We start from the raw sequence: 57,313 nt of genomic DNA on the forward strand, positions 1-57,313 counted from the left end.
TATCAATAGAGAATAGAAAAGTTTTTGAGGAATATTTAAAGAACAATCCACAACATCAAGAAGAGTTTGAACAAATGCAAGTTTTTTGGAGTGGAAGTGAAGAAGAAATTCCAGAGCCAAGCACAGCCATGGATGTGAAGTTTTATACCATGTTAAATGCCTCAGAAAAAGCTTCAAAAAAAGTATCTGTATTTAGCAAAATTACTAGCCTTTTTGAAAATAGTTTTCCTAAACAATTGGCCTACACCTTGGCAATTTTAACAGTAGGTTTTTTTATAGGAAAGGAGTTAAATACAGAAAAAAAGCCTTTGATTGAAGAAGTAAAATATGCTCAGAAAGAAACAGAAAATGTACGTTCTCAATTAGTATTAGCATTATTAGAACAGCCTTCGGCCAATAAAAGATTACAAGCAGTAAATGAAGCAAACAAACTAAGTTCGGCTACTGAAACCGTTATTAAAGCATTGTTTACAACTTTAAATAAAGACGCAAATGTAAATGTAAGATTATCGGCAGTGGAAGCATTAGCAAATTATACAGATTTGTCAATGGTTAGAGAAGGTTTGATTGCTTCTATAGTACACCAAAAATCACCATTAGTACAAATAGCATTAGCCGATTTAATGGTTGTGTTACAAGAAAAGAAAGCAGTAAAATCATTTGAAAAACTAATAGATGAAGAAGATGTTAATGAAGCTGCAAAAGAAAAAATGAAAGAAAGTATTCAACAAATAATTTAAATATGTATTTGATGTAAATGGCAAATCCTAGGCATGCTTTTTACTGAAATCAACCAAGTCATTCATCAAAAATAAGTATTTATGAAATTTTTAAAACCAATAATAGCAGGGATTGTATTATGTGGAATAACAACAATATCGGCACAGCGATATCAAAAAGACAAAAAGCTTAAAAGTACTGAAACAATTACCAAAGAATTAGAATTTTCTAGAGTATCATCAGATAATATTCTAGTAGTAGATAATGTGTATGGATCAATAGATGTAGAAGGGTATAACGGACGTACCGTTAAGTTGGAAGTTACGAAGATTATTTCAGCAGATACCAAAGAAGAATTAGCAAAAGGGAAAGAGGAAATAGGTGTGAAATCTGCCAAAAAAGATGATGCATTATATGTTTATTTAGATTCACCATATTCAAATTTCGATTTAAAAACGGGTAGTTTTGATCATAGAGAATTTAGCTTTAATTATAGAAGGAATTATAAACATCGTAAGAAGCGTATGTATAAATACACGCTAAACTATAAGATTAAAGTGCCTAAAAATGCGAGCATTGATATAAAGGCAGTAAATAATGGAAATATTAAAGTAGCCAATGTACATGGTAAATTATTAATAGTAAAAAATATTAATGGAGCAATTGATATGACAAACGTATCAGGGAAAACCGATGTTAATGCTTTAAATGAAGATATTAATATTACTTATAGTAAAAACCCAACAGAGGAGAGTTGGTATCGTTCATTGAATGGAGATATTAATATAAAATTTAAAGATAATTTAGATGCAACAATTAGTTATAAAACAATGAATGGAGGTTTTTACACCAACTTTGATTTAGAAAAAACAACACCAAGGTTTAAAAAAGTAAAAGAGAGTAGAAAAAAAGGAACAAAATATAAGATAGCATCCAATAGGCATTTTAAAATAGGAAACGGAAATGTACATTTACATTTTGATCAGTTAAATGGAGATGCAATAGTTAAAAATTAAAAAAAAATGAGTATTAAAAATATAAAAATAGGAGTGTTTAGTATATTGTTTTTATTAGCATTCAATTTAACAGCACAAGAAACAGTAAGTATTCCATTGAGTAATTCTAAACAAGCAGGAATTTTAAAAATGGGAATTATTAGAGGATCGATCAATGTAGTAGGATATGATGGTAATGAAGTTGTAGTTACAGGCAATAGGAGAAAAGATAGACATAGCAGTAGTAGAAGAGGAAAATCAGGATTAAAGAAGATTTCAAACCAATCAATGGAATTTGAAGTAGAAGAATTAGATAATACAGTTCGTATTCAAAGTTCACCTGTAGCAACTATTGATTTTGAGATTAAAGTGCCGAAAAAGTTTTCTTTAAAAATATCTACTGTAAATCAAGGCTCTATTTATGTAGAAAATGTAGAAGGAGCAATGGATATTAGTAACACAAACGGTGGAATTGTATTAAAAGATATTAGTGGCTCTGTGAGTGCTGATGCTTTAAATAAAGATATTGTAGTAAACTTTAAAAAAGTAACACCCAATACAGCAATGGCCTTTAGTAGTTTAAATGGAGATATCGATGTAACTTTTCCAAAGAATTTAAAAGCTGATGTAAAAATTAAATCAGATAGAGGAGAAATTTATACTGACTTTGATTTAAAAGCTAAGCCATCAAAAGCTAAAGTGACTAAAGGGAATTCTAAAAAAGGAAATGCATACAGAGTAAAAGTAGAAAACTGGATTACTGGAGCAATTAATGGAGGAGGACCAGAATTACTTTTCAAGAACTTTAATGGAGACGTAATTATAAGAAGCAATTAAAAGTTTGAATTGATATTATAAATAAAGAGCCTACAATGAATAGGCTCTTTTTTATTTTTAGTATTTCTGATCATCAAGAGACTTTGTAATTGAAGATTTCACAGTACCTGTGTGTAATGTTGTTTTACTTTCAATAAGCATAATAAAACATTCTTTTTCTGAAGAAACACGATGATTAACACCTTTAGGAACTACATATAAATCACCTTTATTCATAGTAAAACTTGGTTCGTTTTCAATTTCCATTAATAAAGAACCTTCTATGATGTAGAATAACTCATCTTCATTTTCATGATTGTGCCAAGGAATATCTTCTCCTTTAATTTTAGCAAGTTTAACAAATTGATCGTTTACCTCAGAAATTATTTTGGGAGAAAAGTAATTTTGGATGCTTTCAAAAGCATTATTTATGTTTATCATCAGAGTTTCATTTAAGTTTCAAAGGGTGTTTAAAGTTATTTTATATTAAAAAGACCACCAAATTTTATTTGATGATCTTTTTTACTAACCTTCTTTTTCCATAGTTATTTCCCCACTAAGCTTTTCCCATAGCTTGTTGTTTTGCCTTTTTAAGTTTTTTCCAATACAAGTACCCAAATATTAAAATTAAGTCAATACATATAAAGTTGCTAAGCATTGCAAAAGAAAACTCATCTTTTAATTCAGTAACAGAAATTGCAATAGCATTAAAATGATTGTTAGCTCCGTGTGCTAAAATTGCAATGAAGATTGAATATCTATTATAGCCTAAGTAAGCTATAATTAAAGAGAAAGCAATACATACTAAAGGGTAAGTAACAAAAGCCTCTAAATAAGGATGGTTTGGGAAATTGTATCCTTTTAAAGCAACTGGTAAATGCCAAAAAGCCCAAATAAGTCCTAGAATAACAACTCCTTTTATTTCGCCAAAAGCATTAAATAACTTTTCTTGTAGGTAACCTCTCCATCCAATTTCTTCTCCCATTACCAAAATACTAGTAGCTAAATAACCTAACCCAATTAATAAAATTATTTCTGTTGTACCTCCAAGTATAGACCAATCAGGAGTTAATCGATATCCTAATTTTACTTGACAATAAAATCCTATTGTAACATAGGTTAAGGGGATTAGTATAGCTAATGAGCTTCCTTTTAATGATGGTTTAAAAAATTGTAGAGATTTCCAATTACCGCCTTCTTTTTTATTAATTATGATGGCAACTATTGCCGGTAAAAAACCATAGACCAATGAAAATATTGTTCTAAAAATAAGATTAGAAAAATCAAGGATGTTTAAAAATAAGAATCCGATTCCCCAAGAAATTCCTAACAACCAAAGAGTATATTTTTTGGCTTTTTTAAGGTTCGTTTTTCGATACGTGTTAGTGTCAATTGTTGTGTTCATAATAATTGTTTACTCATTTAAATTTTGAGCAAAACAACTGATAAACAAGGCGCAAATCGACTCATTAGATGCTATGAGACTTTTTTTTCTAAACTTTTTTTGAATTGTAAAGGAGTTATTCCTTCTTGCTGTTTAAAAACTCTATTAAAAGTAGCTTTAGAGTTAAAACCAGAATCAAATGCAATAGCCAATAAGGTTAAGTTTTTTGAAGTACCATTGCTAATACTTTTCTTGAAATGCTGAATTCGATAAGAATTTACATATTCGTAAAAAGTAGTATTCAGTTCGGTGTTTAAATAATTGGAAAGTTTTTTGTCGGTAGTTTCCAATAATGAAGCAGTTTCTCTCAAAGAAAGATTTTGTTTCTTAAAAACTTGGTCTGTATCAAAAAGCTTTTCTAATTTTTCTTTCAATTTAGGAGAATTAGAAATCTTGCTTTTTTCTTCTATGGGTGTCTTAAGAACTTTCTCTTCTTTATTAAATTCTCTTTGCAATAAAAAGACCTGTGTTTGATTCAAACCATAATATCCAATATACCATATTAAGGCAGTTAAGAATAGGAGATTAAAAGTTAATACAAATTTTAAAGATGAATAAACTAGTAACAATCCACCTGAGATTCCATCGATAAGAACAAAAATAATCAGTCCATATAACCAAATAGACAGCCATTTTAAATCGATGTTTTTTATGTAAGAATAGTTTTCTTTAACCTTTTTTCTATAGGTTTTTAAAAGCTTAAAGCTTAGGAATAAATAATATATAAAGTATCCATAACCCAAAAAAGGAATTATAAAGCTTAGTAGAATAATATTGTTTTGATAATTACTGCTGAGGTTTGGTAAAAAATACCTTGGAATACTAAATAATAAAAAGCCAATAAAAAAAGGAATTAAATCCTTAACAGTCTTTTTGGGATCAATTTCAGAATTATATATAGACTTTATATAGTTAAATAGGAGAGGGCCTAATGCTAATGGAACTATAGTTCCAATTGGTGTTATAAAAAAAGAGAGGTTTGTATATTCTAAATAATATGACGAGTAGGTTAGAAATAAAATTAATAAGCAAAAAAATATTCCAATTAGAATTTTGTTAGAAAAATGCTGGTGTATACGTTTTAAAATTAAAATAATTAATAAAACACATAAACTAAAACCAGAATAAAAAAGGAAATTAAATAGCTCTTTCAAAAGTCAAGAATTTTATTTGCAAAGATAAAGCCTGTCTTTATTTAATAACAGAAAAGCCTATATGAATATTACCAGTTTCTTTATCTACAAACAATTCTCTTTGTTTTACTGTACCATGACAAGTTGTTTTTGAGCAAAATAAAGAGCCACCAGCAAGTCTAACTAAATCACCTCTTTTAGTTTCGGTTATATCCCATACATTTCCTAAAATATTAACTTCGTTTACAGGAGATATTGGGAGTTCATTTTCAGAAACAACCACTCTTTTATCTGTTTTAATTAGTTCCCAATATTCATCATAATTAGGTAATCGAGTACCAGACCATTTACAGTAGGCTATGGCATCGTTATAACTTACTTGAGTTACAGGCAAGTCTTTAGAATTTATGTTGTTTATACCATCAGGTTTTTTCCAGTAGGCACCATCAACTTTTTTAAAGTCATAAACATTTACTTGTACTATAGACCACCCGTATTTTTCAGCATCAGTTTTATAACCAGTTTGTTCTACAAATGTTTCAAATTGAGCATAACTTATAGGGGATAAATCTTGATGATTTTTCTTACAAGAAAAAACTATGGATAAAGCTATAAAAGCTATGAGTTTGTGAAGGTTTTTAAATTGTTTTATAAAGTACATTTTTTGAATTAAGAGTCTTACAAAATAAATATAAATAAAAAAGACCGCTAAAAACTAATTTAACGATCTTTAAACAAACAACTAAATTCTAAAACCTATAAAGTTATAGAAGCTTTTTAATAATAGTTTACCATTTAATAATTACACAATGTTGTAAACTATATTCATATTTTTTTAGAAGCAGTATTTGTTTTCTGCTTTTAATTTTTCTGCAATTGTATTACGCAACTCAACAACGTTAGGGTAGTTCGCATACTTTGTAAAACGTTTTAATCCCATTAACATCATACGTTGCTCATCACCTTCAGCAAAAGAGATAATTCCTTCTCTTCCGTTTTTAGTAATAATTTCTACAGCATTGTATAAGTATAATTTCGCCATTGCAATCTGTTCTTTTTGAGCTTCTTCACCAAAACGTTTTGCGTTTTTCTCAGTTCTCAAAATTCCAGACTCTGCCATGTAAATTTCAATTAAGATATTAGAAGCAGCAGTTAATAATTGTTGGTGTTGTTCTAACTCAGTTCCAAATTTTTGGATAGCAGCACCAGCAACCATTAAAAATACCTTCTTTAATTTTGCTATAATTTCTTTCTCTTCTGCAAACAACTCAGAATAATCTGGTGTGTCAAAAGAAGGAATACCCATTAACTCTTCACCAACAGCCATAGCAGGATTTAATAAATCTACATGACCTTTCATGGCTTTCTTAACTAACATTCCTACAGATAATAATCTGTTAATTTCGTTAGTTCCTTCATAAATACGAGCAATACGAGCATCTCTCCAAGCAGATTCCATTGGAGTTTCTTCAGAGAATCCCATACCTCCGTAAACTTGGATTCCTTCATCAGAACAGTTTTGAACATCTTCAGAAACAGCTACTTTTAAAATTGAACATTCAATAGCGTATTCCTCAACACCTTTTAATTCTGCTTCTTGATGTGTGTTTCCTTCCGACTCACGGATAGCGATTCTATCTTCAATGTTTTTAGCAGCTCTATACGATGCAGACTCTCCAACATAAGCATTGGTAGCCATTTCTGCTAATTTCATTTTAATAGCTCCAAATTCAGAGATAGGAGTTTTAAATTGTTTACGTTCGTTAGCGTAGTTTACAGCGTGATCGATAATTCTTCTTTGAGAATCTAAACAAGCAGCTGCTAATTTAATACGTCCAACGTTTAATGCATTCATAGCGATTTTGAATCCACCACCACGAACTGATAACATATTTTCTACTGGTACTAATGTATCGTTAAAGAATACCTGACGAGTAGAAGAAGCACGGATACCTAATTTATGCTCTTCCTCTCCTAAAGTAACTCCGTTAGGATTGTTTTTATCATATTCTAAGATAAAACCAGTAATGTTTTTATCATCTTCTATACGAGCAAAAACGATAAAGATTTCAGCAAAACCTGCATTAGAAATCCACATTTTTTGTCCGTTAATTTTATAATGTTTACCGTCTTCAGTTAATTCGGCAGTAGTTTTACCAGAATTAGCATCCGATCCAGCTCCTGGCTCAGTTAAACAGTAAGCTCCAAAACGCTCACCCATTGCTAAAGCAGGAACAAATTTTTGCTTTTGCTCTTCTGTACCATATAAAGTAATTGGCATTGTTCCAATACCCGTGTGTGCACCAAAAGCAGTACTAAAAGAACCTGTTCCACTTGAAATATAATCACAAGTTAACATCGTAGAAACAAATCCCATTCCTAATCCACCGTAAGCTTCAGGAACAGAAACACCTAAGAAACCTAATTCACCAGCTTTACGCATAGTTTCTTCAGTTAAGGCATAATCTTTCTTTTCAAAACGTTCTTTATGAGGTATGATTTCACGGTCGTTAAATTCTTTAACCGCTTCTTTCATCATATTTTGCTCTTCAGAAAAATCTTCTGGAGTGAATACATCTTCACAGTTTGTTTCCTTTACAAGGAATTGACCACCACGTAAAATATCTTTCTTTAATTCTGACATAATATTTTTAGATTTTAGTAATCAGTAGTGAGTATTGAGTTACTAACTACTTTTTTGATTTTAAATTTATTTTTTTAGGAGTAGAGAAAAATCTCAATACTCATTACTTATATCTTATTCCTAGTTTAAAAACTCGAAAATACCAGCAGCACCTTGTCCTGTACCTACACACATAGTTACCATACCGTACTTTCCTTGCATGTTACGCTTGCGCATTTCATCAAACAATTGAACTGATAATTTAGCTCCAGTACAACCTAATGGGTGTCCTAAAGCGATTGCTCCACCATTTACATTAATGATATCTGCATCTAGTCCTAATTCGCGAATTACAGCTAATGATTGAGAGGCAAATGCTTCGTTCAATTCTATTAAGCTAATGTCTTCTTGTTTTAATCCAGCTTGTTTTAACGCCTTTGGAATAGCAGCAACTGGTCCAATTCCCATGATTCTTGGTGGAACACCAGCAGCAGCATAACTTACCATACGTGCTATTGGTTTTAGGTTTAATTCCTTAACCATATCTTCGCTCATAACCATAACAAAAGCAGCTCCATCACTTGTTTGTGAAGAGTTACCCGCTGTAACACTACCACCAGCAGCAAATACTGGTTTTAAGCGCTCTAATCCAGCAATGTTTGATCCTTTACGTGGACCTTCATCTTTTGTTACTGTAAATTTTCTTGTAGCTCTTTTACCATTAGCATCTACATAAGTTTCTTCAACTTCAATAGGAACTATTTGGTCTTGGAAACGATTTTCTTCTTGAGCTTTTAATGCTTTTAAGTGAGAGTTTAAAGCAAACTCATCTTGATCTTTACGAGAAATATTATATTTCTGAGCAACCTCTTCGGCTGTATTTCCCATTCCCCAGTAATAATCAGCATGACCATCAGCTACGATATCGTAGTTTAATTCTGGTTTAAATCCTGTCATAGGTACAGAACTCATACTTTCAGCTCCTCCAGCAATAATACAATCTGCCATTCCAGATTGAATCTTTGCTACTGCCATACCTATAGTTTCTAATCCAGAAGAACAGAAACGGTTTACAGTTACTCCAGGAACATCTTCAGTTTTTAATCCCATTAAAGAAATTAAACGAGCCATGTTTAATCCTTGAGAACCTTCTGGCATTGCGTTACCAACGATAACATCGTCAATTCGTTTTTTATCGAACTCAGGTAACTGCTTCATCATATAATCGATTGTTTCAGCAGCTAACTCATCAGCTCTTTTAAATCTGAACGCACCTTTTTTAGATTTACCTACGGCGGTTCTATATCCTTTTACTATATATGCTGTTTTCATTTTTATTTTTAGTATTGAGTATTGAGATTCTAGTATTGCGATTTATAATTTTTGTTGAAAAACATAATTCATTTTTTGTATTTCAATACATTGCTCAATAATAGGTTGTACTTTGTCTTTATTAATCAGATCTAATTCAATAACTAATATTAATTGCGTTTGTAATTCATATGCTGAACCATTCGCAATACTCAAAAAGTGTTTGAATTCTTTTTGAGAATTTCTACCAGCTCCTTCGGCTATATTTGAAGGAATTGAAATAGCACTTCTCTTTATTTGAGATGTTAGACCGAATTTTTCATCGGAAGGTAATTCTGAAATAAGTAGATATATTGCTTTGGTCAATTGAATTGACTTTTGCCATATTTTTAAATTTTCTACTTTGTGCATTTCTAATTACTTAATACTAATATCTCAATACTAATCGTAACTTTTAGTTACGAAGTGGTTTACCAGTTTTTAACATGTGTTGAATACGCTCTAACGTTTTACGTTCTGTCGCTAAGCTTAAGAATGCTTCACGTTCAAGGTTTAATAAATACTGTTCAGAAACTTTTGTTGGTTCTGATAAATCTCCACCAGCCATTACATAGGCTAATTTGTTTGCAATCTTTTGATCGTGTTCTGATATAAATCTACTTGCTTGCATAGAATCTGTAGCTACTAAGAATGCACCTAATGCTTGCTTTCCAAGTACTAATACATCATCTTTACGAGCAGCAGGTTGTGTATATCCAGCTTCAGCTAGTAACAATGCATGTTTCTTAGCTTCTGCAATTTGACGATCTCTATTCACTACAACTACATCTTTACCTTTTTCTAATAAACCTAAATCGAAAGCTTCATATGCTGAAGTTCCTACTTTAGCCATACCAATAGTTAAGAAATACTCTTGTAATACATTTAATTGTACATCTCCTTTACGGAAAGTGTCAGAGGCACGTAATGCCATTTCTTTAGAACCACCTCCACCAGGGATAACTCCAACTCCAAACTCTACTAATCCCATATAAGTTTCAGCAGCAGCAACAACTTTATCAGCGTGTAATGATAATTCACATCCACCACCTAAAGCCATACCATGAGGAGCAGCAATTGTAGGAATTGCAGAATAACGCATACGCATCATAGTATCTTGGAAATACTTGATAGCCATATTTAATTCGTCATACTCTTGCTCTACAGCCATCATAAAAATCATTCCAATATTAGCACCAACAGAGAAGTTTGCTCCTTGGTTACCAATTACTAATCCTTGGAAGTCTTTTTCAGCTAAATCAACTGCTTTGTTTAATCCAGCTAAAACATCTCCACCAATAGTGTTCATTTTAGATTGGAATTCACAGTTTAGGATACCATCTCCTAAATCCTCAATAACAACTCCTGAGTTTTTAAATACCTCATTTGTTTTACGAATATTATCTAAGATGATGAATGAATCCTGACCTGGTTTTTTAGTTTGAGCTTTTGCAGTTACATCATAGTAATAAGTAGCTCCTTCTTTAACTGTATAGAAAGATTTAGATCCTTTTGCTAGCATTTCAGTAACCCAAGCAGCTGGCTCTTTTCCTTCAGCTTTCATTAATTCGATACCTTTTTCTACACCTACAGCATCCCAAATTTCGAAAGGTCCATTTTCCCATCCGAAACCAGCTTTCATGGCATCGTCAATTTTATATAAATCGTCAGAGATTTCTGGAATTCTATTTTGAACGTATGCAAACATTGCTGCAAAGTTCTTACGGTAGAATTCACCCGCTTTATCTTTTCCACCAACTAATACTTTAAAACGATCAATTGGCTTATCTATAGTTTTTGTTAATTCTAACGTAGCAAACTTCGCACGTTTTTTAGCACGATATTCCATCGTATCTAAATCTAACGATAAGATTTCTTTCTTTCCTTCTGCGTTAACAGTTTTTTTGTAGAAACCTTGCTTAGTTTTACTTCCCAACCATTTATTTTCCATCATTGTATTGATGAAATCTGGTAACTTGAATAATTCGTGAGCTTCGTCGTTAGGACAGTTGTCGTAAATACCATTAGCAACGTGTACTAAAGTATCTAAACCAACAACATCAACAGTACGGAAAGTAGCAGATTTAGGACGTCCAATAACTGGTCCTGTTAATTTATCTACTTCTTCAATAGTTAATCCTAATTCTTTTACTTGGTGGAATAACGATTGGATTCCGAAAATACCAATTCTATTACCAATAAAAGCAGGAGTATCTTTAGCTAATACTGAAGTTTTTCCTAAGAATTTAGAACCGTAATCCATTAAGAAGTCAGTAACTTCTTGCTTACAGTTAGGTCCAGGGACAACTTCAAATAATTTTAAATAACGAGGAGGGTTAAAAAAGTGAGTTACAGCAAAGTGCTTTTGGAAATCTTCACTTCTTCCTTCATTCATAAATTTGATAGGAATCCCCGAAGTATTTGATGAAATAATAGTACCAGGTTTACGGTACTTTTCTAATTTTTCAAAAACGATTTTTTTAATATCTAATCGCTCTACAACAACTTCCATAATCCAATCTACATCAGCAACCTTAGCAATATCATCTTCTAAGTTACCAGTAGTAATTCTACTCGCAAACTCTTTTTTGTAAATAGGAGATGGCTTCGATTTTAACGAAGCAGCTAAAGCATCATTAACCAAACGATTACGAACAGCTTTGTCTTCTAACGTTAATCCTTTTGCTTTTTCTTTGTCGTTAAGTTCTCTAGGAACAATGTCTAATAATAAGACTTCAACGCCAATGTTGGCAAAATGACATGCAATACCACTTCCCATAATACCAGAACCGATAATTGCTACTTTTTTAATTCTTCTTGTCATTTGTTTGTTGGTTTGTTTTATACAGCTTTTTTGTCAATATCATCATCGTATATTAACTTGTCTGTAATAAGTTTGTTTATTGTAGTTGTTACTTTAAAGAAGTTTTCCAATTCTTCTTCAGTAATATGTTCTCTTACTTTATTGTTAAATTGATATACATGGCCTTTAGAAACTTCTCGCATTTCTTTACCATAATCGGTTAACTTAATAATAACACTTCTACCATCATTAGGATTTTTCTCTCTGCATATAACCCCTTTATCTTCCATTGTTTTTAATAAACGAGAAAGACTAGTAGGTTCCATTCCCATTAAAGGACCTAAGGCTGTAGAAGGCGTACCGTTTTCATAATCTATGTTCAATAAAACAAAAGCAGTTGCCATTGTACTATCGTGCTTTGCAGCTTGTTCGTTATACAATTTTGCAACAGCTTGCCAAGTAGCTCTTAATTGGTGATCTATTGATTTACTTTTATCCATCGTTGTCAAAGATATAAAAATTTATTATGCATGCATAGTATTTTGCAAAAAAGTTATGCATGCATAATAAAATTAACATACAGATAACGTAACGAAAGGCACTAAGGGCTTACTAATTAGTAGTTTTAAATTGTATATGATGAAACGTATAATTGGTATTGATGTGGCAAGAGCATTGGCTGTAATAGGAATGATTATAGTTAATTTTAAAGTTGCGTTTGGAAATAATGGAAATCAGACATTAAAATACTTTACAAGCTTATTTGAAGGAAAAGCTGCTGCTACTTTTGTGGTGTTAGCGGGAGTAGGGTTGGCATTTATGTCTAATTCAAGTATTCAAAATAGAGATCAACAAAAGCTTCATAATGTTAGAAACAAAATTATAAAAAGAGCCATTTTTCTATTTATAATAGGTGTAGTGTATTTGCCTATTTGGATTGCCGATATTCTACATTTCTATGGAGTTTATATGCTTCTAACTGTATTATTCTTAACAGTTGATAAATCAAAAATATTACTTGTTGCTGGAGCGATTATACTTTTGTATCCAATTCTTATGCTATTCTTTGATTACGATATTGGTTGGGATTATAAAACATTTGAATATCATAATTTTTGGACACTATCCGGATTTACGAGGAATCTATTTTACAATGGTTTTCATCCAGTTATTCCTTGGGTATCTTTTATGTTAATTGGTCTTTGGTTTGGGAAACAGAATTTAGCAGATGAAAAATTTGTTAAGAAATCTATGATTGTAAGTATGTGTGTTTTTGTAATTACGGTGATTGTCTCTAAAATTCTACTTTATATATTTTCTGAAGGAAATACTGAAACCTTGAATGAGTTAAGTCAGGTTTTAGGAACGAGTCCTATGCCTCCTTTGCCGTTTTATATGATTGCTGGAAGTAGCTTTGCTATAGGAATAATCTCAATATGTATTTTAATTTCAAATAAATACAAAGAACATTTTATTATTCAGGTATTAAAAAGTACAGGTCAATTAGCCCTGACATTTTATGTAGCACATGTTGTTATAGGAATGGGAATAGTTGCTGTTTTAAATCCAGAAAATATGGGGAGTTATTCAATTACATTCTCTTTTACCTATGCTTTATTGTTTAGTTTTTTATGTGTAGTGTTTGCTTATTTGTGGACACAAAAAAAGGAACAAGGACCTTTGGAGTGGATAATTAGGAAATTAACTAATTAAAGTTCTTTACAATAAAAAGAAATGTTCAGTGTAACAAAATGGAAAAGGAATATACTAATCTATATAAAATATGTAAGTTTGTCATTAGCTGTTCTTTGACAAACAGCAAGCAATTAATCAACTTTAAAATCTATGGATAATTTATTAGAAATTAATAATGTAGTAAAACGCTATGGGGAGTATACTGCATTAAACAATGTATCTATGCACATTCCTAAAGGAAGTGTTTTTGGTCTTTTAGGACCTAATGGTGCAGGAAAAACATCTTTGATTAGAATTATTAATCAAATAACAATGCCCGATAGTGGAAGTGTTATTTTAGATGGTGAAAAATTAGCTCCAAACCACATAGAGCACATTGGGTACCTACCAGAAGAAAGAGGTTTATACAAAAGTATGAAAGTTGGAGAGCAAGCTTTGTACTTAGCGCAGCTTAAAGGATTGAGTAAATCGGAAGCTAAAAAGCGCTTAAAGTATTGGTTTGATAAGTTTGATATAGGAGCTTGGTGGGGTAAGAAAATAGAAGAGTTATCTAAAGGGATGGCTCAAAAAGTACAGTTTATTGTAACTGTTTTACACCAACCTAAATTATTAATTTTTGATGAACCTTTCTCAGGGTTCGATCCGATTAATGCACAATTAATAGCAAAAGAAATTTTACAATTAAGAGACGAAGGAGCTACGATTATTTTTTCAACGCACAGAATGGAAAGTGTTGAGGAAATGTGCGATTATATTGCTTTAATTAACAAGTCTAACAAAATATTAGACGGTAAATTAGATGATATAAAGAAAGAGTTTAGAACTAATACTTTTCAAGTTGGTTTAAATACTTCAAACGGAAAAGAGGTAGAAGCAAAACTAAAAGAGAACTTTAAAGTGTTACCTGCTGATTTCAGATTATTAAACGATGGTTTGAAGTTAAATGTAAAATTAACAGAAGGAAATACAGCAAACGATTTATTATCGTATTTAACAACACAAGGACAAGTACAACATTTTGTAGAATTAATACCAAGTGCCAACGATATCTTTATTGAGGCAGTAAATAAAAACAGTTAAGCTATGAGTAGATTAAAGTTAATTATAGAGCGCGAGTTTATTGCTAAGGTTAGAAATAAATCATTTATAGTAATGACTTTCTTAAGTCCTTTACTAATGATTGGTATGGGAGCATTGGTATTCTTTTTAATGAAGAAAAATGATGAGAAAGTTAAAAAAATCGTTTTTGTAGATGAGTCAGGATTGTTTGCTAAAGATGTATTTAAAGATTCAAAAACTGTAAAATATGAAGACTTTACAGCTTTAGGTCTCGACGATTCTAAAAAGAAAGTTGAAGAAGGAGATTACTACGGAGCTTTATACATTCCTAAAAAAGATAGTTTAGAGATATTAGCAAATTCAATTGAGTTTTTCTCAAAAGATTCGCCTAGTATGACTATCATGTCAAGCTTAGAGAATAAAATTGAAAAGAAACTTAGAAACGAGAAATTAAATAAGTTTGGAATAGATTTAGAACATATTAAAGCATCTAAAATTTCATCAGATATTAAGATGTTTAATTTCTCAGGAGAGAAGTCGTCTAAATTAATCAATGGACTAAAAATTGGAGTAGGAGCCGTAGCAGGATATTTATTAATGATGTTTGTAATGATTTATGGAACATCTGTAATGCGAAGTGTTATTGAAGAGAAAACAAGTAGAATTATAGAAGTAATTGTTTCTTCAGTAAAACCTTTCCAGTTAATGCTAGGTAAAATTATTGGTAATGCTTCGGCAGGTTTGTTACAATTCTTTATTTGGGGTATTCTATTCTTTGTGTTTAGTTTAATAGCATCTTCGTTCTTAGGAATTGATATGATGGAAATGCAAACAGCAAAAGTATCGCCAGAACAAATGGAGGCTATGCAACAAGCAGCTGGAAGCAAAGGAGAAATGATTATTCAGGAAATATTTAGGTTACCATTATTAAAAATGTTCTTACTATTTATTTTCTATTTCTTAGGAGGTTATATGTTATACAGTTCATTATTTGCTGCTGTAGGAGCTGCTGTTGATAATGAGACAGACACGCAACAGTTTATGATGCCAATTATGTTGCCATTGATATTAGGAGTATATGTTGGTTTTGCAACTGTAATAAACGACCCTCATGGACCAGTTTCAGTGGTGTTCTCATATATACCATTTACATCGCCAATAGTAATGCTAATGCGTATTCCATTTGGAGTTGCTTGGTGGGAAATCGCAATATCGATGTTGTTATTAGTTGTTACGTTTGCCTTAATTGTATGGGTAGCAGCTAAGATTTATAGAGTAGGTATTTTAATGTATGGTAAGAAACCGAGCTATAAAGATTTATGGAAATGGATTAAATACAACGGATAAAAAACAAAATAATAAAAAGCAGTTATCAGAAAAAGATAGCTGCTTTTTTTAACTAAAATTATATATTTACTACAAATATATTTTTGTGAAAGAACTTAATAAAATACTTAACTATACTTTTCAATTTAATAAAGAGATAGGTATAAGCGTAAAATCGATTCTAGTACTTATAGTTGTCTTAATTTTAGCATCGTCTTTATTAAAGTATTTTAAAAAGTTTGTAAAAAGAAGATTACAAACAGAGGATAAGAATAAGTTTGATACTGTTTTTTCTTTTGCAAGTTGGTTTATCTACATTATTATATTCCTAACTACTTTAAATACTTCTGGAGTTGATGTAACAGCCATATTTGCAGCATCGGCAGCATTATTGATTGGTGTTGGTTTGGCATTACAAACCTTGTTCCAGGACATCATTTCTGGTATTTTCATTATTGTTGATCAAAGTGTACATGTAGGTGATATTATTGAGATTGATGGAAAAGTAGGTAGAGTAGAGGAAATAAAACTAAGAACTACCAGAGCTGTAACCATAGATAACAAAGTACTGGTAATACCCAATCATAAATATTTATCGAATAGTTTATATAATTGGACTCAAAACGGAACTACTACTCGTGAAAGTGTATCGGTAGGTGTGGCTTATGGAAGTGATGTTCAATTGGTAAAAGAACTGTTATTAAAAGCTGCTAAGGAACATCCAAAAGTGTTTGAATATCCAGCGCCATTAGTTGTATTTGAAAACTTTGGAGACAGTGCATTAGAGTTTAAGTTGATTTTTACTTTAAACGATAGTTTTCAAGCATTAATTCCGCAAAGTGAAATTCGATTTAAAATAGATCAGTTGTTTAGAGAGCATAATATTTCTATACCATTTCCGCAAAGAGATGTTCATATTATAAAGGAATAAGAAGGAGGATAAAAGACGAAAGACGAAAGACTGGTTGTGAGATAAAAGGACAAAAGATTTAAGACAAAAGGACTAAAGAGAAAAGACTTAAGAGAAAAGAGAAGAAGATAAATAAATTGCTAAAGAGAGAAAGAATGTTGAAACATAATTTTAAAAAACTTAAAATATGGAAAAGTAGTATGCTACTTTGTAAAATAGTTTTTAAAGTAACAGATAGTTTTCCTAAATCAGAACTTTATTCTTTGACCTCTCAAATTAATAGATCAGCTGTTTCTGTTCCTTCAAATATAGCAGAAGGGTCGAGTAGAAGTTCAAAAAAAGACTTTAAAAGGTTTCTTGAAATAGCACTTGGCTCGCTTTTTGAATTACAGACGCAAATAGTATTGTCAAGCTATAAAAGTTATATTAATAATAAGGAATTAATAAATCTAGAGGAAAAAATAGAAGAGTTACAAAAGATGATTTCTGGATTTAAAAAATCCTTAGAATAATCTATTATCTTTTCATCTTTTGTCTAAAAATCTAAATGGTTAAAAAAGATAAAAAAGTTTTTACAATAGCACTTGGATCGCTTTTTGAATTACAGACGCAAATAGTATTGTCAAGCTATAAAAGTTATATTAATAATAAGGAATTATTAAATCTAGAGAAAAAAATAGAAGAGTTACAAAAGATGATTTCTGGATTTAAAAAATCCTTAGAATAATCTATTATCTTTTCATCTTTTGTCTGAAAATCTAAGTAGTTGAAAAAGATAAAAAAGTTACAGTAATAACACTTGGCTCGCTTTTTGATTTCCAAGAACGAATAGTTATATTAAGCCATTAAAATTTATAAAATAATAAAGAGTTAATTGATAAAAAGAAAGAATAAATGAATTATAAAAGTTTCTTCTTTCGTCTTTTATCTTAAAGTCTAAATAATATATGAGTAAAATATTAATCATAGAAGACGAAGCGGCAATCCGTAGAGTTTTAAAAAAAATCATTACAGAAGAGAATGATGCTTATGAAGTAGAGGAGGCTGAAGATGGTTTGGCTGGAATTGAAATGATTAAGAATAAAGATTACGATTTAGTATTGTGCGATATTAAAATGCCAAAAATGGATGGTGTTGAGGTATTAGAAAAAGCAAAAAAGCTAAAACCTGAAACTGCAATGGTTATGATTTCTGGTCACGGTGATTTAGATACTGCTGTTAATACCATGCGTTTAGGTGCTTTTGATTATATATCGAAACCGCCAGATTTAAACAGGTTATTAAATACAGTTCGTAATGCTTTAGATCGTACAGAGTTAGTTGTAGAGAACAAGCGCCTTAAAAAGAAGGTGAGTAAAAGCTACGAAATGATTGGTGAGAGTGATGAAATTACTCATATTAAAGATATTATTGAAAAAGTAGCCGCTACCGATGCTCGTGTTTTAATTACTGGACCTAATGGAACCGGAAAAGAATTAGTAGCACACTGGTTGCACGAAAAATCAGATCGTTCAAAAGCACCTATGATTGAGGTAAACTGTGCTGCAATTCCATCGGAATTAATAGAAAGTGAATTATTTGGTCATGTAAAAGGATCGTTTACAGGGGCTAATAAAGATAGGGCAGGTAAGTTTGAAGCAGCTAACGGAGGAACTATTTTCTTAGATGAGATAGGTGATATGAGTTTGTCTGCACAAGCAAAAGTATTACGTGCTTTACAAGAAAATAGAATTTCGAGAGTAGGTTCGGATAAGGATATTAAAGTAAATGTTAGAGTTGTAGCTGCAACCAACAAAGATTTAAAAAAGGAAATAGCAGAAGGACGTTTTCGTGAAGATTTATATCACCGTTTAGCAGTAATCTTAATCAAAGTTCCTGCTTTAAATGATAGAAGAGGCGATATTCCTTTATTGGTAAACTTCTTTGCCGATAAGATTTCTAAGGAACAAGGGATGCCTAAAAAGGAGTTTTCTAAAGAGGCAATAACATTATTACAAGAATACGATTGGACTGGAAATATCCGTGAGTTGAGAAACGTAGTAGAGCGTTTAATTATTCTAGGAGAAAAAACAGTTTCTAAAAACGATGTAAAATTGTTTGCTAGTAAATAGCTAAACAATACTGAATAAAAAAAGGTGATCTTTCTGATCACCTTTTTTTATTCAACAAACAAAATTCTATTTTACATCAAAACGATCAAGGTTCATTACCTTGGTCCAAGCTGCAATAAAATCGGTTATAAATTTTTCTTTTGCATCATCGGCTGCATATACTTCAGCAATGGCTCTTAGTTCAGTATTTGAACCAAAGATTAGATCGGCTCTAGTGGCTGAAAATTTCATCGCTCCCGTTCTTCTATCTCTACCAATAAATTCTTTATCGCTAGAAGAAGCTGCTTTCCAAGTGTAGGTAAAGTCAAGAATATTGGTGAAGAAATCGTTAGACAATGTTCCAACAGTATCCGTAAATACACCAAAGTCAGAACCATCGTAATTCGTACCTAAAACACGTAATCCACCAACCAACACGGTCATTTCAGGAATGGTTAACGTTAATAGGTTGGCTTTATCAATTAATAGTTCTTCAGCAGCAACATTTAAGTCACTTTTTATAAAATTTCTAAAACCATCAGCTCTAGGCTCTAAGTATCCAAAAGAAACTACATCGGTTTGTTCTTGAGAAGCATCACCTCTTCCAGAAGTAAATGGTACTGTTACGGTATGTCCACCATTTTTAGCAGCTAATTCAATACCAACAGAACCACCAAGTACAATTAAATCGGCAATAGAAACAGTTCCACTAAAATCTTTTTGAATTCCTTCATAAACCGCTAAAACTTTAGCCAATTCAGTAGGGTTGTTTACTTCCCAATCTTTTTGAGGAGTTAATCGAATACGTCCACCATTAGCACCGCCACGTTTGTCCGAACCTCTAAAAGTAGAAGCAGATGCCCATGCTGTAGTTACCATTTGTGAAATTGATAATCCAGAAGCTTCAATGCTAGCTTTTAAAGTAGCTACTTCAGCATCAGATAAGGTATTTCCAGTAGGAATAGGGTCTTGCCAAATTAATTCTTCAGTAGGAACTTCAGGTCCTAAGTATAAGGCTACTGGCCCCATATCACGATGCGTTAATTTATACCAAGCTCTTGCAAATGCATCTTCAAAAGCTTTGTGGTCTTTATGGAAACGCTTTGATATTTCTAAATAAGCAGGATCCATTTTCAAAGCCATGTCGGCAGTAGTCATCATTAGAGCTTGCTTTCCGTTAGGATCACCTGCTTTTGGTGCCATTCGAGCATTCGACGCAGCGGTTGGTGTCCATTGATGTGCTCCGGCTGGACTTTTAGTCAATTCCCAATCGTAGTTCAATAGTACATCAAAATAATCGTGATCCCACTGTGTAGGATTTGGCGTCCAAGCTCCTTCAATACCACTAGTAATTGCATCATCTAAAACTCCTGTTCCAAAGCTGTTTTTCCAACCTGTACTCATTTCTTCTATAGCAGCTCCTGCTGGTTCTGCACCGACATAAGTATCTGGATTTGCAGCTCCGTGTGCTTTACCAAAAGTATGACCACCTGCTACCAAAGCAACCGTTTCTTCATCGTCCATTGCCATACGCCCAAAAGTTTCTCTAATATCAACTCCAGAGGCAACAGGATCAGGTCTTCCGTTTGGACCTTCAGGATTTACATAAATAAGTCCCATATGTACAGCTCCTAAATCACTTTCTAGGTTACCGTCTGCATATCGATCTTCATTTCCTAACCATTCTGTTTCACTTCCCCAGTAAATATCTTGTTCTGGTTCCCATACATCTTCTCGACCACCAGCAAAACCATAAGTTTTAAAGCCCATAGATTCTAAAGCACAGTTTCCTGCAAGAATCATTAAATCTGCCCAAGAAATTTTATTTCCATACTTTTTCTTTATAGGCCATAATAATAAACGTGCTTTATCTAAGTTTCCGTTATCTGGCCAACTATTTAAAGGAGCAAAACGTTGTGTTCCTGAACCTGCTCCTCCGCGACCGTCTCCAACACGATAAGTTCCCGCACTGTGCCAAGCCATACGAATCATAAATCCACCATAATGACCATAGTCGGCAGGCCACCAATCTTGCGAATCAGTCATTAAATCAATAACATCTTTTTTAAGTTCATTATAGTCTATACTATTAAAGGCAGCAGCGTAATCAAAATCGGGATCCATAGGGTTCGATTTTGCAGCATTTTGCCTTAAAATATTTAACTTTAATTCGTTGGGCCACCAATCTCTATTTCGAGTTCCTCCTCCAGCAGTTTCTTTTTGAGTTCCTCCCATAAATGGACATTTTGTAATGTCTCCAGAAGCCCCGTGTGCGTGTTTATCTTCCATAATATATTGTTTTGTAAGTTGTTGCACTCAAATTTACGATAAATCATTGAATAATTTTTATCTATATTTTTTATTTAATTATAAGTTAATGTTATTGTTGTGATTGTTTGTTTTTATGGTCTTTGCTATAAGTGATTGATTTTGTTTATGTAGCGAAGCGCAAAATTGTGGTTTTTTGGAAGCCTTTTTTGACTGTTTTTTACCACATCGAAAAAACCTATAGTGGAATAAAAAAATAAAGTTGTTTTTAAGCTTTTAAAGCTTGAAGAATAAAATATCTTTGCCGCTGTAAAAAAATTTTTAATCATTAAAATAATATAAAATGGCTACATTAGTTGGTAAGAAATTCCCAAATTTAAGCGTTGATGCAATGAACGAAATGGGAGATACTTTTAAGTTAAATGTTTTAGAAGAAGCAGCAAACAACAAGAAGAAAGTATTATTATTCTGGTACCCAAAAGATTTTACTTTTGTTTGTCCTACTGAATTACACGCTTTCCAAGCTGCTTTAGGTGAGTTTGAGAAAAGAAACACTATGGTAATTGGAGCTTCTTGTGATACTCCTGAAGTACACTTTGCTTGGTTAAACCAATCTAAAGATAACGGAGGAATTGAAGGTGTTACTTATCCTTTATTAGCAGATAGTAACCGTAACTTATCTTCAATCTTAGGTATTTTAGATATTACTAATGAAGTATTTGACGAAGCTACTCAAACTGTACAAGTTGAAGGAGATAACGTTACTTATAGAGCTACTTATTTAATTGACGAAGAAGGAACTGTATTTCACGAAGGTGTAAACCACATGCCAGTTGGTCGTAACGTAAACGAGTTTTTACGTTTAATCGATGCTTACACTCACGTACAAGAAAAAGGTGAGGTTTGTCCAGCAAACTGGGAAGAAGGTAAAGAAGCAATGCAACCTAACGCCAAAGCTACTGCAGAATATTTAGCTGTAAACTAATATAATAATAAAAGAAAGGAATCAAGTTCGTGTGAGATAAGTGAAGGGGTCGAGCACGAGCTCCTTTCGGAAACAATATAAACTATGGTACAAGAATTAAGTCAAGATAATTTAACAGAAATCGTTTCAAGCAACTCAAAAGTAGTAGTACAATTTTCGGCTACTTGGTGTGGTAACTGCCGTATTATGAAGCCAAAATTTAAAAAGTTATCTTCTGAAAATGAAGACACTGCTTTTGTAATTGTTGATGCTGAAAAGTTTCCTGAAAGTAGAAAGTTAGCGGATGTAAGTAACTTACCAACGTTTGCAACTTTTGTAGATGGTAAATTTGTAAACCAAGTTCAAACGAACAAGTTTGATGTTTTAAAAGACTTGGTAAACGAAGTAGTAGCATAATAAAACGTCATTACGAACGTAGTGAAGTAATCTTTTTTAATCTAACAGATTGCCACAGCAAATTCTATTTGCTTCGCAATGACAAAATAATAATATGAAATTACCAGTTATTAAACACTTAACTTCTTTTATTGAAGAAAACGACCAAGATTACGTACTAGAAACGATTGAAACTTTAGAAGCTTTAACGGAAGTTCCTTCTTTAAAAGATGAGGAGTTAGACGTTATAGGTGAGTTAATATCGAATATGTACGGTGCTATTGAGGTTGATAAAATGGTAAAAGATGGTACCCCTAAAAAAGAAGCGTTGAATAATTTTATGAAGCGTGTTTTAGGATCAATTGATAAATAGTTTAAACCTATACTATATAAAAATCCCGAGTATGATACTCGGGATTTTTTGTTTACAGTTGTTGTATATGAATTATTTGTATTGTTTTAATACTTGAAATTCATCATAAGTTAACAACCATTCCCCATTTACCTTTTCCCACTTTTCTAGGTAAATTTTTCCTTCTCCAATATTCATGCTCCATTGTGCCGATAAAGTAACACTGTTGGCTGTTTTAGCTGTAAATATTGGATTGTTATATATTAAGTTCTTTGCACCTTTGGCTATTAATTGTGTCCAAAATCCTTGAATGTCTTTTTTAGCGTTTAATAATGCAAATGGTACTGCATTCATAGTTGCTTTTTCTGAATATCCATTACCGCATACAGCTCCTTTTCCTGCATTGAATCCTTGAATCCATTGTATCGATGCTTTAATTACTTCTTCTAATGCTAAATGACCTGCTATTGGATTCGTTTTATTTTCTTGTGGTGTTTTAAATTTCTCTAAAACCTCAAAGTTATCGTAGCTTAGTAGCCATTTTCCTTCTTTTTTTACCCATTTTTCTTGATAAATAATTCCTCTACCTACATTCATACTCCAGTTTGCCGATAAGAAAGCTGTTGTTTTATTAGCTACTTCTATTTGTACATTGGTATAAATTAAATTGCTTGCTCCCGATTGAATAAATGGTGTCCAAAATTCTGAAATTTCTTTTTTCCCTTTTTTAACTCCAAACGGTTGGGCATTCATTACTGCATTTTGTGTATAGCCATTTACACATGCTTTTGCATTTCCTTTGTTAAAGTTCGCAATCCATTCTTTGCTTGCCTTTAATACTTCTAAGGCTACTTTATGTTGTGCTGTTGGCTTGTATGTTGAAAATGCTTGGGTGTTTTGTCCAAAAGTTAAGGCGCTTATTCCTAATAATACCGTAAGTATTCTTGCTCTTAAATTTCTCATATCGATTGTGTTTTATATCCGATACAAAGAAAAATAGATTGCAGGTGGCATACCTGTGCCTTTTGTCACAAGCTTAGGAATTATTTAGTAAAACAATTTCTTTTTGTCCTAAATGGAGTTGTTTATTTTTTTCTAACTTCTTTAATAAGCGGGAAATAACTTCTCGTGTAGTTCCTAATTCTCTGGCTAACTCTTGGTGTGATTTTTTTACAATATTGTTATCTGCCTTAGCAAGGAGATAATCGAACAAACGATCTTTTAAGGGTTGGAAGGCTAGGTTGGCATACTGATTTATTAAGTGATTGTAGCTTTCTCTAAATGTTTTGGTAGTAAATGTGTTCCAGGATTTGTATTTAAAGTTCCAATCTCTTACAAATCGCACAGGAATGTTTATCAGGGTACATTCTTCTTCTACAATAGCATTTACGGTACTTTTACAATCTTCAAAGCAAGCAGAAAGCGATAGGGTACAGGCTTCCATAGCATTTAAATAGTAGATAAGAATTTCTCTGTCTTCATTTTCTTGGTATACTCGTACTTTTCCTTTCAATACAATTTTTAACACTTTTATGTATTGATTGTTTTTAATGATGAATTCTCCTTTTTGGTGCGTACTTATACTAGCAATTTCTCGAAGTTCGTTTTGTAATGCCTCCTCAGTTATTCCTAATTGATTTATAAAATTCTCTATCATTTATTTTTGTCTACCTAAGTGCAAAATTAGATAAAATTGCTTTCAGTTTTTTATTTTATTGTTTTCTTATTGCTAGTGTCATAGAGCTGTCATGTTACTGTCAGCTTTGAGTCTTATGGGTATAAAGGCTAAAGTGTGATTGATGTTTATCTTTGCAGAAAACAATTTAATACATGTCAGAAAAAGGAATGACTAGTGATACGAATACGATAAGAGATCTTAAAAAAATGCGATTAGCACGTCATTGGTCGCAAGAACAATTAGCGACTATGAGTGGACTAAGTGTAAGAACCATTCAACGAATTGAGAATGGTGAAAATGCGGGTTTGGAATCTTTAAAATCTTTAGCTGCTGTTTTTGAAACTACGATAACCGATGTAAAGAAGGAAATTGATGTTGCTCAATTAAAAAAAGAGACTGTTTATCTTGAAAAGGTTAAGGGGTTGTACAAGCTTGTTGCTATTGCATTGTTAAGTATGTTGCTGCCTATAATACTTGTTTTTGTAGATAGTTCTAACTGGCTTTTTTTAGTATGGACTTTGTTTTTTTGGCTTCTTGTAATTGGAATATATTCTATTAAGGTTTTCGACTTTTTTGGTAAGGACTGGGAACGTAAGCTATTAGAGAAAAAGTTTGGGAAGGAGTAATGTTGTTGTATATGGTTTGTTGCGTGGCTTAAGCACTAAATTATATACGGTGTTACCTAATGTTTTTTAACTTATCCATCTTTCAATTTGCTCTTTTTCTTTCCATTTCCCATTTTTAAACTCATAAATTAATATTTCTCCACTTGAATCAAAGTCAAATAATCTTCTAAAAATTACGATGTATGCTAAATCATAGTTTTCATTGAATATTGGTTTAGAAATTGAGCAATATCCTTTTTCGCAATTAATCTCAATCCATTTCCAAAATTCACGTTTAGATTCTAATTCAATATGTTGCTTTTCTGTTATGATTTTTTTATTCAGAGTTAGTTCTTTCATTATCTTAAACTCATTGAATAATTTTTCTTGCGTCTTAAAATGTAAGCTATCTTTTATATTAAGATATTTATTAGCTTTTTCTCCATAATACAAAAAGTCTGAACTTGTAAATGCTTTTTGATTTTCGGAAATACAACTTGATGATAGATAAGAATCATTTTTGTCTATCAGAATTTGAGAAATCAATTCAGTTGTTTTTTTTAAATCTAAATCAATGTTTTTCTTTATTTCAGTTTTAGATTCCTTTCTACAACTGAAAGTCAGAATAATAATTAATAATAATATGTAGGATTTCGTTTTTCTCAAATGTTGGATAACAGTCTCGTATAACCGTCAGTTCCGGGATTAAAGGTAATAAATTTTCATAAAGAACTGGCGTTAGTAATTACAGAGTAGATTTGGACGTAGTCGAATCCGCCGTAATTGCGGTTATACATTGTTGTGCTTAGTTATTTTTTCGTTTAATATATTTCTTTTTAGTTTCTTTATTAATCAGATTTCCATTTTTGTCAAACGTTCTGATTATCGTTTTCCTTTTCTTGTTTTTATAAATTTCGTATTCGTTTAACTCTCCACTTTCGTCGAAGTAATTCACACGCTCGTAATTCAGAGTGTAATTTTCGTAAAAAGTTTGTGTAAGTAATTTTCCGTTTTTTCTGAATTCGTTTATTTTAATTGGTCTTCCATTTTTAAATTCTCCTTCTAGTCTTTTATTTCCATTAGAGTAAAAATCAGTTTCAGTTCCATCGCAAACTTTTTCACAATTCAGATAATTCCATTTTCTTGAATGTAATACACTTTTAAAAGAGAACAGAATTTTAGGAATTCTAATTGTATCACTATTTGTCTTTAAAATTGTTGAATATTGTCCAATTAAATCTCCACGTTTTGGAAAAATTGTTACCGTTTTATAGTTCAATTCAGAAAATGAATCAATTTCAAATTCAGGTTTAATTATTTTATTAGTACAAACATCATAAAATACTAAATTCAGCTTTTCTTTTCCGCTATTTTGGCTGAAACACGAGAAGTTGATTATTAGCAGAAAGATTAATTTTAGTGGTATTTTCATAATTAAGCACAACGGTATCGTATAACCGTCAATTACGGATTAATATGCGTTAATTTTTGGCTTAGCACTGACTTTAGCAATTCCGAGTAGATTCGGACGTTGTCGAATCCGCCGTAATTGCGGTTATACATTGTTGGCAATAGTATTTTTTCATTCAATCAGATTTTCGTTCATAGATTTCAGAGTGTCAATTTTCGGTATTTCTGAAATGTCTGATTCTCCGTCTATTGAATAAAATTCCAATTCAGTCGGCATTTGGTCAGTTCCGAACAGATAAATTCCAACTAATTCTCCGTTTTTTCCTTTTCCTGCATAATCAATTATTAAATTCCCTTTTTGAATTTCCGAGTCAAATGTTTTTCCAAACATTATAGTCGGACATTTCCCGCAACCACATCTCGCAATAACTTTCAGATTTCCGATTAAATTAGTCCATTTCGATTTTTCTTTTCCAAACAGATAAGTCAGAAATTCAATTTCCGGTTTTGTCAATTCTCTTTTATCTGGAATGCTATATTTCATTAATTAAAATCTTCTTTTTTTATGCTCCGCTAATATTATTGCCAACGGTTTCGTGTATGATTTCGTTGCGTGTTTCAGCATCTAAACTAGGAAATACAAACTAAATAGAAAACTCGTGAGGATTTCCGTAAATAGGGGAATACTAGTAATGAATTATACACGGTGTTGTAAGTAGTCTTTTCTTATTTTAATTTCCTCAAATCTTTCTTTTGGTACGTTATTAATATCTAATTCGTTGAAATATTTTTCAATTATATTTTGAGTTTTCATTGCTTTTTTCGGCTGATTAGAAATGATATAAAAGTCAAATATTTTAGCTGCATCCATCCATCTTTGTTCCTTAAATAAATAGTCTGCTGCACTTTCCCAATCAGAAATTTTATTTAGTATTGGAATTCCGATATTCAGGATGTTTTTGGTCAAGTCAGTCATTAGTTTAACATTGTCAAATTCTGTCAGATCATATTGTCCGCCGTTCCAATATTTTGTATTCCAAGTTTTAATATGATTATCATACCTAGAATCTACAAATTCATTGATTGGTTAGAATCCATAAGTCTTCTCGTGCCATTTTACATAGAAATTTGATTTTACTGATAATATTGTCCAAAATGAAACTACAGTATTCCCATAGTTTCTTTGATTTTTGGCGAAATAAATTTCTTGTGTAAATTTTCCGATTTTTCGCTTAAAAGTCAATTCCGATTTCAAGAGTTTAAATCCGAGTTTGGTCAGTTCAGGCTCAACGAATTCTACAATTAATTTCCGAATTCTGTCACCAGGTGGAAGGTCTTTGTATTTGAATTTTTGTCTATTAAACATTTTATTTTTCAGATTACGTACAACGTCTCGTATAGCAAGCGTAGTTTGCCGTCAGGCAGCTATGATTTGTTATACATTGTTAGTAGTTTTTTTTCTTGTTTTAATCTCAACTTGGCATTCGATACCTACTTGGTTTAGTTCGTCCGCAATATTTTGAAACTCTGGAAAATGATCACACCAAGCTTTTTTTTCGGTGTAAATTATTTTTTCTTCATTATTAACCATTTTTAAAAGTTCCTGACTTGAACATTTAATCACTGATTTTAGTTTTGATAAATATTCCTTTTTGTAAGGAATTTCTAAATGAAAATATTCTTCTAAATTTTGAATATCCAATTCAAAAAGATAAACCCAATCTACAAAAGGATTAGACCCCATTCTTTCAAATTTGTCAGACTTCTTAGCAATCATTAGAGAACCAGCTCCAATCCATCCAGTTCTTTTAACATTTGAAAGATATTTTTCAGACTTCAGACACCAATGAATGGAGTAACATAATTTATATTCCTGAATTGTTTCTCTTAATCCACAGAATAGATAATCAAAATTTTTAGAGTTATATTCTTCTTCAAAATATTTATCCGCTCTAAACAAAACTTGATCTAATATATCATCCGAAATTTTCGATTCAGGATTTGCTTTTGTTTCTTTAATCCAATCGATTATATTATTAATTTCTGATGATTCATATTCGCTAGATGATTTTTTTAGTTTCGATTTTAAAAAGGGCAGAACATCTGTATTATGATTAATTTTAAAGATAGTATCAAGAGTTAAGTCCATTATAAAAACTATCTGTTTTGATTCTTCATCGTCAGAACTATAACTTCCAGAAAAATCTTTAAATACATTATTATCATACTTTGAATCAATCCAATTAAGTATAGGTTTACCTATTTTATTGGATAACACAGAACCGTCCTGTCTTTTTAGACTGATTAGGTCATTTAATAACTCTATACCAATTAACCAAGATGTTTTGTTAATGGAAAATAGGTTCAACAATTGAAAAATCAATTCCTCTAAAGTATTGACTTCAATATCTCCTTTTAGTTCCTTAAAATCTTCAATTTTGTTTACATTCATTTTTAGCAAATTGCTACTAACGTTCTGGCTATGAAGCGTAGGAACGGTATGGTTGGTTAGGCCTATACTTTATAGCCATTGTTGTAGCCAGTTATTTTATTTTTTGTTCAAGAAAGTTTAGATCATTCTTTATCAAGGCCCCCAAGCAAGTCCTTACATCATCAATTGTTTGACCAGTCACATCCGTCAAATAATGATTGTCCATTTTTTCCCTAAGTCCAAAAAACTTCTTCACGATTTTAGGTCTTTTGAAAAAGATGTACCATTCTTTTCCGTCCACCGCAGAAACTGTGAGCCCGTTTTTATTATCTCTATTTTCAATCTCTAATGATGGGGAGTAGTGAATATCATTTTGATTTGCTGTTTCCATTTTGTTCAGCAATTCAGTCCATGGAATTTTTTCGAATGTTTCCATGATTTTATCCTTTTCAATGTTTCCCATTTCAATAATGTCTGGCTTAAATGGGTCACAGAATGAGGCTCGAAAATTCATATTCGATTCTTTTTTTAATTGGCTACAACGTTTACGTGTAAGGATAGTTACGTGATTAAACAACTAACTTAACAAAAATGGAACAAACCAGAGGAAAATCCTACGGATTTTCCGAGCAGGCTGGAACCAAGCAATTATGTTTACACTGTGTTGTAATGAGTTTTTTTATCTTTTTCCATTAATGCCTCTAGTAAACAGGTATTCTCCTTTACTATTTCTCACACTAAATTCATATTCATGATTCTTCTTTAGTTCAGAATCAATAAATTTATTTGTCTTTTCTATGTTTTCAAATATCCAAAACATTTCACCTGAGCCTAAATGTCTTTTAAATTCAGTCGTTAATACGATTCCAGTATTTAGTTCAGCAACCAAAACTGAAAAATGTCCGTTATCCAAAATCGGTGGTTTTATTTCCAAATTACTACTGATTTATTTCGCTAATCTTATATCAATTTCTGGTATATTTTCTTTGTCGATTTTTTGTATTTCTGAAAGAGGTATTTGAAACCAATATTCCACTTTGTTTAAGTCAAAATAACTGAAACAAAATTCATCTTCAATCGCATCAAACCCGCCACAATAATTGACAGTTTGAAATTCATCACAATTTTCCATTTGCCTCCATTCAGTTAATGTCAAATTCCGATTTAAAATGTCTTTAAAAATCTCTAATAGCTCTTTGTCAATTCTTAATTTCATCATGAGTTCTGATTTTCTCAAATGCATTTCAACTTGTTTATATGCGGAACTTTATTCCTTTTATTTACCCATTTTGGGTGGGCTATGCGGAACTTTTAGTTCTTAATAGTCTACTTATGTAACAGCTATTTAGTGCTAAAGTAAGTATAACCTATAGCATTCTTTTACGGGTATCAGTTAAGAATGTATTACTTCGTATTGTATTTAAAAATAAAAGGAATAGGGGACTATTGCTTTCACAATTTTTACGAGTTAAATGTACTAATTCTATGTTAGTATTACAAATAAGTTAAGTATGAGAGCTTGTATTTTTATTTTAGTGTTATTCACTCGTACGAGTGAGCAACACTCACAGCCTCGAGTGAGTAACTTTCACAGGTACGGGTGAGTAAAGCTCACTCGCTCGAGTGAGCAATGCTCACGAGATTGATGCTGTGGTATTGATTAATTTTTTAATTAAAACTAAGTTTTGACTAAGAAAGGTTGTGGCCGTTTTTCTTTTTTTATAAACAAATACACAACTCCAAATATACCTGCTAAGAATGTTATTATAAAACCTGTTTTTGAATGACTTTTAGCTTGATTAATGTTGAATAAAATATTTCCTTTATTGTCTGAAATTTGAAATATCATTGGTTCATATTCGTTTTTTTAATCTAGATTTTAACTCTACCTGAAATTGTCAATTTCTTTTTAATTATTTCAAAAGTACCATCCTCTTTAACTATTAATACCTGAACCATCTCTTACATATTCATCACCAATATGAAGTAATAAAGAATATCTACTAGTAGGGTTTCTCATTTCTACAATACACCACCCTGTTTCATTACTTGGGTAATATTTAGTACTAGTACCACCAATAAAAAACTGTACCCAATTGGCATTAATATGTTTATTAAACAGTCTTATATTTTTATTCTACTCTATAAAAATCGAATTCATCTCTTAAATCCTCATTAAATCTAATAGTATTTAACCTGTAAATCCCATTTTCAGTAAAATATTTTAAGTATGTAGGACTAACCTTATGCATTAGTTTTAAATTTTTAAAGTATATGTCGCATGATTCTTTTGAGAATTTCCATTTTCCTTTATTTTTTTTAATTAAATTTTCTTTTGTATATATCTGTTCAAACACCCCACCTTCTTTAATAATTAAAAGGTTCGAGGCTTCTTTATCATATATATTTTTATAAACCCCAACTATAGGTAAAGTATTATTGCAATTATCTCCTTTAAAATATTTACAACCTAAAAACAAAAAAAGGCAAAAGAATATTGTTATATATTTCATAATTAATTGATTTTTAATTTAAATCTAAAAACTTGTTCTATTGTAGATAATGGAATGTTACCATAAACTTTTCAATCATAATTTTCTCCTATGTGTAATAGAAGAGAATTTCTACTAGTAGGATTTCTTATTTCTACAATAATCGACCCAGTTTCATTACTTGGGTACTATTTAGTACTAGTACCTCCCACAAAAAACTGTACCCAATTGGCATTAATATGTTTATTAAACGAGTCTATAACCCTTGTATGATCTGGGCTAAAAGCATAGCCTCCATCTAAATTCATTTGCAGTTTTATTGAGTGAATATGAACCACAACTTGTTTATATGCGTAACTTTTAGTTCTTAATAGCTTACTTGTTTAACAGCTATTTAGTGCTAAAGTAGGTATAACCCATAGCATTTTTTTATGGGTATCCGTTAAGAATATATAACTTCGTATTGTATTTAAAAATAAAAGAAATAGGGGACTATTGCTTTCACAATTTTAGCAAGCTAAATCTACTAAATCTATGTTAGTATTACAAATGAGTTAAGTATGAGAGCTTGTATTTTTATCTTAGTGTTACTCGCTCGCTCGAGTGAGCAATGCTCACGAGATTGATACTGAAAATGTTTGATTCTTTAATTAAAACTAAGTTTTGACTAAGAAAGGTTGTGGCCGTTTTTCTTTTTTTGATAAACAAATACACCAACTCCAAATATACCTGCTAAGAATGTTATTATAAAACCTGTTTTTGAATGACTTTTAGCTTGATTAACATTAAATAAAATATTTCCTTTATTGTCTGAAATTTGAAATATCGTTGGTTCATATTCGTTTATATCCGTTTTTTTAATCCAGATTTTAACTCCACCTGAAATTGTCAATTTCTTTTTAATTATTTCAAAAGTTTCATTCCTTCTTTTTTGACTAATATTTTCCATTAGATAATAATTCCTAGAATCGTTTTTAACTTTTATAAATAACTCAGATTTTGTACTCTTAGCACCTCTAGATGAAACTCTTCGATAGAATATTTCAATATTCTCAACTTGACCAGATTCAACTGTTAAGGATTTTTTTTGAGTGAAAAGTGTTGGTGCAAAAAAATAGAATCCACATAGTAAATTTACAATTCCAAAAATTAGGAATTTCTCAGAATATATTTTTTTATTCATTTAATTTTTCATTGTAATTGGGGTTATACATTGTTATCTGGTACTTTTTAATCAATTATAATTATTCCTTCATTTAATAATTTATATGAATTATAAATATGATCAAACCCTTTATTTATTTCCCATTCTATTTTGAATATAAATGAAATGTAATCACCAATAAAAGGTCTAGATTTTCGATACATTTCTGGGTGTTTATATTCCATTCGTATATTTAGTTTATCATTCTTTTTCAATTTATAAAAGTTAAAAACTGAATTTGAGTTTAGGTATTTAAGTATCAAATCTGCTGATAATCCATTGTTTAATGAATTTGAGGGAGGAAGAGGGAAGAATTCAGAGTTCAATGGATTGTCTTCTGCTGGCTGTAAGTATTTAAATAAAGTCCATTTTAACACTGTTTCTTGATATTCATTTCTATTCAACTTAAGTTTTTTCCTTTTAGAATTCTTATTATGAATTATCTTCTTTGCAATAGTTAAACTTTCGTTTTTGTCAACTATAAAATTTAGTTTTAATTCAGGATTTGACATTTTACTTTTTTTAGTTCTAATTATATGTAGGATAACTTGTTTATAATAGAGGAAGATTACTTTAAATTCTCAAGGTCATTCTTAAAAATTATTTCAAATTTTTCTTTAATATCTTGTCTGTTGTCTCCGATTAAATTACAAATGAACTCTCTAATTGTTAGTACATTTGTATCAATTGACGGTTTCTCTTTTTTAAAAAAATGCCCGAATGCATGATCAAAACCTGCTACAATTAAGATTCCAATTAAAAAAAGAGCGACAAAGAGTTTAGGATAAGCTAATGAGAAAAGCATAAGAATTTCTTCTTTAGAAACAATTATTGCATAGACAAGCCAAGGTAAAAGAAAAGCACCTAGAATAAGCAAAGAATATAAAAACAATTTATCGTTCTCCTTAAGAGGTAGAGGAATTTGGCTTTTTATTGTATTATAAATTTTAAATCTGTCTTTGTTGGCAATTCTTTTGTCTAAAAAAGAATCGAGAGATGCTTCCTTTTTAAAATCATCTCGTTCTTTCAAAGAATTTAATATTCTTGATTTTAAAAATAAAAAAGCAAGATCATGACGCAAAATGATATTGTTACGAATGCTTTCTAATTTTTGTTTACTTATGGGAAAAACAAAATTGTGTTTTTTTTCAAGCTCTTTTATGTTTTCTGGATAAGTTCTCATTTAATAGTCTTGGTTAAAAATGAAATAGAATATTTTTAAATTAAGCATTTGTTGTAATTTCGAACAGATTTTTAGCTAGTTGCGTCTATCATAATCGTTGGTTATACATTGTTATATTCTGGATTTTTTCTAAATCCAAAGTATATACAAATCAATGCAATTAACATTATAAATCCATTTATTGTCCAAAATACCCATTTAAACTCTCTTTCAAAGAGTAGTTCATAAGCTGGTCCCGGAACATTCGTTTGTATTCCGATATTTAAGATGTTTGGTTTCGAATTTGCATTGATTAATTTCATTTTCAATTCATATTCTTCTCCACGTATGCTTAAAAAACTATTATTTTCAAAAATTTCAATTGGTTTGTTATTCCTAAATATTTTAATGTCATATTCTATAGGGCTTAGTGAGTCAATATTTTCATAAGGCCTAGGATTTTCGAAACTAAAATTAATTATATAAGATGATTTAAAATCAGTTATAAATTTTTCTGATATTTCTAATTCCTTCTGGAAGGAATATTGTTCATTCAAAGCTATAAAATTTCGATTCGTTCTGTCAGGAATCAATTCAATAGTCCAATAAATGGAAATCAAACTCAGAATGATAGCGATAGTTTTGAATATTCTTTTTGACATTGTTTGATTTAGTTTGTAGGTAATTTGTTTATATGAGGAATTTTTAGTCAACTTACATCATAATAGATCGATACTAAATGTATGTTGGTGTTGCAATTAATTATAGATACTGTTAATAATAGTTTTATTTAGCTACTAATTCTTTTCCATGAAAGGGACAAAAGTTCCAGTTTCCATTCATTTCATTGTTATCTACTGGACATTTCTTTTTATCTATAAGAGAAAAGAGCGGTAAATTCCAATTAAATTTATTTTGAGAATGTTTAATTATTACGAATGGTCATGTATAACCATTTGATACGAGTTTTGTGTATGATTAATATTTTTGAGTTAAGCTCTATTATGGATGTTTTTTATTGTAACTTATTTTTATTTGATTTAAACTCTCCATCTGACTTTCAAATCCTTTAAATGATTTTTCTAAATCATAAGAATACTTGTTGGATATCCAATTTTTATATAAATCCAAATATTTTTCTATTTCATTTGTTCCATTAAGTTGATCAGTCCATTTTAGAGCAGACATTGCGTCTGTTTGGTCGAAATATAAATGCTTCTGAGTTAAGTAATAGTCAAGATATTTTTTTAAGTATTCAATTCCCTTTTGGGTATTGAAAGAAGCTAAAGTTAAACAATAGCCTGTTCCAGCATAACAAACTTGACTTTTTAAAAGGTGAGTTCCAATGATATCTTCAACTTCTTTTAAATCCATTATCATAGAAAAATATGCTCCGACTATTCGTGTTCTCCAATTAAAATCGCCAAGTAAACCCCTAACCACTTCAGTATTCAAATCGGCTTTTATCGGTTCAAGTTTTTCTATAAATTCATTTGTATTATTTATTTGAAACATATAAAATGGGACACACCATTTTTTTATAAAATCAACTTCGAGCTCTTTTTCGTTTGAGTAGTGTTCCAATTCCTCAAATGAACTTAAGTGTCTTATGGTTGCTCCAGCAGAATGTAATTCGATTTGTCTTTTTGTTTTTTCGTCCATTTTGTAAATTATTTACATTTGTTTGGCTTATGAGAGGTTACAAGCTTTTCTTGAAATGAATATCGTGTTAATGATTAGCTTTTGTTTTTTCTTTTTGTAATTAATGCTAATGCATTTTTATAATTAGTTTCTAGTATTTTTTCTTGTCCAATTAACTCATTCATTAATATTTTAAAAACAATCACGTTTTCACTTACCAATTCTATTTTATGGACTTCACGTGAGGTTAATAAATTGATGATATCTTTTATTGTTCCTTTAATAAGGTTTTGTTGCTCGTAAACAGCAAAAAGTACTTGAGATTCCTCCAAAGAGATTCGATTGGTAATTTTGTCTTCCTTAGCAACTGCCCAGGCAATATCTTGAAAATGCTCTTGTATAATTCCTTTCGGAGCTATTTCTCCTATTGAAAAGTAAGCATTTTTGAAAAACTTTTGTTCGAGTATTTGTTTATTGTCAGGTTGACTAATATTATTCATTATCTTTTCATGGTATCCAATGATGTTTTGTATAATTTTTCTATTGTTTTGGATTTCACTTTCGATATTTTGAACTATCAATTCAGTCCTTTTAGCCTCATTTTTTTCATTTTTCCATTCGTTAATAAATAAAGCAATAAATACACTAAATATTATCATTGCTGACTCTAATATAATGCTGTACCAGAATGATTTTCTTTTTGACATAAGGTTGTTTTAAAATAAAGTTAATTGGTTTAAAAGGGAACTATGGTTCTTTTTTCAGTTTTAGGAGCTTAATGTATATACTTTTATATTGCTTCATATTTGTTTCCAACAAACTTTAATTTCTTAACACATTCATTCAAACAATCAGCAAATTGTGTTTTCCATATTGTTAATTCGGTAAAACTACCATCCTTTTTAACAATTCTATAACTACCTATTCGAAAATACATCTTAAATCGAAATAACTTAATTTTAATTTTTGATTTACTTTCAATTATTTCCTCTCCATTGATAAATTCCATATAATCAAATCTATCAATATCTTTTCCTAATATTTTAGTAAGTATGTTTTTATTGATAAAATAAATGTACTTGGTTGTTATAAGAATTTTCCTTGATCTATTTAGTTTGATTGAAAGAACTTCTAATTCATTATCATCTAATATTATATTTTCTTTAAAATGATGATTAGGATTGTCAAAAAAAGTGATTCCTCTTTCTTTACGATAGTACTCTAGCTTTTTTAAAATTTGCTTTTTGATATTTTCCTTTCTCTTTTTCAATGTTCTTTGGAGTTTAACTAGTATACTTTTAAAATAGTAAAGTTGTTAAAAAAGGGAGCATTAGTGTTGACAAGGTGAAGATTAAATCTCCAATATGTAAACCTCTGTAAGCAGCTTCGGCTGAATATGTTTCCATGTAACTTACCATTAGTGGTTCACTTTTAAATATTTTTAAAAATAATTGACGGAAAACCCAATAATAAATCATGAAAAGTAGAGGAAAAAAAGTCCACTAGGCAGCATTTCCATTTGCCATTTGTAATGATTCCCTATCAATATTTAAATAACCAAATAAAGCTATCAAAATCGTTAGGAACAAAAGACTAAAATATATTTTCGGTTTTTTAAGAATCTTGTACGATAACCACAATATCAATTGTCCAATTGCCCCAGGTAATATGTAAGTTAGTTGATTATCTATCATAAACTTCATTGAAGGCTTAAACTATTGTTTACCAAATTTCAATAACTTCTGTAAACTCAGAGTCGCCTGTAACACTAATTTTTAAAGCAGAAGGGATAAAGCTTTTTCCTTTATATTCTGGATTAGCTGAGTAACTTAATTCTTTTCCTTCAATTAACAAATCTTCAATCATTTGATCGAATCGCATTTTTAAAACACTAACAAATTCAGGAACATAAAGAGTGTTAATATTACTGTCTTCACCTCCAAATTCTACAGGTATTAGATGAATTTTAGTTAATTCTCCTTTTTTAAATAAGTTGAAAGCCTTATCGTTGCTATCTATATCATTAAAATCAGGTCCATTGCTGCTTTTAGATTCTGCGCTTTTTTTCTTTTTAAACCATTTAAACATTTTCAATTTGTTTTATATTATTAAAGTTTGATTAACAAGTTTTATTCATCACAATGTAAATAACTTTTTAGAGCTAGCTTCCATGATTCGTCGCTTTTAAAATTCTCAGTTAACCCGTTGCCATCTTTTTTTATAAATGCTTGAATCCCATGTTGAATCATATATTTTGGATGATATTTGGGAGCTCCAACTTTTCGAATCTCTTGACAAACTTGATTCAGTTCTTCAGAGCCTTTTTTAAGTACTTTTTTAAGACTTGCAATTACATTGTTCTTTTCATCTTCATTCACATTTAAGAGAACTTTTTGTTGAAGAACCAATAATGCTTGATGAGCACTCTTGTCTTTTACTCGATATGAGTCGTATTTTCCATATACACCAGCTATTGCAAAAAGTTTTGCTGCCTTATCAAATTCTTTCTTCTTAATACACTTTTCCATTCCGTTAAGTATATCGGCAGGATTGTGCTTATTGGTAATTTCAGATATTTCCACACAATCACAAGGATTTGGTGACTCTAAGCTTCCTTTTGCTTGTATTGATACGGTTTTTTGAGCTTGGATATTATTAATTACTAAGGCTATAATAATTATTGATAGGATTCTTTTCATACTATTTTCAATTTTTGAGTCCAATGTACTTATTCTATTTTAGTTCTAAAAACAATTTTGCTTCTAATAGAAATAAAATTTCCATTAGAAGCAAAAATTTATTTTCACTAGAGTGAAACTCTTACTTTACTTATAGTGAAATAATAAATAGTAAAAAACATCTTTTAATTACTGAGAGTCTTTGTTGTTTTTTAAGAATTTGTCAAAAGCAACTTTACTTTCTCCTAAAAATATTAGTGCCATTAGATTTTTGTTTTTTATTCTTTTTCATAATGAAGAAGTCCTAAATCAATTAAATTATTAATGAAATCTTTTGATTTTGTATCAATTGTATTACTGATAATACTTGAAGAAACACAGTAAATAAAAGGGCCTGGTCTATTACTCCAACCTTTTTGAAAAGGTCTCGGTTCATAATTGGCAATCCAAGAAGTTATAAATATATACCCTTCTTCTAATCCTATGTTTAAATCTACGCAAGGATAAATTCTATCTTCTGAAAGATATACAAGTCTTGCTATTTCATTTATTATATTTTTACGACCTATTACTGTTTCACAATCATCTCTTAACCATTTGAATTTAAAGTTGTTTGGCAAGGGTCTGTTAGCATAAATTTCGGCAAATTGCTTTACCTCATTTAAAGTATGATCAATGAACTCTATGAATTCTTGTTTTTTCATTTTCTTTTTCAGAGCTTATTTAATCGAATAAAGAATTATTAATTCAATTATTCAAAACTTTTTATAAATATATATTATCTATAAACAATTTTGCTTCTAATGGAAATAAAACTTTCACTGGAGTCAAAATTATATTTTACTTATAGTGAAAATAATAAATAGTAAAAAAACATCTTTTAATTACTGAGAGTCTTTGTTGTTTTTTAAGAATTTGTCAAAAGCAACTTTACTTTCTCCAGTTAAATACTTTTCGGCTAATAGAACAATAGCATCTGGTCCTTTGTTTACCCATTTTATAAGGTTTTTATCATTTCCTTTAGCTTCTGCTGCTAACCATACTGCTACTGGTAATGCTCCCCATTTTCTTTTCATTGGTCCTCTCGATAGGTTTGCATGTATCTCGTTTTGTTCTTCTTCTGTAAGATTGGGTTGACCTAATACTTTTATAATTTTTTCTGCAAATATTGGATATAAGTTATCAAATGTCTTCTTAGAGGTTGCTGATAATGAATCTCCTTTTGGAAACCATTTACTAGACATTGAACGATACATACCAAAGCCTTCTAAGGTACATTCCCATAATATTTGATCTTTAAATGTATTAATACTTAGATTGTTTTTAGTAGCCCATTCTTTGTGTAATAAATGTGTAAACTCATGGGCAAATATTCGGTCAATTCTATTGTCATTTATAGGTTTTTTCGCCGATCCATATTCTCTTTGTAAAGTGTTTACATCAAGACAAATGGTTTTTACATTAGGGGTAAAGGCATCATCTCCTCCTTGATATCCTAAAAGAACTGTAACTGTATCGTTCAATTTGATATTCTCAAAAGGTACTTTTATGGAGTCTCTAATTGCATTCCATTTATTGGCTTTAGATTCGATTAAAGTTATCCAATCTTGTTCTTCATTAGTAAGCTCTTTTTCTACTTTCGAAAGTGAATCGAGTACTTTGCTACTCTTTCTATTACGTAATGCCTCTTTCCATTCTTTAGATATTTTATTACCCGTAATTCCTAGTTTTATTTGAACAGTTCTGGAATCTGTAGTTTCTTCTTTTACAGCGTTTTTTTCTTTTTTTGGAGTTGAGTTACAACTCATCAATACAATAGTACTAAGCGTAAATAGGGAGATGCTTAAGTTTTTCATTGGGGATAATTTTTAGTGTTTAGTAAGCTGTAAAATACACCGAATTAATTACCAAGAAACTTAACAAAACTTTAAAGTATTCTTAAAATTTAGAAGAAACCTGCTATTCTATTTTTTTAAATCTAGATTTATTATTTCCAACCTCAATAAGCTTGTTTTTTTTATTATTAAATTTAAAAAGCATCGTTTTTTTGTTTTCAAGGTTAATAAATAATGTATCATCTATATTTTTCCATAAACCTTTTATATAAGAATTACTTTCTTTTTCTTTATTTGACCAAAATATAAGCTCCCTATCTTTTGTTATAAAGAGTTTAATGTTTTTATTTTTTTTAATACCACGATATTCTCCAATAAAAAATTTAGTGTCTCCATCTGGTGGCTGAACCTTCATTAAAGAATACATTTTTGTATTAAATGTTTTTAGTAGATATTCATCTAAATAAGCATCTGTACAAGTATGTAAAAGCTTTATATTGATAATGTTTTGTCTGTTTAGATAAATATTTTCAATTAAAGTGGGGTCACTGAACAATCCATTAATTTGGCTTAGTAATATTTTTCTATTGTCTAAAAATAAAGCTGTTGCTAGATCTTCAATTCTAGTTTTTAACCATTTTTTTTCGTTTTCTGAAAAAGTTTCTCTATCATAACTCAAAAACCTTAAACCATTAATTGATTGAAATTGATCCTTTTCTAGGTCATTGTTGTCAAGCTTATAAGAAGAAGTATTTTTTAGATATTTTGGAGTGTGATTAACCAATGTATCTCGTAGTTTTTTTAAATCATCAATTATTGCACCAGTATTTTGTGAGAATATAGAGTTGCTTAAACATAATAATATAATAGTGAGATTAATTTTCTTTTTCAATTTTAAAGTCATATTTTATATTAATTTCTAATCTGCTTTTTTCTAATAAATGTGCTTTGTAGAACTTTGTTTGAAAAAACTTTTGTCTCTGTACATTCAAAATCTAACATTTTAGAAAGTTCGCCAAATAAAGAAAATCCACCACCTAACAACTTAGGAATCGTAGTAATAATCATAGTATGAATTAAATCTTCTTTTAAAAAACTTTGTATTGTTTTACCACCGTCAATATACAAGTTATAATGTCCGTTTGTATGAATTTGAGCGAGTATTTCAGTTAATGTTCCCTTAACTAAAAATACCTTGTCTTTTAAATCTTCTGGAACTTCTTTTAGGGTATTGCTTAATACATATACAGGTTTAGTATAAGGCCAATCGATATCAAAACCACAAACTGTTTCAAAGGTTGTTCTTCCCATAACTAAGGCATCTATTTGCGAAGTAAAATTTGCATAGCCCATATCTGAATTATCTGGATTTGGTATTGAGTGTAACCAATCGATTCCACCATTTTTATCTGCTATATATCCGTCTAAACTTGTTGCTATAAATACCTGATTGCTTGTTTTCATATTAGAAAGTTTTATTATTTGACTGCAAAACTAGTTGATAGCTGTTGCAAAAAATTGTACAGAATTTACCCTTGAATTGTATTTGTAAATTCCTTTGGTGTGCTTCCATAAAACTTTTTAAAGAGTTTTATAAAATGCGATTGATCGTAAAAACCAGCTGCTAAAGCAATTTCTGTTAGTTTTTCTGAAGTTCTGTTTTTTAGTAAGTGAATGGCAATATTTACTTTTTTTAATTTTATATATTCACTTGGAGTCAGTAAATAATGTTTTTTAAATTTTTGAATGAAGCTTTTTTGTGAAAGAGGGATTGAATGATTGAAGTTTTTCAGAGTTCCTTTTTCCAGTATTTCTGAAGAAAGATATTCTTCAAACTTTAGTAAGTTAGTATCTAGTTGCGATAGCTCAAATAGTTTTAATAAATAGTTTTCTGCTAATTCAAAATTAGGCGTTTCTGTATTAAAAACATGTTCATACAATATTTCTGAAATCGTATTCATTAAAGAGCTATCGAATTTACGAAGGAGCATTCCATAACAAAATGGTTTTAGGAGTAGTCCAACCGAACCATAGGTTCCCGATACTGTTGTTTGAAAAGGTGTTGTTTTTAATCCAGAAATAATTTGATGATGTCCTTTGTTTGATATAGTCTCGGTATTCTGACCTTCTACTTTAAACGTATCTCCATAATTAAAAATGAGTTCGGTAAACATGGGTGCATGGTGACTAGACTTTAGGTTTAAATTAGAAGCTTTTCCTATCCATATCATATCCACAAAATAATTCAATGGTGCATTTGGGCGATATGTTTTTTCTAGAATCAATGCTGTATTTTATGTTGTATTATGAATAAAGCTAAACTTTCTCTTCAAATTCAGGACAATCCAATCGGATTTCTGATTTTAATAATTTCTTTTTTAGTAAGTTACAATAATGCGAATCTTGTTTTTTCTCATAGAATTTGCAACCATAACAAGTTCGTTGTACACTTAGAATCCCATTTTTATTTAACTTATATATCAGTGTACTTAAAGTATCAAATAAGCTTTCCTGTTCTTCTGGATTAAAAAGATTTATTTGTTGTTGTAAGGGATTTGAAAAATCGTGCACTTGTTGTACTATTTCCTTTCCTTTATCTGATAGCATAATAGCATAGCTTCTACTATCAGCAGAAGAATAATCTTTAATAATCATTCCTTTTTTGTCTAAGACTCTTATGGCATCGCTAATGGTTGGTTTTGTTACATTAAACTCTTTAGCTAAATGACTTACATTACACAAGTGTTGTTTGTGAAACGTAATAAAAATAAGTATCTGAATTTGAATAGGACTTAACCCAACCAACTTGGCTTTTTCCCACAATAAGATTTTAAATACTTCAGAAACTCGTTCTAAACCTGCAACGATTTTACTTGAAATATTATTTTCTTGCTCTTCTGGATTGAAATTACTGTTATTCATTGAAATAGCCTGCCGAAGTTTGTTCGACAGGCAAAGTTAGTAATCCTAATTAAATTAATTACAATTTTCCATTTCTATAATTGTATAGTTGTCTTTTTCTATTGCAACAATCATTGCTTCTGTGGCTCGTTCAATATGACAAAGACGACATTCGTTTGTAGTTAATTGATCCGTTTTAAAAGGTTTTGTTTTTAAATACTCCATACCATAATTAAATATGGTTTGTTCTTCGGTTATATAATCTGGTACTAGAATGTCAAAATGCATTGTTTTACCATCTTCTCTTTGTACATAGGTGTCCCAAACTGCTACTTTCATCATTTTACTTTTTAACTTTATAGGGAAGAGATAAATTACCACTAGCTACACTAAAAACTTCATAAACTCCTAACATAGGTAAGTTTTTATTACTTGTATTTACTTTCATAAAAGCAGTTACGCCATCGTAATTGAAATCTGTTTGATGGTTCATACGGTAATTTGGAACTACTACTTTTATAGTATTACCTTTTGTGGTAACTGGATAACCTGGAGAATCCATATACATAGGCATTTCAGGATTTGTTGGTGGTAAAACCACTGTTTTATCTGCTTTTTTAAATTGTTTAACCGATAAGCCTCCCGCAACTCTTTTGTCTTCGTGTAAGATTACCCAATGAGGATGCCAGATAACACCATCGTTATTATAAATTTGATCGTTGTTTTCATCCCAAAGAGGTGTATCATCAAAATCGGGATGTGAAGTTAAAGCTAATGCTACTATTCCATCTGTTTGATTGAAACCTACATCTGTTGGTTTTAAACTTGTAGGGAATACATAACCTAGCACTGGAGCACCGTCGAGCTGACCATTTTTGATAGGAACTGTTTTACCTGCGGTTCCATTTACACTTATCTCCCAAACCGTAACTCCTAAGTCGGAATGCTGTGTTACATTGACCTTCTTAATTGCAAAATCGTTGTTGTTGTAATTACTCTTTTGAGCATAGGAAATGCTGGTGCTTAAAAACAGTATTGCTGTTAGTATTGATAGTATTGTTTTCATATGATTTGTTTTAATAGTTAGGATTCTAGATAAATTAGGAATCCTAACTATATGATTTAAAAAAATTAGCCTTTTACATCTGCCATGGAAGCTCCAAAGTTAATATGTAAAGTATTTCCTGTTGGTGTTACTAATGCTGGTACCGATTTAACTCCTGCTTTTTCAGCTTCGGGAATTCTACTTCGGTCTTCACCAATATTAACTATTTCTACATTTTGCTCTCCAACTAGATTAATAATGTCGTGCTCTGCACTGATGCATACTGGACATCCTGCGTGATAAAAAATTGATTTACTCATACTGTTCTATTTTTTTATGTTTAATTGTTTTACAAATATAGTAAGGAATCCTAACTTTGTAGAGTGCTTCTTTATTTTATTTAATTATACATTTATAAGATTTAGTTATTTAGAGCTTTTAAAGCCTTAAAATCAATGTTTTATTTGAGATTGAATAGAAAATAGGTAGAAGAATATATAAAAGCTTTATTTTTTATAGTAATTTATTTTAGAATAAAATGTGAAAGAATGGAAGAGGTCAAAAAAGAGTAAGCACGTTTGTTTATTGTATACAAACGCGCTTGCTTTATTGTTTAAATAAGATGTTATAGTACTTTTTTTAAGAGATTTTTTCCAGTTACAGCTGTGGCTGATAATACTCCAGAAAATAAGGCTCCTCCTATACCAGCGGTAACAATATCTTGTCCAGTTAAATAGAAGTTTTTAATAGGTGTTTTTGGTTTTAAAAAAGGTTGTCTAAAACGAGAAGGGCTGTGGTCTAATCCGTAAATTTCACCTTTTTGATAGTTGACAAAATGCTCAGTTGTAAGCGGACTAGATAATTCATAATGTTTTATTTTTCCTTCTATTTGTGGTAGTTGTTTATACAATTCCTTTAAAAGACGTTGAGCTATTTGTTCTTTAATTTCTTCGTAATCGTCACCTCTTTTTTTCCATGAGGTTTCTTTCCATTTTTCAAACATTTCATAAGGAACAAGGGTAATAATATCAATAGCACTTTTACCAGGATATCTATTTTTCCAATCTGGGTCTTTAGCAGCAGGGAAAGACATATACACCACAGGAAATGGTTTTGATAAATCTTCTAAGTAATTATGTACACAAGTATCGTGATCTTCTTTAGCTGGATATACCCAATAATTTGTTTTTGGTATTTGAAGTTCTTCAGGAGTACCTTCTAGTCCTATATATAAACTTACATGCGCTACGGATGGATTAACTGTTTGTAAATGTTTTTTTAATTGATATTTTTTAACAATACTAGTAGGTAATAGTTTATTGTAAGTAGTGATGAGTCCGGCATTACTAATAATATTTTTGGCTAAAATTTGTTTGCCATCTTTCATTTGTACACCTATAGCTTTGCCTTTATTTATAAGAACTTCATCTACTTCAGCACTTACTAATATAGTTCCACCTCCAGCTTCAATAACAGGATCTATTGTTTTTACAATTTGTGAGGAACCTCCAATAGGATAACTTCCTCCATCAAAATAATGACGTGCTACGGATGCATGCATAGAAAAACTACTTTGTTTAGGAGGTAATCCATAATCGCCATATTGTCCTGTTAGCACTTTTATTAGTTCTTCATTATCGGTTATTTCTCGAAGAACTTCATAGGTGGTCTTGTCAGAATACTTATAAAATGGTTTTCTCAAGAAGCCACCTGCTATTGCATTGGGTATTGTAGAAAGTGTTTTACTTATATAATAGTTTTTACTTGCTTTTACTGCTTCAAAAACAGTATCAACATATTTATTAATTGCTTGCTCTTCCTCTGGGAAATAAGCAATCATTTGTTTTTTAAAGTTCTTTACACCTTTTACAAAATCATATTGTTTATTACCAATAATAATTTTATCATAAACATCTCCCATGTCTTCCCATTTTAGGTCGCCATTACTTACATAGTCGAATAGTTTTTTTAAAATGCTTTTGTCTCGTTGTACATCTCCTATATAATGTATACCTACATCCCATTCATAACCTTTTCGTTTAAAAATATGAGTAAAACCACCAGCTGTATAATGTCTTTCTAAGACTAATACTTTTTGACCTTCTTTAGCAAGAATAGCAGCAGTAGCAAGTCCACCCATTCCAGAGCCAATAATTATAGTATCGTATTTTTCTTGTAGTGTTGGTTTTTTCTTGTAGGATTGAATCATAGGGGTAGAATGGTTAAAGTTTTGTTAGTTATGGAACTAAATATACATCAATTATTCTTCCTATACCATTTCTTAGTATAATCTATAAATTTTTCTATTTATGACTTTTGTAATTTTCTTTATTTACAACTATATTTTCTAAGCTGATAAATAGAAAATAACCCAAGTAATAGCTCTGCTGTAATTCCAAAAATATAACCATTTGTAGGGATGCCATCTGCAATCATACTCAATCCTCGTCCTGTTGCTAGTGTTAACATAAATAAGATGTTTAACTCAGTAGCTCTTTTCCAATATTGGGTTTTCCAAATACCTAAAATCCATACCAATGAAATTCCAAAATATAAACACATAATAGCTTTTAACATATTTGAAAGGTCTATTGTATTAACTTGAATATCTAATTGTTGAGGTAGAATGGATGGTGAACCATAGATAATTGCAGTTGGTACAACAATACCTAATGAAATGAGAAGATGTAAGTTTTTAATAATCCAATTGTATATTTTCATAGCCTGCTTTTTAGTTCCTTAAGTATTTTTGAAACCAATCTAATACTTCTCTGTTTACCTCTTTTTTATTTTTTGTTAAGCCATGATTACCTTCTTTATATATTTTTAAGCTATATGGTATATTATATTTATCCAACTCTTTTGAAAGTTTAATTGGATTTGATACACTCACCCTTTTATCAGCATCACCATGTAGTATGAGGAGGGGGATATTTTTAGGAAATTTGTTTGCAAAATAGAAAGCTGACCTCTTTTTTAATTCTTCCTGTTTGTTTTCCCTATAATTAGGAATAAGTGGTGCATATACATTTGTTTCCATGTCAGCTCTATCAATAATTGTTAAATCTGTGGGAGCTCCACCTATTATTGCAGTTTTAATTTTACTAGTTTTGATTAATGACAAATAGGTCATCATACCTCCGCGACTCCAACCATACATTCCAATTCTAGTTGTGTCGGCTTTAGGGAACTCTTTAACAACTTTGAGTAAGTTGAGTACATCATTAACGTCTTTTCCTCCAAATTCATCTTTTCCTTCACTTTTTCCACTTTCTCTATAATTAGAACCAATGACAATGTAGCCGTTATTTGTTATTTTAGAGAACATAGGAGGGAAGAAAAGTTTATGTTTTTCTTTGGTTAATGATAAAGCGCCAAAATCCCTATTTCCTCCTCTGTTAAATATAATTACTGGATATTTTCCTTCTTTTTTGGGAAATGTTGCAAAGGATTGAATTTTTAAGCTATCACTTAGGTAAGTAATTTCATATAATTTTACATTTTGTAAAAATTTAAATTGAGCTTTGAATTGTGTTTGTTCGGCATCTTGAAATAAACCCTTATAGTTTTTCCAATCAATTTTTTCTTTTTTTACAATTATTGATTCTTGTGAGCTACATGAAATACTAACTATAATTAGTAAATGTAGGATAAACTTTTTCATTTTATAGCAATTTTTTAATGATGATTAAGTTGGCCTAATTAAAATAGTTTTGTTTTAATGATGAGTAAGCTTTGTAATTATTGCTTCATGTTGAGGGAATAATTGTATTAATTCTTCTCTTTTAGGTAAAACAAAATCGTTAAAATCAAAACCAGGGGCCACTGTACAACCTGTAAATGCGTAAGAATTTTCTTTAATAACTTCAGCAGCAAACCAATAGGTTGCTGGTACAACAAACTGTGGTTGTTCGTTATTTTCTAAATCGTTTCCTATCAATACAAAAGAATAATCTCCTTTAGGAGAAATCATATGAAGTTTTAAGGTAGTGCCTTTGTAAAAGTGCCAAATTTCATCCTGATTTATTTTATGAAAAGCAGAGAATTTATCAGAAGTTAATAAGAAATAAATAGAAGTACTGTAATTTCTATCTCCAACAAAATCTGAACTCAAATTTTCATTTTTAATAATTCCGTTACTTCTATAAGTTTCTTTAAAGTAACCGCCTTCTGGATGTTCTGTTAAATTGAATTTATGTATTATCTGTAGTGCTGTCATTTTTTTTCTGTTCGTTTATCTTTTTAATCAATGCTTTTAAACGTTCCTTATTACGTTGCTTTTCAAGTTTCACCTTGTTTTCTTTCTGTTTCATTAAGCGTGTATGTTTCGCTTTATTAACAGTGTTTTTTGCTTTTCCTTTCCCTTTTTTAGGCATTACGAGTTTGTTTAATAGCTAATAAACCTAAGAAAGTTATTAGTCCGTTTAAGATTAAAACAAAGAAACCAAAATCAAAATTTAATTCTGATTTACTATAGATACTTATTAGATAAGTAAGTACAGGAGAAAGTAAACAGATATAGGGAACTAATTTGTCTTTTACATTTAGTTTGGTAAATAAACCAAAAGCATAAAGCCCTAATAATGGACCATAAGTATATCCTGCAAATTGAAATATTTTAGCAATTACACTAGCATCAGCAATAAAATATTTAAAAACTAAAATGGTTGCGATTAAAATGAATGAGAATAATACGTGTATTTTTTTACGTATTTTTTCTTTTTCTTGTCCGTCTTCTTTTTTATCAATTTCTAAAATATCAATACTAAAAGAAGTAGTTAATGAGGTTAAGGCGCTGTCGGCACTTGAGTAAGCTGCTGCTATTAATCCTAATAAGAAAAATAGGGAAGTAGCTATACCTAATTCACCGCTCATAGCTATACTTGGGAATAAATTATCTTTATGAGCATCAATACCATTTGAAGTAGCATAGTCGGTTAATAAAACTCCTAGAGCTAAAAAGAAGAAGTTAACGATAACCAATACTATGGTAAACCAAAACATATTTTTTTGTGCATCTTTTAAGTTACGACAGGTTAAGTTCTTTTGCATCATGTCTTGGTCTAATCCAGTCATAACAATAGCTATAAAAGCACCAGAAAAGAATCGATTCCAAAAATAGTTCCCTGCTTTTGGATCGTCAAAAAAGAACATTTTTGATAGTTTATTTTCTGAAATATAAGAGAATAAACTTTCTATTTGCATTGCATCTTTAATCATTACAATACAAACACCTACGGCAATTAGCATGAATAAAGTTTGTAGTGTGTCTGTCCAAACAATGGTTTTGATTCCTCCTTTAAACGTATATAACCAAATTAATAAAATAGTAATAGTTACAGTTACCCAAAATGGTATTCCGTAAGCATCGAATAAAATTAATTGTAATACATTGGCTACTAAAAATAAACGAAAAGCGGCTCCAACTGTTCTTGATAATAAAAAGAATGAAGCTCCTGTTTTGTATGAATACCTACCAAAACGATCTTCCAAATAAGTATAAATAGAAGTTAGATTTAGTTTGTAGTAGAGTGGAAGTAATACCAGCCCAATAACGGCATATCCTAATACGTAGCCAATCACCATTTGCATATAACTCATTTGTTGTCCTTCTACCCAACCAGGAACGGAGATAAATGTAACTCCTGAGAGTGATGCTCCAATCATACCAAAGGCTACTAAATACCATGGAGAAGAGTTATCTGCTTTGAAAAATGTATTGTTATTTGCCGACTTTCCTGTGATGTATGAGATAAGAATTAATACACCAAAATAGGCTAAAATAAGGAGTAATATATGTAGTGGTTGCATACCGTTAAATTATGAATTACGAATGTACTAAATTTATCATTCGCAATTCATAACTTAAACTATATAGATTATAGTTCTATAACAACTTCTGCTGTTTTTCTACGAACTTTTTTCAGATCTTTCATATAATCATCTTCAGCTCTAAACCCAACTGGTAATACTAAAACCGATGTTAAGTTGTGTTTGTCTAAACCTAAGATTTCATCATACTTCTCTGGAATAAAACCTTCCATTGGACAAGAATCTATTTGCTCATTTGCTGCTACAGTCATTAAATTTCCTAAAGCTATATAAGCTTGATTTTTATTCCAACTTCTTAATTCTTCTGAAGTTTTATTTGCTATTGAAGAACTAAGCATTTCCTTAAATGGATTTAAAATTTCATCAGGTGTATTTCTTACTTCTTTTACCAAAGTAAAATAACTTTCAACATCTTTCACTGTATATTCTTTAGGGATGCATAAAACCAATACATGTGATGCTTGTGCAACCTGACCTTGATTCCATGAGTGTTCTACTAATTGTTGTTGAAGTTCTTTATTTTGAATTACGACCATTTTAATTGGTTGTAATCCATATGAAGTAGCTGTTAAATTAAAAGCTTCTTTTAAGGTGTTTATTTGGGTTTCTGTAAGTGATTTATTTTCGTCAAATTTTTTAACAGCATAACGCCATTCTAAACTTTCTATACTATTCATTTTTTCGAATTTATTTGAGTCACAAAATTACAATTGCTATTAAGAAAAATAATGATTTGTTTATTACAATAATTGATAGTCCAATCAATTTAATCTTTTATAACGATCTATAATTTTAATAAAAGTCTCTGGTTCTGGTCTTACACGATAATTATCAGTTAAGTCTGCAAAGATAATTTTATTGTCTTCATCAGTAATAATTACAGTAGGCAACACTACATCCGAGTCGTAACCAAAAACTTGAAAACCTGCTGGTAATCCATTTTCATGTAAAATGCCTAGCTGTTTAGCTACTTTATTTTTTACATCTACTAAAAACTTAAAAGGAACGCTGTGTTTTTTTGCTAAACTCTTGGTGAATTTATGAGGTTGCGAACTTACCAAAACCATAGTTGTATTTCTTTTTTCTAGTTCTTTATACTGAGCAACGACTTCTTTAATTTGTGCCATACATAATGGACACCAATTTCCTCTGTAGAATAAAAAGATTTTAAAATCACCTTTTAAATCTTTTAGCGTGATTTTTTCTGAGTTTTCGTTTTCTAATACAAAGTCAGGAAGTGTTTTACCTTCTTGCAAAATACTTGTATCTCTTGAATTAAATGAAGAATACCAAGTTAAATAAGCTAACCATCCTAAGGCCAAACCAACAGAAATAACCAATGTTTTTTGCTCAAAATTGAAAAGATTCAGAGCAAACCCAATTACAATAAATGTTGAGTAAAAACTTAAATTTTTGCTTGTTCTTGCTACTGGTTTTATAAATAACATAGCAAAGAAAATAACTACTGTAATTGAAGAAATTAGTAAGCCTATATTGCTACTATTAAAGTTTGCATTAGCGATTGTTTTTATAAAAATAATCAAAGCGAAAACTGGAAATGCGCTGATAAAAAGCGACTTAGTGAAATTTTTCATATCTTAATAGTCGTAAAAGAATTGCTAATTTACGGTTATGAAAGAGGAATTTCTACATTTTTTGTGGCAATACAAATTATTTGATATAACTAATTTGAAATCAGTTCACAATGAAAGTATTCAGATTGTTAAGTCGGGTATGCATAATAAAAACTCTGGACCAGATTTTTTAAATGCTCAGTTAAAAATAAACCATCAATTATGGATTGGTAATGTTGAAATCCATATCAATTCCTCCGATTGGTATGCGCATAAACATGAAGAAGATGAAAATTACGATGCAGTAATTTTACATATTGTTTGGAATCATGATGCTGAAGTGTTTATGAAAAATAACTTACCGCTTCCTACCTTAGAACTTAAAGAATTAGTTCATGAAAATGTGATGAAAAATTATGAACAGTTATTTTCAAAACAACTACAATGGATTTCTTGTGAAAATCAAATTGTAGATGTTGATGCATTTTTAATTAAAAATTGGTTAGAAAGATTATACTTTGAGCGATTAGAGAATAAATCAATTTTAATAAAAGAATTGTTAGCGAATTCTAAAAATGATTTTGAAGCAGTTTTGTTTCAGTTGTTAGCTAAAAACTTTGGATTAAAAGTGAATGGAGATGCCTTTTTACAATTGGCGAAATCATTTGATTTTTCGATTTTACAAAAGGTTAGGTTTAATGAATTTCAGTTATCTGCTTTGTTGTTTGGTCAAGCAGGTTTTTTTGAAGAAACTATTGAAAATGAATATTTTCTTAGTTTAAAGAATGAGTATGATTATTTAAAACATAAATATCAATTAACCCCCATTCATAATAAACAGTTTCAATTCTTTAGAATGCGTCCCAATAATTTTCCTACTATACGGATAGCACAACTGGTTGCATTATTTTATAAATATCAAAATTTATTTTCTAAGCTTTTAGAGTTAAATAGGAAAGAAGATTTTTACGATTTATTATCTGTTGAGGTTAATGCTTTTTGGCAAGCACATTATACATTTGAAACATCTTCAAAAAAGCTAACAAAAAGATTGACAAAGTCATTTATTGATTTACTTCTAATCAATACAATTATACCCTTAAAATTTGTGTATGAACAATACAAAGGGATATTGAATGAAGAAAAGATTTTAAAACTAATACAGCAGATAAAACCAGAGAAAAATTCAATAATATCTAAGTTCTCTGACTTGAAATTGATTGCTAAAAATGCATTCGAAAGTCAAGCTTTATTAGAACTTAGAAATAATTTTTGTGTAAAGAAACGTTGTATAAACTGTGTTATTGGAAATATTTTACTTAAAAAACATATTTAGTTGGTAATTAAAAAAGGGGCTTTGTATATATACATTTCATTATTATCAATCATAACTTTTTCAAAAACATCTGTATTGTTTTTAGTATGAAAATCAATTAACTCATTAATTTCTAATACCGGTGAAATACAAATATCTTCGTTTTCAAAAAAGTCTACCCATTCGTCTCTAGTTTTGCTTGAGAATAAATTTTCCAGTAATGTTTTGTCAAATACGCCAGCAATTAAATCAAACTGATTATTTGTTTTCCAAGAAGGTTCATCTATTTTATCACAGAAAGAATTCCAAAATTTAGTTTCCAAGGCTCCAAGAGCAATCCATTTTTTATCGGCACATTCATAAACATTATAGTTTACCATCATACCACTTAGAATTGGAGTCTTTTTATAAGATGCTCCTTGATATTCCATACCTTGTGCTATTGCATTTAAAGGCATCGTGGCTTTTGATAAATTTACATCTACATATTGTGCTTTTTGTTGTTTATGTTTGGCTAACAATGCCGTAGTACAAGCGGCAACTAACATATACGACCCACCAGCAATGTCTGCTACTTGATAGCCTGGTATAATTGGTTTTCCTTTTTCGTTTTTATTCAAATCTAATAAGCCAGCTTGTGCTATATAGTTTAAATCATGACCCGCTTTGTTTTTAAATTTTGAGTTTTGTCCATAACCAGTTACTGAAATATAAACAATGGTTGGATTTATTTTTTTTACCGTATCAAAATCTAAGCGAAAACCTTTCATTACTTCAGGTCTAAATTGTTCTATAAAAACATCACTTTCTTTAATTAACTCAATAATTTTCGAATAACCTTTTTCTTCTTCATAATCTATAACCAATGCTTCTTTACCATAATTTAGTGTATAAAACATCGTAGAAGTTTGCTCGATTTTTGGTTCATAATATCGAGTATAGTCCATACGTTTAGGGCTTTCAATTTTAATAACTTCAGCACCTAATTGTTTTAATATTTGTGTGCCTAATGGACCTGGTAGCAAACGCGAAAAGTCTATAATTTTTATTCCTTCTAATGGTAGCATAATGAACTATTCTTCAATTTTTTTAATTAACTCTTTTAAGGTGTTAGGCACTGGGATTTTTTGGTGATTTTTATAATCAAAAACTATGATTTCATGAGTTTGTATGGCAACCAATTTATTTTGTGTGTCACTAAAAAAATATGATTTCATTATAAACCGATCTTCTTTTATTTCTTCCGTAATAGTTCCAATCTTTATAATATCAGGATATACTACTGGTGCTATGTATTTTACAGATTGAAAACCTAAAATGGGAGCAAACTCCATTTCTTCAGGAGCAGAATTGAAAAAGTCGATACTTTTAAAATATTCAATACGAGCAGTTTCTCCCCATTTAACATAGGTTACATTGTTCACATGTCTAAAAGCATCCATATCGCCCCATTGGACTGTTATATAAGTTTGAATAGGAAAATCGTTAATAGTCATCATATTGGTTATTTTTTAGAGAAAATTATTTGTGATTTTTTTTCATAGCTTTTAACTTTTGAAATAGTTCTTTATATAATCCTCTAGCTATTAATAATTTCATAATTTCATTAGTCCCAGCATAAATTCTAGCAACTCTATTATCGGCATACATACGTGCTATCGGGTATTCCCACATATAACCATAACCTCCAAATAATTGTAAACATTCATCTACAACTTTACCATGCATATCGGTTGCTGAATATTTTGCCATTGAAGCACTTTCAGCAGATAATTTATGCTGTGCTAAATCTTCAATACATCTATCTACAAAAGCTTGGTGTAACTGTAATTCAGTAGCACATTCAGCCATTTTAAATTGAGTGTTTTGAAAACCAGCAATTGGTTGTTTAAAAGCAGTTCGAGTAGAGGTGTAAGAAAGAGTATCTTCTATAGCTCCTTGTGCTCCACCAATAGCAGAAATAGCAACAGACATACGCTCTCTAGCCAATTCAGTCATCATAATTTTAAAACCCTGTCCTTCATTTCCAAGTAAGTTTTCTTTGGGCACTTTTACATTATCGAAAAATAATTCGCAGGTATCTTGGGCTTTCATTCCTACCTTTTTAAATGGTATTCCTTTTTCAAAACCTTCCCATTTACTTTCCATAATTAATAAAGATACTCCTTCTTCAGCCGTGCCAGGATTTGTTTTTACAGCTACAACGGCCATATCACACATATATCCATTGGTAATAAAGGTTTTTTGTCCATTAACTAAATAATGGTCTCCTTTATCTACTGCAGTAGTTCTGATGGCTTGCAAGTCTGATCCACAGTTAGGTTCAGTCATACCTATAGCTGTAATGATTTTACCAGTAGCCATAATAGGTAAATACTTTTTCTTTTGTGCTTCATTTCCCCATTTTAAAATATAAGGGGCAATGATATCAGAATGTAAGGAAAAGCCAGGTCCTGAAATATTTTTTCTAGCAAATTCTTCAATCATTAATGCATTAAAAGTAAAGTCTAGTCCAGCACCTCCATATTCTTCTGGCATATCCATACACAGTAATCCTAATTCACCAGCACGTTGCCAAATTTCTCTACTTACCATGCCATCTTTTTCCCATTGTTCTATTTGAGGCTCTACTTCATTCGTTATAAAATCTTGTATCATACTACGCATCATACTATGTTCTTCTGATGCGTATATTTTTCTTTCTAATAATATGTTTTGTAACATTTGGATACTTTTTATGTTAAAAAATTAATTTTTGTAAAAGATTCTATTGTTTTCAGCTTTTGAAATTTTTTCTTTTAAACTTTCTGGTAGCTTAAATCTTTCACCGTGTTTTCGAGCTAATTTTTCTGAATATGCTAAGAACTCATTAGCGCCTATATAATCTATATAAGACATAACACCACCTGTATAGATTGGAAAACCTAAACCTAATATTGAACCAATATCAGCATCTTTAGGTTCTTTTAAAACTCCGGATTCTAAACATTTATAAGAGTCTATTACCATAGCAAATAATAAACGTTTACCTATTTCTTCTTCGTCATATTCCTCTTTTACAGGAAATATAGTTTTCCAGTTTTCCCAAATATATTTTTTCCCTTCTTTCGGGTACTCATAAAAACCAGCTCCTTCTTTTTTTCCTGTTCGTTTATGAATGGTTGTAATATCGTAAATGGTTTTTTCTAGCTTTTTTTCAAAATCAGACAAGGTAGGGTCTTCTCCCATGATATCTAGCATTAATTTTAGATTAACCTCGTCGGAAACAGCTAATGGACCAACAGGCATTCCAATTTTTTTAGCAACATTTTCAATTACAGCAGGAGGAAGGCCTTCAGAAAGCATTGCGATTCCTTCATTAACAAATTTTCCAAAAACTCTAGAAGTAAAAAAGCCTCTACCGTCATTAACAACAATTGGAACTTTCTTAATTTTAGTAACATAATCTATCGCAGCAGCTAAGGTTTCATCTGAGGTTTCTTTCCCCACAATAACTTCTACTAGAGGCATTTTGTCTACTGGTGAAAAGAAATGTAATCCAATGTATTTATCTGGTTTAACAGAAGCTTTTGCTAAAGTTGTGATTGGAATTGTAGAAGTATTAGAAGCATAAATTACTTCTGGTTTTATAATAGCTTCTGTTTCTTTAGTAACTGAATTTTTAAGTTTTTCGTTTTCAAAGACAGCTTCTATTATTAAATCGCAATCAACTAAATCTTCTACTTTATCTGTAGCCTTAATTTTTTCTAAAAGAGCATTCATTTTTATTTCTGTTGTACGCCCTTTAGCTAATTTTTTTTGTTCTATTTTTTCTGAATATGATTTTCCTCTTTCACTACTTTCTATCGATACATCTTTTAAAGCTACTTCTATACCTGCTTTAGCGGTTACATAAGCTATTCCTGCTCCCATCATTCCTGCTCCTAAAACTCCTACTTTTTTATAAGAAGCTCTTTCAAAACCTTTTGGTTTAGCTTTTCCTTTAGCAGCATCACCAATAAAAATAAACGATGAACGGATAATATTTTTAGTTTCTTTAGAAAATAAAGTATCAACAAAATAGCGAGCTTCTATTTCTAAAGCATTGTCTATACTTGTTGAACCTCCATGATAAATAGCACTCAATACATTTTTTATATGTGGCATATTTCCATGGGTAGTTTTGTATGTCATGGCATTTGAAACGGAATAGAATTCTGTAATTCCCGACATTTGTCCAACACCATTTGGAGTTCCTGGAACCACAAAACGTTTGTTGTCCCATGGTTGACTAGCATTTGGATTATCTAAAATCCATTGTTTAGCCAGCTTATTAATATTATCAGTTGGCTCACAAATTTGGTTTACTAATTTGTTCTGTAATGCTTGTTCAGCTGTTAATTTTTTAGATTGCGTTATGAACTCAATAGTTTTTTGTGCTCCTAGCATACGTAAATAACGTTGTGTACCACCAGCACCTGGAAATAAACCAACAGAACATTCTACTAAGCCCATTTTATTTTTAGGGTGGTTTACCATTATTCTATGATGACAAGCCAAAGCTATTTCTACACCACCACCTAAAGC

Annotated in this window: 66 protein-coding genes (2 of these 66 only partly in view); 15 read left to right on the plus strand and 51 right to left on the minus strand. The window is 30.5% G+C overall.

What is annotated here, in order from left to right; all coding sequences use genetic code 11:
- The 3 genes from F7018_RS14680 to F7018_RS14690 all read left to right on the plus strand — a co-directional run.
- Positions 1–740: the 3' portion of a HEAT repeat domain-containing protein gene (locus F7018_RS14680; protein WP_150900850.1), read on the plus strand. The gene continues 55 nt to the left of window position 1, outside the view; only the last 740 of its 795 coding nucleotides appear in the window; the start codon falls outside the window, past its left edge; it ends in the stop codon at positions 738–740.
- Between the two features lie 81 nt (positions 741–821).
- On the plus strand, positions 822–1,736 hold the full coding sequence (locus tag F7018_RS14685) for a DUF4097 family beta strand repeat-containing protein (RefSeq protein ID WP_150900851.1): 915 nt from the start codon (positions 822–824) through the stop codon (positions 1,734–1,736).
- 6 nt (positions 1,737–1,742) lie between these two features.
- Positions 1,743–2,552 (plus strand): DUF4097 family beta strand repeat-containing protein, encoded by an 810-nt coding sequence (locus F7018_RS14690; RefSeq protein ID WP_150900852.1) that lies wholly within the window; start codon positions 1,743–1,745, stop codon positions 2,550–2,552.
- A gap of 57 nt (positions 2,553–2,609) precedes the next feature.
- Here F7018_RS14690 and F7018_RS14695 read toward each other — a convergent pair whose 3' ends face one another.
- From F7018_RS14695 to F7018_RS14735, 9 genes are all read right to left on the minus strand, one after another.
- The gene (locus F7018_RS14695; RefSeq protein WP_175578748.1) at positions 2,610–2,972 is read right to left on the minus strand and encodes a cupin domain-containing protein; all 363 of its coding nucleotides are present in this window, start codon (positions 2,970–2,972) and stop codon (positions 2,610–2,612) included.
- Positions 2,973–3,087: 115 nt separating this feature from the next.
- Positions 3,088–3,936 (minus strand): CPBP family intramembrane glutamic endopeptidase, encoded by an 849-nt coding sequence (locus F7018_RS14700; RefSeq protein WP_150900854.1) that lies wholly within the window; start codon positions 3,934–3,936, stop codon positions 3,088–3,090.
- 71 nt (positions 3,937–4,007) lie between these two features.
- A complete protein-coding gene (locus F7018_RS14705) occupies positions 4,008–5,129 on the minus strand; it encodes a helix-turn-helix domain-containing protein (protein ID WP_150900855.1) in 1,122 nt (373 codons plus the stop codon).
- A gap of 37 nt (positions 5,130–5,166) precedes the next feature.
- Complete coding sequence (locus F7018_RS14710) at positions 5,167–5,769, minus strand: SUMF1/EgtB/PvdO family nonheme iron enzyme (RefSeq protein WP_150900856.1); 603 nt, start codon at positions 5,767–5,769, stop codon at positions 5,167–5,169.
- A 174-nt stretch (positions 5,770–5,943) separates the two neighbouring features.
- Entirely contained in the window at positions 5,944–7,752 is a 1,809-nt protein-coding gene (locus F7018_RS14715; protein ID WP_150900857.1) for an acyl-CoA dehydrogenase family protein, read from the minus strand.
- Positions 7,753–7,872: 120 nt separating this feature from the next.
- Entirely contained in the window at positions 7,873–9,063 is a 1,191-nt protein-coding gene (locus tag F7018_RS14720) for an acetyl-CoA C-acyltransferase (protein ID WP_150900858.1), read from the minus strand.
- A gap of 42 nt (positions 9,064–9,105) precedes the next feature.
- A complete protein-coding gene (locus F7018_RS14725) occupies positions 9,106–9,453 on the minus strand; it encodes a four helix bundle protein (protein WP_150900859.1) in 348 nt (115 codons plus the stop codon).
- A 43-nt stretch (positions 9,454–9,496) separates the two neighbouring features.
- The gene (locus F7018_RS18875) at positions 9,497–11,905 is read right to left on the minus strand and encodes a 3-hydroxyacyl-CoA dehydrogenase/enoyl-CoA hydratase family protein (protein WP_150900860.1); all 2,409 of its coding nucleotides are present in this window, start codon (positions 11,903–11,905) and stop codon (positions 9,497–9,499) included.
- A gap of 17 nt (positions 11,906–11,922) precedes the next feature.
- Positions 11,923–12,384, minus strand: coding sequence for a MarR family winged helix-turn-helix transcriptional regulator (locus F7018_RS14735; RefSeq protein ID WP_150900861.1), 462 nt, complete (start codon positions 12,382–12,384; stop codon positions 11,923–11,925).
- A 139-nt stretch (positions 12,385–12,523) separates the two neighbouring features.
- Between F7018_RS14735 and F7018_RS14740 the strand changes: the two genes are divergently transcribed.
- From F7018_RS14740 to F7018_RS14770, 7 genes are all read left to right on the plus strand, one after another.
- Positions 12,524–13,597 carry a DUF418 domain-containing protein gene (locus F7018_RS14740; protein ID WP_246175207.1) on the plus strand — a complete coding sequence of 358 codons (1,074 nt, stop codon included), beginning with the start codon at positions 12,524–12,526 and terminating at the stop codon, positions 13,595–13,597.
- A gap of 132 nt (positions 13,598–13,729) precedes the next feature.
- A complete protein-coding gene (locus tag F7018_RS14745) occupies positions 13,730–14,659 on the plus strand; it encodes an ABC transporter ATP-binding protein (protein WP_150900863.1) in 930 nt (309 codons plus the stop codon).
- Between the two features lie 3 nt (positions 14,660–14,662).
- On the plus strand, positions 14,663–15,985 hold the full coding sequence (locus F7018_RS14750) for an ABC transporter permease (RefSeq protein ID WP_150900864.1): 1,323 nt from the start codon (positions 14,663–14,665) through the stop codon (positions 15,983–15,985).
- An 85-nt stretch (positions 15,986–16,070) separates the two neighbouring features.
- Positions 16,071–16,895, plus strand: a complete 825-nt coding sequence (locus tag F7018_RS14755; protein ID WP_246175211.1) for a mechanosensitive ion channel family protein — start codon at positions 16,071–16,073, stop codon at positions 16,893–16,895.
- A gap of 134 nt (positions 16,896–17,029) precedes the next feature.
- Positions 17,030–17,386: a four helix bundle protein gene (locus F7018_RS14760; RefSeq protein ID WP_150900866.1), complete on the plus strand. Its 357-nt coding sequence runs from the start codon at positions 17,030–17,032 to the stop codon at positions 17,384–17,386.
- A gap of 35 nt (positions 17,387–17,421) precedes the next feature.
- Entirely contained in the window at positions 17,422–17,601 is a 180-nt protein-coding gene (locus F7018_RS14765) for a four helix bundle protein (protein ID WP_150900867.1), read from the plus strand.
- Between the two features lie 220 nt (positions 17,602–17,821).
- Complete coding sequence (locus F7018_RS14770) at positions 17,822–18,985, plus strand: sigma-54-dependent transcriptional regulator (protein ID WP_150900868.1); 1,164 nt, start codon at positions 17,822–17,824, stop codon at positions 18,983–18,985.
- Positions 18,986–19,051: 66 nt separating this feature from the next.
- On the opposite strand, the gene katG is transcribed toward F7018_RS14770, so the two are convergent.
- On the minus strand, positions 19,052–21,253 hold the full coding sequence (gene katG, locus F7018_RS14775) for a catalase/peroxidase HPI (RefSeq protein WP_150900869.1): 2,202 nt from the start codon (positions 21,251–21,253) through the stop codon (positions 19,052–19,054).
- 322 nt (positions 21,254–21,575) lie between these two features.
- Here katG and F7018_RS14780 point away from each other — a divergent pair, with 322 nt between their 5' ends.
- From F7018_RS14780 to F7018_RS14790, 3 genes are all read left to right on the plus strand, one after another.
- The gene (locus F7018_RS14780) at positions 21,576–22,217 is read left to right on the plus strand and encodes a peroxiredoxin (protein WP_150900870.1); all 642 of its coding nucleotides are present in this window, start codon (positions 21,576–21,578) and stop codon (positions 22,215–22,217) included.
- Positions 22,218–22,301: 84 nt separating this feature from the next.
- Positions 22,302–22,613: a thioredoxin family protein gene (locus F7018_RS14785; RefSeq protein WP_150900871.1), complete on the plus strand. Its 312-nt coding sequence runs from the start codon at positions 22,302–22,304 to the stop codon at positions 22,611–22,613.
- 94 nt (positions 22,614–22,707) lie between these two features.
- Positions 22,708–22,965 carry a DUF6952 family protein gene (locus F7018_RS14790; protein WP_150900872.1) on the plus strand — a complete coding sequence of 86 codons (258 nt, stop codon included), beginning with the start codon at positions 22,708–22,710 and terminating at the stop codon, positions 22,963–22,965.
- 72 nt (positions 22,966–23,037) lie between these two features.
- On the opposite strand, the gene F7018_RS14795 is transcribed toward F7018_RS14790, so the two are convergent.
- On the minus strand, positions 23,038–23,907 hold the full coding sequence (locus tag F7018_RS14795; protein WP_150900873.1) for a YybH family protein: 870 nt from the start codon (positions 23,905–23,907) through the stop codon (positions 23,038–23,040).
- A 73-nt stretch (positions 23,908–23,980) separates the two neighbouring features.
- Complete coding sequence (locus tag F7018_RS14800) at positions 23,981–24,601, minus strand: Crp/Fnr family transcriptional regulator (protein WP_150900874.1); 621 nt, start codon at positions 24,599–24,601, stop codon at positions 23,981–23,983.
- 173 nt (positions 24,602–24,774) lie between these two features.
- Here F7018_RS14800 and F7018_RS14805 point away from each other — a divergent pair, with 173 nt between their 5' ends.
- Entirely contained in the window at positions 24,775–25,248 is a 474-nt protein-coding gene (locus F7018_RS14805) for a helix-turn-helix domain-containing protein (RefSeq protein ID WP_246175213.1), read from the plus strand.
- Positions 25,249–25,314: 66 nt separating this feature from the next.
- On the opposite strand, the gene F7018_RS14810 is transcribed toward F7018_RS14805, so the two are convergent.
- The 35 genes from F7018_RS14810 to F7018_RS14980 all read right to left on the minus strand — a co-directional run bounded on the left by F7018_RS14810 (position 25,315) and on the right by F7018_RS14980 (position 51,453).
- Positions 25,315–25,893, minus strand: a complete 579-nt coding sequence (locus F7018_RS14810; protein WP_150900875.1) for a hypothetical protein — start codon at positions 25,891–25,893, stop codon at positions 25,315–25,317.
- A 139-nt stretch (positions 25,894–26,032) separates the two neighbouring features.
- Positions 26,033–26,659 (minus strand): toxin-antitoxin system YwqK family antitoxin, encoded by a 627-nt coding sequence (locus tag F7018_RS14815; RefSeq protein WP_150900876.1) that lies wholly within the window; start codon positions 26,657–26,659, stop codon positions 26,033–26,035.
- A 150-nt stretch (positions 26,660–26,809) separates the two neighbouring features.
- Entirely contained in the window at positions 26,810–27,181 is a 372-nt protein-coding gene (locus F7018_RS14820) for a hypothetical protein (RefSeq protein ID WP_150900877.1), read from the minus strand.
- A 153-nt stretch (positions 27,182–27,334) separates the two neighbouring features.
- The gene (locus tag F7018_RS14825) at positions 27,335–27,613 is read right to left on the minus strand and encodes a hypothetical protein (protein WP_150900878.1); all 279 of its coding nucleotides are present in this window, start codon (positions 27,611–27,613) and stop codon (positions 27,335–27,337) included.
- A 459-nt stretch (positions 27,614–28,072) separates the two neighbouring features.
- A complete protein-coding gene (locus F7018_RS14830) occupies positions 28,073–29,089 on the minus strand; it encodes a hypothetical protein (protein WP_150900879.1) in 1,017 nt (338 codons plus the stop codon).
- A gap of 91 nt (positions 29,090–29,180) precedes the next feature.
- Positions 29,181–29,531 (minus strand): hypothetical protein, encoded by a 351-nt coding sequence (locus tag F7018_RS14835; protein ID WP_217701388.1) that lies wholly within the window; start codon positions 29,529–29,531, stop codon positions 29,181–29,183.
- 216 nt (positions 29,532–29,747) lie between these two features.
- On the minus strand, positions 29,748–29,981 hold the full coding sequence (locus F7018_RS14840) for a hypothetical protein (protein ID WP_217701389.1): 234 nt from the start codon (positions 29,979–29,981) through the stop codon (positions 29,748–29,750).
- A gap of 33 nt (positions 29,982–30,014) precedes the next feature.
- Positions 30,015–30,287 carry a hypothetical protein gene (locus F7018_RS14845; protein WP_175578749.1) on the minus strand — a complete coding sequence of 91 codons (273 nt, stop codon included), beginning with the start codon at positions 30,285–30,287 and terminating at the stop codon, positions 30,015–30,017.
- Positions 30,288–31,200: 913 nt separating this feature from the next.
- Complete coding sequence (locus F7018_RS14850) at positions 31,201–31,581, minus strand: hypothetical protein (protein ID WP_150900881.1); 381 nt, start codon at positions 31,579–31,581, stop codon at positions 31,201–31,203.
- Positions 31,582–32,227: 646 nt separating this feature from the next.
- Entirely contained in the window at positions 32,228–32,743 is a 516-nt protein-coding gene (locus F7018_RS14855; protein WP_150900882.1) for a hypothetical protein, read from the minus strand.
- A gap of 47 nt (positions 32,744–32,790) precedes the next feature.
- A complete protein-coding gene (locus F7018_RS14860; protein WP_150900883.1) occupies positions 32,791–33,276 on the minus strand; it encodes a hypothetical protein in 486 nt (161 codons plus the stop codon).
- 56 nt (positions 33,277–33,332) lie between these two features.
- Positions 33,333–33,947 (minus strand): hypothetical protein, encoded by a 615-nt coding sequence (locus F7018_RS14865; RefSeq protein ID WP_150900884.1) that lies wholly within the window; start codon positions 33,945–33,947, stop codon positions 33,333–33,335.
- Positions 33,948–34,048: 101 nt separating this feature from the next.
- Positions 34,049–34,588 (minus strand): hypothetical protein, encoded by a 540-nt coding sequence (locus tag F7018_RS14870; RefSeq protein WP_150900885.1) that lies wholly within the window; start codon positions 34,586–34,588, stop codon positions 34,049–34,051.
- Positions 34,589–34,928: 340 nt separating this feature from the next.
- Positions 34,929–35,588, minus strand: a complete 660-nt coding sequence (locus F7018_RS14875) for a DUF6000 family protein (protein ID WP_150900886.1) — start codon at positions 35,586–35,588, stop codon at positions 34,929–34,931.
- A gap of 74 nt (positions 35,589–35,662) precedes the next feature.
- On the minus strand, positions 35,663–36,274 hold the full coding sequence (locus F7018_RS14880; protein WP_150900887.1) for a hypothetical protein: 612 nt from the start codon (positions 36,272–36,274) through the stop codon (positions 35,663–35,665).
- Positions 36,275–36,357: 83 nt separating this feature from the next.
- On the minus strand, positions 36,358–36,837 hold the full coding sequence (locus F7018_RS14885; RefSeq protein WP_150900888.1) for a hypothetical protein: 480 nt from the start codon (positions 36,835–36,837) through the stop codon (positions 36,358–36,360).
- Positions 36,838–37,289: 452 nt separating this feature from the next.
- The gene (locus F7018_RS14890; protein ID WP_150900889.1) at positions 37,290–37,655 is read right to left on the minus strand and encodes a hypothetical protein; all 366 of its coding nucleotides are present in this window, start codon (positions 37,653–37,655) and stop codon (positions 37,290–37,292) included.
- Positions 37,656–37,696: 41 nt separating this feature from the next.
- Positions 37,697–38,266, minus strand: a complete 570-nt coding sequence (locus tag F7018_RS14895) for a hypothetical protein (protein ID WP_150900890.1) — start codon at positions 38,264–38,266, stop codon at positions 37,697–37,699.
- Between the two features lie 257 nt (positions 38,267–38,523).
- Complete coding sequence (locus F7018_RS14900; protein ID WP_150900891.1) at positions 38,524–38,949, minus strand: hypothetical protein; 426 nt, start codon at positions 38,947–38,949, stop codon at positions 38,524–38,526.
- Between the two features lie 180 nt (positions 38,950–39,129).
- The gene (locus tag F7018_RS14905; RefSeq protein ID WP_150900892.1) at positions 39,130–40,101 is read right to left on the minus strand and encodes a hypothetical protein; all 972 of its coding nucleotides are present in this window, start codon (positions 40,099–40,101) and stop codon (positions 39,130–39,132) included.
- Between the two features lie 103 nt (positions 40,102–40,204).
- Positions 40,205–40,972: a hypothetical protein gene (locus F7018_RS14910; RefSeq protein WP_150900893.1), complete on the minus strand. Its 768-nt coding sequence runs from the start codon at positions 40,970–40,972 to the stop codon at positions 40,205–40,207.
- Positions 40,973–40,992: 20 nt separating this feature from the next.
- Positions 40,993–41,544, minus strand: coding sequence for a dihydrofolate reductase family protein (locus F7018_RS14915; RefSeq protein WP_150900894.1), 552 nt, complete (start codon positions 41,542–41,544; stop codon positions 40,993–40,995).
- Between the two features lie 65 nt (positions 41,545–41,609).
- On the minus strand, positions 41,610–42,365 hold the full coding sequence (locus F7018_RS14920) for a helix-turn-helix domain-containing protein (RefSeq protein ID WP_150900895.1): 756 nt from the start codon (positions 42,363–42,365) through the stop codon (positions 41,610–41,612).
- 31 nt (positions 42,366–42,396) lie between these two features.
- Positions 42,397–43,002 carry a MarR family winged helix-turn-helix transcriptional regulator gene (locus F7018_RS14925; RefSeq protein WP_150900896.1) on the minus strand — a complete coding sequence of 202 codons (606 nt, stop codon included), beginning with the start codon at positions 43,000–43,002 and terminating at the stop codon, positions 42,397–42,399.
- A 54-nt stretch (positions 43,003–43,056) separates the two neighbouring features.
- A complete protein-coding gene (locus tag F7018_RS14930; RefSeq protein ID WP_317132395.1) occupies positions 43,057–43,323 on the minus strand; it encodes a DUF2024 family protein in 267 nt (88 codons plus the stop codon).
- Between the two features lies 1 nt (position 43,324).
- Entirely contained in the window at positions 43,325–44,047 is a 723-nt protein-coding gene (locus F7018_RS14935; RefSeq protein ID WP_150900898.1) for a hypothetical protein, read from the minus strand.
- A gap of 65 nt (positions 44,048–44,112) precedes the next feature.
- On the minus strand, positions 44,113–44,346 hold the full coding sequence (locus F7018_RS14940) for a thioredoxin family protein (protein WP_150900899.1): 234 nt from the start codon (positions 44,344–44,346) through the stop codon (positions 44,113–44,115).
- 305 nt (positions 44,347–44,651) lie between these two features.
- Positions 44,652–46,235: a phytoene desaturase family protein gene (locus F7018_RS14945; protein WP_150900900.1), complete on the minus strand. Its 1,584-nt coding sequence runs from the start codon at positions 46,233–46,235 to the stop codon at positions 44,652–44,654.
- A gap of 119 nt (positions 46,236–46,354) precedes the next feature.
- Positions 46,355–46,747: a DUF4345 domain-containing protein gene (locus F7018_RS14950; RefSeq protein WP_150900901.1), complete on the minus strand. Its 393-nt coding sequence runs from the start codon at positions 46,745–46,747 to the stop codon at positions 46,355–46,357.
- Between the two features lie 10 nt (positions 46,748–46,757).
- Positions 46,758–47,690, minus strand: coding sequence for an alpha/beta hydrolase family protein (locus F7018_RS14955; protein WP_150900902.1), 933 nt, complete (start codon positions 47,688–47,690; stop codon positions 46,758–46,760).
- A gap of 54 nt (positions 47,691–47,744) precedes the next feature.
- Positions 47,745–48,245, minus strand: a complete 501-nt coding sequence (locus F7018_RS14960) for a cupin domain-containing protein (RefSeq protein ID WP_150900903.1) — start codon at positions 48,243–48,245, stop codon at positions 47,745–47,747.
- The gene (locus F7018_RS14965; RefSeq protein ID WP_150900904.1) at positions 48,220–48,402 is read right to left on the minus strand and encodes a hypothetical protein; all 183 of its coding nucleotides are present in this window, start codon (positions 48,400–48,402) and stop codon (positions 48,220–48,222) included. Before F7018_RS14965 ends, F7018_RS14960 begins: the two co-directional genes overlap by 26 nt.
- The gene (locus F7018_RS14970; RefSeq protein WP_150900905.1) at positions 48,395–49,837 is read right to left on the minus strand and encodes a sodium:solute symporter; all 1,443 of its coding nucleotides are present in this window, start codon (positions 49,835–49,837) and stop codon (positions 48,395–48,397) included. Before F7018_RS14970 ends, F7018_RS14965 begins: the two co-directional genes overlap by 8 nt.
- 68 nt (positions 49,838–49,905) lie before the next feature.
- Complete coding sequence (locus F7018_RS14975) at positions 49,906–50,535, minus strand: NAD(P)H-dependent oxidoreductase (protein WP_150900906.1); 630 nt, start codon at positions 50,533–50,535, stop codon at positions 49,906–49,908.
- Between the two features lie 84 nt (positions 50,536–50,619).
- Positions 50,620–51,453 (minus strand): peroxiredoxin family protein, encoded by an 834-nt coding sequence (locus F7018_RS14980; protein ID WP_150900907.1) that lies wholly within the window; start codon positions 51,451–51,453, stop codon positions 50,620–50,622.
- Positions 51,454–51,490: 37 nt separating this feature from the next.
- On the opposite strand from F7018_RS14980, the gene F7018_RS14985 reads away from it, so the two are divergent.
- Positions 51,491–52,768: a DUF2851 family protein gene (locus tag F7018_RS14985; protein ID WP_150900908.1), complete on the plus strand. Its 1,278-nt coding sequence runs from the start codon at positions 51,491–51,493 to the stop codon at positions 52,766–52,768.
- On the opposite strand, the gene F7018_RS14990 is transcribed toward F7018_RS14985, so the two are convergent.
- The 4 genes in view from F7018_RS14990 to F7018_RS15005 are tightly spaced (at most 24 nt apart) and all read right to left on the minus strand, a layout consistent with a single transcriptional unit that may run on beyond the window.
- A complete protein-coding gene (locus tag F7018_RS14990) occupies positions 52,765–53,814 on the minus strand; it encodes a CaiB/BaiF CoA transferase family protein (RefSeq protein ID WP_150900909.1) in 1,050 nt (349 codons plus the stop codon). The genes F7018_RS14985 and F7018_RS14990 overlap by 4 nt on opposite strands.
- Before the next feature lie 6 nt (positions 53,815–53,820).
- Positions 53,821–54,246, minus strand: coding sequence for an acyl-CoA thioesterase (locus tag F7018_RS14995; RefSeq protein ID WP_150900910.1), 426 nt, complete (start codon positions 54,244–54,246; stop codon positions 53,821–53,823).
- A gap of 22 nt (positions 54,247–54,268) precedes the next feature.
- Positions 54,269–55,471 carry an acyl-CoA dehydrogenase family protein gene (locus tag F7018_RS15000; protein ID WP_150900911.1) on the minus strand — a complete coding sequence of 401 codons (1,203 nt, stop codon included), beginning with the start codon at positions 55,469–55,471 and terminating at the stop codon, positions 54,269–54,271.
- 24 nt (positions 55,472–55,495) lie between these two features.
- On the minus strand, positions 55,496–57,313 hold the 3' portion of the coding sequence (locus F7018_RS15005; RefSeq protein ID WP_150900912.1) for a 3-hydroxyacyl-CoA dehydrogenase NAD-binding domain-containing protein. It continues 324 nt past the right edge of the window; only the last 1,818 of its 2,142 coding nucleotides appear in the window; its start codon lies off the right edge, out of view; its stop codon occupies positions 55,496–55,498.

The organism is Tenacibaculum aiptasiae (genome assembly GCF_008806755.1).
Lineage (GTDB): Bacteria > Bacteroidota > Bacteroidia > Flavobacteriales > Flavobacteriaceae > Polaribacter > Polaribacter aiptasiae.

Excerpts from the sequence above, each read along its gene's own strand:
- F7018_RS14960 (WP_150900903.1), bottom strand. The coding sequence starts at position 48,245 with ATGACAGCACTACAGATAATACATAAATTCAATTTAACAGAACATCCA.
- F7018_RS14880 (WP_150900887.1), bottom strand. The coding sequence starts at position 36,274 with ATGTCAAAAAGAAAATCATTCTGGTACAGCATTATATTAGAGTCAGCA.
- F7018_RS14715 (WP_150900857.1), bottom strand. The coding sequence starts at position 7,752 with ATGTCAGAATTAAAGAAAGATATTTTACGTGGTGGTCAATTCCTTGTA.
- F7018_RS14770 (WP_150900868.1), top strand. The coding sequence starts at position 17,822 with ATGAGTAAAATATTAATCATAGAAGACGAAGCGGCAATCCGTAGAGTT.
- F7018_RS14930 (WP_317132395.1), bottom strand. The coding sequence starts at position 43,323 with ATGATGAAAGTAGCAGTTTGGGACACCTATGTACAAAGAGAAGATGGT.
- F7018_RS14890 (WP_150900889.1), bottom strand. The coding sequence starts at position 37,655 with ATGTTTAAATGGTTTAAAAAGAAAAAAAGCGCAGAATCTAAAAGCAGC.
- F7018_RS14970 (WP_150900905.1), bottom strand. The coding sequence starts at position 49,837 with ATGCAACCACTACATATATTACTCCTTATTTTAGCCTATTTTGGTGTA.
- F7018_RS14990 (WP_150900909.1), bottom strand. The coding sequence starts at position 53,814 with ATGCTACCATTAGAAGGAATAAAAATTATAGACTTTTCGCGTTTGCTA.
- F7018_RS14725 (WP_150900859.1), bottom strand. The coding sequence starts at position 9,453 with ATGCACAAAGTAGAAAATTTAAAAATATGGCAAAAGTCAATTCAATTG.
- F7018_RS14700 (WP_150900854.1), bottom strand. The coding sequence starts at position 3,936 with ATGAACACAACAATTGACACTAACACGTATCGAAAAACGAACCTTAAA.
- F7018_RS14795 (WP_150900873.1), bottom strand. The coding sequence starts at position 23,907 with ATGAGAAATTTAAGAGCAAGAATACTTACGGTATTATTAGGAATAAGC.
- F7018_RS14845 (WP_175578749.1), bottom strand. The coding sequence starts at position 30,287 with ATGATGAAATTAAGAATTGACAAAGAGCTATTAGAGATTTTTAAAGAC.
- F7018_RS14915 (WP_150900894.1), bottom strand. The coding sequence starts at position 41,544 with ATGAAAACAAGCAATCAGGTATTTATAGCAACAAGTTTAGACGGATAT.
- F7018_RS14830 (WP_150900879.1), bottom strand. The coding sequence starts at position 29,089 with ATGAATGTAAACAAAATTGAAGATTTTAAGGAACTAAAAGGAGATATT.
- F7018_RS14875 (WP_150900886.1), bottom strand. The coding sequence starts at position 35,588 with ATGGACGAAAAAACAAAAAGACAAATCGAATTACATTCTGCTGGAGCA.
- F7018_RS14850 (WP_150900881.1), bottom strand. The coding sequence starts at position 31,581 with ATGAAATATATAACAATATTCTTTTGCCTTTTTTTGTTTTTAGGTTGT.
- F7018_RS14815 (WP_150900876.1), bottom strand. The coding sequence starts at position 26,659 with ATGAAAATACCACTAAAATTAATCTTTCTGCTAATAATCAACTTCTCG.
- F7018_RS14895 (WP_150900890.1), bottom strand. The coding sequence starts at position 38,266 with ATGAAAAGAATCCTATCAATAATTATTATAGCCTTAGTAATTAATAAT.
- F7018_RS14835 (WP_217701388.1), bottom strand. The coding sequence starts at position 29,531 with ATGGGAAACATTGAAAAGGATAAAATCATGGAAACATTCGAAAAAATT.
- F7018_RS14945 (WP_150900900.1), bottom strand. The coding sequence starts at position 46,235 with ATGATTCAATCCTACAAGAAAAAACCAACACTACAAGAAAAATACGAT.
- F7018_RS14690 (WP_150900852.1), top strand. The coding sequence starts at position 1,743 with ATGAGTATTAAAAATATAAAAATAGGAGTGTTTAGTATATTGTTTTTA.
- F7018_RS14800 (WP_150900874.1), bottom strand. The coding sequence starts at position 24,601 with ATGATAGAGAATTTTATAAATCAATTAGGAATAACTGAGGAGGCATTA.
- F7018_RS14940 (WP_150900899.1), bottom strand. The coding sequence starts at position 44,346 with ATGAGTAAATCAATTTTTTATCACGCAGGATGTCCAGTATGCATCAGT.
- F7018_RS14860 (WP_150900883.1), bottom strand. The coding sequence starts at position 33,276 with ATGTCAAATCCTGAATTAAAACTAAATTTTATAGTTGACAAAAACGAA.
- F7018_RS14865 (WP_150900884.1), bottom strand. The coding sequence starts at position 33,947 with ATGAGAACTTATCCAGAAAACATAAAAGAGCTTGAAAAAAAACACAAT.
- F7018_RS14695 (WP_175578748.1), bottom strand. The coding sequence starts at position 2,972 with ATGATAAACATAAATAATGCTTTTGAAAGCATCCAAAATTACTTTTCT.
- F7018_RS14760 (WP_150900866.1), top strand. The coding sequence starts at position 17,030 with ATGTTGAAACATAATTTTAAAAAACTTAAAATATGGAAAAGTAGTATG.
- F7018_RS14805 (WP_246175213.1), top strand. The coding sequence starts at position 24,775 with ATGTCAGAAAAAGGAATGACTAGTGATACGAATACGATAAGAGATCTT.
- F7018_RS14750 (WP_150900864.1), top strand. The coding sequence starts at position 14,663 with ATGAGTAGATTAAAGTTAATTATAGAGCGCGAGTTTATTGCTAAGGTT.
- F7018_RS14710 (WP_150900856.1), bottom strand. The coding sequence starts at position 5,769 with ATGTACTTTATAAAACAATTTAAAAACCTTCACAAACTCATAGCTTTT.
- F7018_RS14995 (WP_150900910.1), bottom strand. The coding sequence starts at position 54,246 with ATGATGACTATTAACGATTTTCCTATTCAAACTTATATAACAGTCCAA.
- F7018_RS14685 (WP_150900851.1), top strand. The coding sequence starts at position 822 with ATGAAATTTTTAAAACCAATAATAGCAGGGATTGTATTATGTGGAATA.
- F7018_RS18875 (WP_150900860.1), bottom strand. The coding sequence starts at position 11,905 with ATGACAAGAAGAATTAAAAAAGTAGCAATTATCGGTTCTGGTATTATG.
- F7018_RS14900 (WP_150900891.1), bottom strand. The coding sequence starts at position 38,949 with ATGAAAAAACAAGAATTCATAGAGTTCATTGATCATACTTTAAATGAG.
- F7018_RS14965 (WP_150900904.1), bottom strand. The coding sequence starts at position 48,402 with ATGCCTAAAAAAGGGAAAGGAAAAGCAAAAAACACTGTTAATAAAGCG.
- F7018_RS14765 (WP_150900867.1), top strand. The coding sequence starts at position 17,422 with ATGGTTAAAAAAGATAAAAAAGTTTTTACAATAGCACTTGGATCGCTT.
- F7018_RS14790 (WP_150900872.1), top strand. The coding sequence starts at position 22,708 with ATGAAATTACCAGTTATTAAACACTTAACTTCTTTTATTGAAGAAAAC.
- F7018_RS14825 (WP_150900878.1), bottom strand. The coding sequence starts at position 27,613 with ATGACTGACTTGACCAAAAACATCCTGAATATCGGAATTCCAATACTA.
- F7018_RS14905 (WP_150900892.1), bottom strand. The coding sequence starts at position 40,101 with ATGAAAAACTTAAGCATCTCCCTATTTACGCTTAGTACTATTGTATTG.
- F7018_RS14740 (WP_246175207.1), top strand. The coding sequence starts at position 12,524 with ATGAAACGTATAATTGGTATTGATGTGGCAAGAGCATTGGCTGTAATA.
- F7018_RS14955 (WP_150900902.1), bottom strand. The coding sequence starts at position 47,690 with ATGAAAAAGTTTATCCTACATTTACTAATTATAGTTAGTATTTCATGT.
- F7018_RS14980 (WP_150900907.1), bottom strand. The coding sequence starts at position 51,453 with ATGAAAAATTTCACTAAGTCGCTTTTTATCAGCGCATTTCCAGTTTTC.
- F7018_RS14785 (WP_150900871.1), top strand. The coding sequence starts at position 22,302 with ATGGTACAAGAATTAAGTCAAGATAATTTAACAGAAATCGTTTCAAGC.
- F7018_RS14870 (WP_150900885.1), bottom strand. The coding sequence starts at position 34,588 with ATGTCAAAAAGAATATTCAAAACTATCGCTATCATTCTGAGTTTGATT.
- F7018_RS14780 (WP_150900870.1), top strand. The coding sequence starts at position 21,576 with ATGGCTACATTAGTTGGTAAGAAATTCCCAAATTTAAGCGTTGATGCA.
- F7018_RS15000 (WP_150900911.1), bottom strand. The coding sequence starts at position 55,471 with ATGTTACAAAACATATTATTAGAAAGAAAAATATACGCATCAGAAGAA.
- F7018_RS14985 (WP_150900908.1), top strand. The coding sequence starts at position 51,491 with ATGAAAGAGGAATTTCTACATTTTTTGTGGCAATACAAATTATTTGAT.
- F7018_RS14820 (WP_150900877.1), bottom strand. The coding sequence starts at position 27,181 with ATGAAATATAGCATTCCAGATAAAAGAGAATTGACAAAACCGGAAATT.
- F7018_RS14735 (WP_150900861.1), bottom strand. The coding sequence starts at position 12,384 with ATGGATAAAAGTAAATCAATAGATCACCAATTAAGAGCTACTTGGCAA.
- F7018_RS14855 (WP_150900882.1), bottom strand. The coding sequence starts at position 32,743 with ATGAATAAAAAAATATATTCTGAGAAATTCCTAATTTTTGGAATTGTA.
- F7018_RS14975 (WP_150900906.1), bottom strand. The coding sequence starts at position 50,535 with ATGAATAGTATAGAAAGTTTAGAATGGCGTTATGCTGTTAAAAAATTT.
- F7018_RS14950 (WP_150900901.1), bottom strand. The coding sequence starts at position 46,747 with ATGAAAATATACAATTGGATTATTAAAAACTTACATCTTCTCATTTCA.
- F7018_RS14745 (WP_150900863.1), top strand. The coding sequence starts at position 13,730 with ATGGATAATTTATTAGAAATTAATAATGTAGTAAAACGCTATGGGGAG.
- F7018_RS14935 (WP_150900898.1), bottom strand. The coding sequence starts at position 44,047 with ATGAAAACAATACTATCAATACTAACAGCAATACTGTTTTTAAGCACC.
- F7018_RS14925 (WP_150900896.1), bottom strand. The coding sequence starts at position 43,002 with ATGAATAACAGTAATTTCAATCCAGAAGAGCAAGAAAATAATATTTCA.
- F7018_RS14720 (WP_150900858.1), bottom strand. The coding sequence starts at position 9,063 with ATGAAAACAGCATATATAGTAAAAGGATATAGAACCGCCGTAGGTAAA.
- katG (WP_150900869.1), bottom strand. The coding sequence starts at position 21,253 with ATGGAAGATAAACACGCACACGGGGCTTCTGGAGACATTACAAAATGT.